Annotated in this window: 51 protein-coding genes and 4 pseudogenes (2 of these 55 only partly in view); 21 read left to right on the top strand and 34 right to left on the bottom strand. The window is 66.9% G+C overall.

Features of this window, described 5'->3' with window-relative positions; translation table 11 throughout:
* Positions 1-111, top strand: partial view of a Na+/H+ antiporter gene (locus tag GTV32_RS19475; RefSeq protein ID WP_161061707.1) — the end only. It extends 1,485 nt beyond the left edge of the window; 111 of the gene's 1,596 nt are visible here — the last part of the coding sequence; its start codon lies beyond the left edge, outside the window; the stop codon is at positions 109-111.
* Between the two features lie 14 nt (positions 112-125).
* Positions 126-545 carry a MarR family transcriptional regulator gene (locus GTV32_RS19470; protein WP_161061706.1) on the top strand — a complete coding sequence of 140 codons (420 nt, stop codon included), beginning with the start codon at positions 126-128 and terminating at the stop codon, positions 543-545.
* A 10-nt stretch (positions 546-555) separates the two neighbouring features.
* Here the strand turns inward: GTV32_RS19470 and GTV32_RS19465 are convergent, their stop codons facing one another.
* Together GTV32_RS19465 and GTV32_RS19460 are read right to left on the bottom strand one after the other, a co-directional pair.
* Entirely contained in the window at positions 556-2,109 is a 1,554-nt protein-coding gene (locus GTV32_RS19465; protein WP_161061705.1) for an adenylate/guanylate cyclase domain-containing protein, read from the bottom strand.
* 27 nt (positions 2,110-2,136) lie between these two features.
* Positions 2,137-3,423: an adenylosuccinate synthase gene (locus GTV32_RS19460; protein WP_161061704.1), complete on the bottom strand. Its 1,287-nt coding sequence runs from the start codon at positions 3,421-3,423 to the stop codon at positions 2,137-2,139.
* 89 nt (positions 3,424-3,512) lie between these two features.
* Here GTV32_RS19460 and GTV32_RS19455 point away from each other — a divergent pair, with 89 nt between their 5' ends.
* Positions 3,513-4,148 carry a hypothetical protein gene (locus GTV32_RS19455; RefSeq protein WP_161061703.1) on the top strand — a complete coding sequence of 212 codons (636 nt, stop codon included), beginning with the start codon at positions 3,513-3,515 and terminating at the stop codon, positions 4,146-4,148.
* A complete protein-coding gene (locus GTV32_RS19450; RefSeq protein ID WP_161061702.1) occupies positions 4,145-4,969 on the top strand; it encodes a site-2 protease family protein in 825 nt (274 codons plus the stop codon). Before GTV32_RS19455 ends, GTV32_RS19450 begins: the two co-directional genes overlap by 4 nt.
* On the opposite strand, the gene GTV32_RS19445 is transcribed toward GTV32_RS19450, so the two are convergent.
* Complete coding sequence (locus GTV32_RS19445; RefSeq protein WP_343287394.1) at positions 4,936-5,511, bottom strand: pyridoxamine 5'-phosphate oxidase family protein; 576 nt, start codon at positions 5,509-5,511, stop codon at positions 4,936-4,938. The genes GTV32_RS19450 and GTV32_RS19445 overlap by 34 nt on opposite strands.
* Before the next feature lie 119 nt (positions 5,512-5,630).
* Entirely contained in the window at positions 5,631-6,809 is a 1,179-nt protein-coding gene (locus GTV32_RS19440; RefSeq protein WP_161061701.1) for a DUF3089 domain-containing protein, read from the bottom strand.
* 155 nt (positions 6,810-6,964) lie between these two features.
* Here GTV32_RS19440 and GTV32_RS19435 point away from each other — a divergent pair, with 155 nt between their 5' ends.
* Positions 6,965-7,411 (top strand): MarR family winged helix-turn-helix transcriptional regulator, encoded by a 447-nt coding sequence (locus GTV32_RS19435; protein ID WP_161061700.1) that lies wholly within the window; start codon positions 6,965-6,967, stop codon positions 7,409-7,411.
* Between the two features lie 23 nt (positions 7,412-7,434).
* On the opposite strand, the gene GTV32_RS19430 is transcribed toward GTV32_RS19435, so the two are convergent.
* From GTV32_RS19430 to GTV32_RS19420, 3 genes and pseudogenes are all read right to left on the bottom strand, one after another.
* Positions 7,435-8,349, bottom strand: a complete 915-nt coding sequence (locus tag GTV32_RS19430; RefSeq protein ID WP_161061699.1) for a cation diffusion facilitator family transporter — start codon at positions 8,347-8,349, stop codon at positions 7,435-7,437.
* 83 nt (positions 8,350-8,432) lie between these two features.
* Positions 8,433-9,535, bottom strand: a pseudogene (locus GTV32_RS19425) (FUSC family protein).
* Positions 9,532-9,969 (bottom strand): DUF3151 domain-containing protein, encoded by a 438-nt coding sequence (locus GTV32_RS19420; RefSeq protein WP_161061698.1) that lies wholly within the window; start codon positions 9,967-9,969, stop codon positions 9,532-9,534. Before GTV32_RS19420 ends, GTV32_RS19425 begins: the two are co-directional and overlap by 4 nt.
* Before the next feature lie 229 nt (positions 9,970-10,198).
* Between GTV32_RS19420 and GTV32_RS19415 the strand changes: the two genes are divergently transcribed.
* The gene (locus GTV32_RS19415; RefSeq protein ID WP_161061697.1) at positions 10,199-11,887 is read left to right on the top strand and encodes a DUF4878 domain-containing protein; all 1,689 of its coding nucleotides are present in this window, start codon (positions 10,199-10,201) and stop codon (positions 11,885-11,887) included.
* A gap of 388 nt (positions 11,888-12,275) precedes the next feature.
* Here GTV32_RS19415 and fbaA read toward each other — a convergent pair whose 3' ends face one another.
* Positions 12,276-13,313, bottom strand: coding sequence for a class II fructose-bisphosphate aldolase (fbaA, locus tag GTV32_RS19410; RefSeq protein ID WP_161061696.1), 1,038 nt, complete (start codon positions 13,311-13,313; stop codon positions 12,276-12,278).
* Positions 13,314-13,481: 168 nt separating this feature from the next.
* Between fbaA and GTV32_RS19405 the strand changes: the two genes are divergently transcribed.
* Together GTV32_RS19405 and GTV32_RS19400 are read left to right on the top strand one after the other, a co-directional pair.
* A complete protein-coding gene (locus tag GTV32_RS19405) occupies positions 13,482-14,513 on the top strand; it encodes a DUF368 domain-containing protein (RefSeq protein ID WP_161061695.1) in 1,032 nt (343 codons plus the stop codon).
* Positions 14,510-15,214, top strand: a complete 705-nt coding sequence (locus tag GTV32_RS19400) for a VTT domain-containing protein (protein WP_161061694.1) — start codon at positions 14,510-14,512, stop codon at positions 15,212-15,214. Before GTV32_RS19405 ends, GTV32_RS19400 begins: the two co-directional genes overlap by 4 nt.
* 69 nt (positions 15,215-15,283) lie before the next feature.
* Here the strand turns inward: GTV32_RS19400 and GTV32_RS23655 are convergent.
* A pseudogene (locus tag GTV32_RS23655) lies at positions 15,284-15,571 on the bottom strand (DUF559 domain-containing protein); the annotation flags it as partial.
* Positions 15,572-16,254: 683 nt separating this feature from the next.
* Positions 16,255-17,400: a phosphatase PAP2 family protein gene (locus GTV32_RS19390; RefSeq protein ID WP_161061693.1), complete on the bottom strand. Its 1,146-nt coding sequence runs from the start codon at positions 17,398-17,400 to the stop codon at positions 16,255-16,257.
* Between the two features lie 103 nt (positions 17,401-17,503).
* On the opposite strand from GTV32_RS19390, the gene GTV32_RS19385 reads away from it, so the two are divergent.
* Positions 17,504-18,487, top strand: a complete 984-nt coding sequence (locus tag GTV32_RS19385) for an MOSC domain-containing protein (RefSeq protein ID WP_161061692.1) — start codon at positions 17,504-17,506, stop codon at positions 18,485-18,487.
* Positions 18,488-18,492: 5 nt separating this feature from the next.
* Here GTV32_RS19385 and GTV32_RS19380 read toward each other — a convergent pair whose 3' ends face one another.
* The 4 genes and pseudogenes from GTV32_RS19380 to GTV32_RS19365 form a co-directional block, all read right to left on the bottom strand.
* Positions 18,493-19,155 (bottom strand): TrmH family RNA methyltransferase, encoded by a 663-nt coding sequence (locus tag GTV32_RS19380; protein WP_161061691.1) that lies wholly within the window; start codon positions 19,153-19,155, stop codon positions 18,493-18,495.
* A gap of 4 nt (positions 19,156-19,159) precedes the next feature.
* On the bottom strand, positions 19,160-19,729 hold the full coding sequence (locus GTV32_RS19375; RefSeq protein ID WP_161061690.1) for an orotate phosphoribosyltransferase: 570 nt from the start codon (positions 19,727-19,729) through the stop codon (positions 19,160-19,162).
* 53 nt (positions 19,730-19,782) lie between these two features.
* Positions 19,783-20,795: pseudogene (locus GTV32_RS19370) on the bottom strand (hypothetical protein).
* Between the two features lie 4 nt (positions 20,796-20,799).
* Positions 20,800-21,825: a D-2-hydroxyacid dehydrogenase gene (locus GTV32_RS19365; RefSeq protein WP_161061689.1), complete on the bottom strand. Its 1,026-nt coding sequence runs from the start codon at positions 21,823-21,825 to the stop codon at positions 20,800-20,802.
* Between the two features lie 148 nt (positions 21,826-21,973).
* On the opposite strand from GTV32_RS19365, the gene GTV32_RS19360 reads away from it, so the two are divergent.
* The 8 genes from GTV32_RS19360 (at position 21,974) to GTV32_RS19325 (ending at position 32,825) form a co-directional block, all read left to right on the top strand.
* Positions 21,974-22,579: a DJ-1/PfpI family protein gene (locus GTV32_RS19360; RefSeq protein ID WP_161061688.1), complete on the top strand. Its 606-nt coding sequence runs from the start codon at positions 21,974-21,976 to the stop codon at positions 22,577-22,579.
* Positions 22,576-23,025 carry a MarR family transcriptional regulator gene (locus GTV32_RS19355; RefSeq protein WP_161061687.1) on the top strand — a complete coding sequence of 150 codons (450 nt, stop codon included), beginning with the start codon at positions 22,576-22,578 and terminating at the stop codon, positions 23,023-23,025. Before GTV32_RS19360 ends, GTV32_RS19355 begins: the two co-directional genes overlap by 4 nt.
* 31 nt (positions 23,026-23,056) lie before the next feature.
* On the top strand, positions 23,057-24,403 hold the full coding sequence (locus GTV32_RS19350; protein ID WP_161061686.1) for an aminotransferase class III-fold pyridoxal phosphate-dependent enzyme: 1,347 nt from the start codon (positions 23,057-23,059) through the stop codon (positions 24,401-24,403).
* A 1-nt stretch (position 24,404) separates the two neighbouring features.
* Positions 24,405-27,473: an FAD-binding and (Fe-S)-binding domain-containing protein gene (locus GTV32_RS19345; RefSeq protein WP_161061685.1), complete on the top strand. Its 3,069-nt coding sequence runs from the start codon at positions 24,405-24,407 to the stop codon at positions 27,471-27,473.
* Between the two features lie 2 nt (positions 27,474-27,475).
* The gene (locus GTV32_RS19340) at positions 27,476-28,996 is read left to right on the top strand and encodes an NAD-dependent succinate-semialdehyde dehydrogenase (RefSeq protein ID WP_161061684.1); all 1,521 of its coding nucleotides are present in this window, start codon (positions 27,476-27,478) and stop codon (positions 28,994-28,996) included.
* A 57-nt stretch (positions 28,997-29,053) separates the two neighbouring features.
* Complete coding sequence (locus GTV32_RS19335; protein WP_161061683.1) at positions 29,054-30,244, top strand: M24 family metallopeptidase; 1,191 nt, start codon at positions 29,054-29,056, stop codon at positions 30,242-30,244.
* A 99-nt stretch (positions 30,245-30,343) separates the two neighbouring features.
* The gene (locus GTV32_RS19330; protein WP_161061682.1) at positions 30,344-31,594 is read left to right on the top strand and encodes a PLP-dependent aminotransferase family protein; all 1,251 of its coding nucleotides are present in this window, start codon (positions 30,344-30,346) and stop codon (positions 31,592-31,594) included.
* Positions 31,595-31,616: 22 nt separating this feature from the next.
* Positions 31,617-32,825, top strand: a complete 1,209-nt coding sequence (locus tag GTV32_RS19325) for a M20 family metallopeptidase (RefSeq protein ID WP_161061681.1) — start codon at positions 31,617-31,619, stop codon at positions 32,823-32,825.
* A gap of 64 nt (positions 32,826-32,889) precedes the next feature.
* On the opposite strand, the gene GTV32_RS19320 is transcribed toward GTV32_RS19325, so the two are convergent.
* From GTV32_RS19320 to GTV32_RS19305, 4 genes are all read right to left on the bottom strand, one after another.
* Positions 32,890-34,278, bottom strand: coding sequence for an MFS transporter (locus GTV32_RS19320; RefSeq protein ID WP_161061680.1), 1,389 nt, complete (start codon positions 34,276-34,278; stop codon positions 32,890-32,892).
* Between the two features lie 83 nt (positions 34,279-34,361).
* Positions 34,362-35,075 (bottom strand): GntR family transcriptional regulator, encoded by a 714-nt coding sequence (locus tag GTV32_RS19315; RefSeq protein ID WP_161061679.1) that lies wholly within the window; start codon positions 35,073-35,075, stop codon positions 34,362-34,364.
* 19 nt (positions 35,076-35,094) lie between these two features.
* Positions 35,095-35,598, bottom strand: a complete 504-nt coding sequence (locus tag GTV32_RS19310; protein WP_161061678.1) for a DUF3830 family protein — start codon at positions 35,596-35,598, stop codon at positions 35,095-35,097.
* Complete coding sequence (locus tag GTV32_RS19305; RefSeq protein ID WP_161061677.1) at positions 35,595-37,019, bottom strand: amidase; 1,425 nt, start codon at positions 37,017-37,019, stop codon at positions 35,595-35,597. The genes GTV32_RS19310 and GTV32_RS19305 overlap by 4 nt, the downstream gene beginning before the upstream one ends.
* A 92-nt stretch (positions 37,020-37,111) precedes the next feature.
* On the opposite strand from GTV32_RS19305, the gene GTV32_RS19300 reads away from it, so the two are divergent.
* Entirely contained in the window at positions 37,112-37,852 is a 741-nt protein-coding gene (locus GTV32_RS19300; RefSeq protein WP_161062647.1) for an aspartate/glutamate racemase family protein, read from the top strand.
* On the opposite strand, the gene GTV32_RS19295 is transcribed toward GTV32_RS19300, so the two are convergent.
* From GTV32_RS19295 to GTV32_RS19260, 8 genes are all read right to left on the bottom strand, one after another.
* Positions 37,815-38,507 (bottom strand): response regulator, encoded by a 693-nt coding sequence (locus tag GTV32_RS19295; RefSeq protein WP_161061676.1) that lies wholly within the window; start codon positions 38,505-38,507, stop codon positions 37,815-37,817. The genes GTV32_RS19300 and GTV32_RS19295 overlap by 38 nt on opposite strands.
* Positions 38,504-41,080: a sensor histidine kinase KdpD gene (locus tag GTV32_RS19290; RefSeq protein WP_161061675.1), complete on the bottom strand. Its 2,577-nt coding sequence runs from the start codon at positions 41,078-41,080 to the stop codon at positions 38,504-38,506. Before GTV32_RS19290 ends, GTV32_RS19295 begins: the two co-directional genes overlap by 4 nt.
* A gap of 36 nt (positions 41,081-41,116) precedes the next feature.
* Positions 41,117-41,749 carry a potassium-transporting ATPase subunit C gene (locus tag GTV32_RS19285; RefSeq protein ID WP_161061674.1) on the bottom strand — a complete coding sequence of 211 codons (633 nt, stop codon included), beginning with the start codon at positions 41,747-41,749 and terminating at the stop codon, positions 41,117-41,119.
* Between the two features lie 4 nt (positions 41,750-41,753).
* Entirely contained in the window at positions 41,754-43,901 is a 2,148-nt protein-coding gene (gene kdpB / locus GTV32_RS19280) for a potassium-transporting ATPase subunit KdpB (RefSeq protein WP_161061673.1), read from the bottom strand.
* A gap of 86 nt (positions 43,902-43,987) precedes the next feature.
* Entirely contained in the window at positions 43,988-45,802 is a 1,815-nt protein-coding gene (gene kdpA, locus GTV32_RS19275; protein ID WP_161061672.1) for a potassium-transporting ATPase subunit KdpA, read from the bottom strand.
* A gap of 1 nt (position 45,803) precedes the next feature.
* The gene (locus tag GTV32_RS19270; protein WP_161061671.1) at positions 45,804-45,902 is read right to left on the bottom strand and encodes a potassium-transporting ATPase subunit F; all 99 of its coding nucleotides are present in this window, start codon (positions 45,900-45,902) and stop codon (positions 45,804-45,806) included.
* Positions 45,903-46,308: 406 nt separating this feature from the next.
* A complete protein-coding gene (locus GTV32_RS19265; RefSeq protein ID WP_161061670.1) occupies positions 46,309-46,710 on the bottom strand; it encodes a PPOX class F420-dependent oxidoreductase in 402 nt (133 codons plus the stop codon).
* 5 nt (positions 46,711-46,715) lie between these two features.
* Complete coding sequence (locus GTV32_RS19260; protein WP_161061669.1) at positions 46,716-47,471, bottom strand: Asp/Glu/hydantoin racemase; 756 nt, start codon at positions 47,469-47,471, stop codon at positions 46,716-46,718.
* A gap of 310 nt (positions 47,472-47,781) precedes the next feature.
* Here GTV32_RS19260 and sigK point away from each other — a divergent pair, with 310 nt between their 5' ends.
* On the top strand, positions 47,782-48,330 hold the full coding sequence (gene sigK, locus GTV32_RS19255; protein WP_161062646.1) for an ECF RNA polymerase sigma factor SigK: 549 nt from the start codon (positions 47,782-47,784) through the stop codon (positions 48,328-48,330).
* A gap of 7 nt (positions 48,331-48,337) precedes the next feature.
* Here the strand turns inward: sigK and GTV32_RS19250 are convergent.
* The 3 genes and pseudogenes from GTV32_RS19250 to GTV32_RS19240 all read right to left on the bottom strand — a co-directional run bounded on the left by GTV32_RS19250 (position 48,338) and on the right by GTV32_RS19240 (position 49,748).
* Positions 48,338-48,633, bottom strand: a pseudogene (locus GTV32_RS19250) (PPOX class F420-dependent oxidoreductase).
* Positions 48,634-48,659: 26 nt separating this feature from the next.
* Positions 48,660-49,100, bottom strand: coding sequence for a DUF4440 domain-containing protein (locus GTV32_RS19245; protein WP_161061668.1), 441 nt, complete (start codon positions 49,098-49,100; stop codon positions 48,660-48,662).
* 33 nt (positions 49,101-49,133) lie between these two features.
* Positions 49,134-49,748 carry a DNA-3-methyladenine glycosylase I gene (locus GTV32_RS19240; RefSeq protein WP_161061667.1) on the bottom strand — a complete coding sequence of 205 codons (615 nt, stop codon included), beginning with the start codon at positions 49,746-49,748 and terminating at the stop codon, positions 49,134-49,136.
* Positions 49,749-49,906: 158 nt separating this feature from the next.
* Here GTV32_RS19240 and GTV32_RS19235 point away from each other — a divergent pair, with 158 nt between their 5' ends.
* Complete coding sequence (locus tag GTV32_RS19235; protein WP_161061666.1) at positions 49,907-51,550, top strand: dihydroxyacetone kinase family protein; 1,644 nt, start codon at positions 49,907-49,909, stop codon at positions 51,548-51,550.
* Between the two features lie 69 nt (positions 51,551-51,619).
* Here the strand turns inward: GTV32_RS19235 and GTV32_RS19230 are convergent, their stop codons facing one another.
* Positions 51,620-51,862 (bottom strand): hypothetical protein, encoded by a 243-nt coding sequence (locus GTV32_RS19230; RefSeq protein ID WP_161061665.1) that lies wholly within the window; start codon positions 51,860-51,862, stop codon positions 51,620-51,622.
* A 74-nt stretch (positions 51,863-51,936) separates the two neighbouring features.
* On the opposite strand from GTV32_RS19230, the gene GTV32_RS19225 reads away from it, so the two are divergent.
* Positions 51,937-52,446, top strand: coding sequence for a DinB family protein (locus GTV32_RS19225; RefSeq protein WP_161061664.1), 510 nt, complete (start codon positions 51,937-51,939; stop codon positions 52,444-52,446).
* Positions 52,447-52,559: 113 nt separating this feature from the next.
* Here GTV32_RS19225 and clpB read toward each other — a convergent pair whose 3' ends face one another.
* The 4 genes from clpB to GTV32_RS19205 all read right to left on the bottom strand — a co-directional run.
* Positions 52,560-55,112: an ATP-dependent chaperone ClpB gene (clpB, locus tag GTV32_RS19220; RefSeq protein WP_161061663.1), complete on the bottom strand. Its 2,553-nt coding sequence runs from the start codon at positions 55,110-55,112 to the stop codon at positions 52,560-52,562.
* A gap of 121 nt (positions 55,113-55,233) precedes the next feature.
* The gene (locus tag GTV32_RS19215) at positions 55,234-56,334 is read right to left on the bottom strand and encodes an alpha/beta hydrolase fold domain-containing protein (RefSeq protein WP_161061662.1); all 1,101 of its coding nucleotides are present in this window, start codon (positions 56,332-56,334) and stop codon (positions 55,234-55,236) included.
* Positions 56,335-56,362: 28 nt separating this feature from the next.
* On the bottom strand, positions 56,363-56,605 hold the full coding sequence (locus tag GTV32_RS19210) for a hypothetical protein (RefSeq protein ID WP_161061661.1): 243 nt from the start codon (positions 56,603-56,605) through the stop codon (positions 56,363-56,365).
* Between the two features lie 8 nt (positions 56,606-56,613).
* Positions 56,614-57,539: the 3' portion of an NAD(P)/FAD-dependent oxidoreductase gene (locus GTV32_RS19205; protein ID WP_161061660.1), read on the bottom strand. The gene runs 457 nt beyond the window's last position; only the last 926 of its 1,383 coding nucleotides appear in the window; its start codon lies beyond the right edge, outside the window; the stop codon is at positions 56,614-56,616.

Below are 57,539 nucleotides of genomic sequence, written 5' to 3'. Positions count from 1 at the left end.
AAGGTGTTCATCGACGAGCGCGACAGCGGCCACATCGACGACGAGGTGTTGCGAACCGCCTTGCGCCGGTTGGATTTCGCGGAAGGCCAGATGGATCGCGAAGTCGATTAGCGTACCCTGCACCCATGTCCGAGCCACCGCCCTTCAGCCCCACCGTCATGCTGCTGACGGTGAGCCGGGTCTGGGAGGCCGAACTCACCGACGCGCTGAAACCGCTCGGGCTCACCACCCGCAAGTACGGCCTGCTGGGGCACATCCGCGGCACACCCGGCATCTCGTTCAGCGAACTGGCCCGCCGTTCCCGCATCACCGTGCAGAGTGCGCACACCGCGGTGACGGCACTGGCCGAGGCAGGTCTCGTCGACGACGGCACATCACACGCCGGGGCGGCATCGAGCCTGCGGGTCACCGCCGAGGGCGAGACGGTGCTGGCTCAGGTCTCGACGGCCGTGGCCCGCCTCGACGCCGACTTCGCCGCCCGACATCCCGAGCTGACCGAGGCGTTACGCGTCCAGATGCGCAACGCACTCGCCGACGGCACCTGACGGCATCGGTTCAGGCGTCGTCGCGTTCGGCGATCCGCGCGGCGTGGACCACCGTCTCCGCCGACCGACCGCGCAGCGTGGTGGTCTCCTGCCGCTCCCACCCGGCGGCCTCCGATCCGGCGGCGTCCACGGCATGTCCGGAGGCGAGCGGTCGCGTCGGGTCCCGCTTGGCCAGTTCCGAGAGCCGGGCACTCTCGTTCACCGCGTCGCCGATCACCGTGTACTCGAATCGTTCGATGGCACCGACGTTCCCGGCGACCACGCGGCCGTAGCTCACGCCTATCCCGGCGGCCAGGTCGGGCACGTCGCGGGCGAGACCCGCAGCGATGTCCCGGGCGGCGGCCAGGGCCGCACCTGCCGGATCGTCGAGGTCGATCGGCGCGCCGAAGATCGCCAGCACCGCATCGCCTTCGAACTTGTTCACCAGGCCTTGCCACTCCTCCACGGCGGCGACGATCACCGCGAAGAACCGGTTGAGGATCTCCACCACGTCGGTGGGGCTGTGCCGGGAAGCCAGTGTGGTGGAGCCGATCACGTCGACGAACACCACCGCGACGATTCGTTCGGACCCACCGAGCTCCGGATCACGTTGGAGCGCAGCGGCAGCCACGTCGCGGCCGACATGCCTGCCGAAGAGGTCGCGCACGCGTTCACGTTCACGCAGGCCGGCGACCATACTGTTGAAACCCACCTGCAGGTCACCGAGTTCGGTGCCGTCGTAGACCACCAGGTCCTCGTCGGAGACCTCACCTCGCTGCACCCGGTTCATCCCGTTCCGCACACTGCGGATGGGAGCGGTCACGCTCACGCTGATCAGCACGGTGAGCAACAGCCCGGTGGAGAGCGCGATGACCGCGAGGACGGTGACCCCGACGAACAGGTCGATCTTGGACGTGTCGTCGCGGAATGCGCCGAAGAACACCACCAGCAGGATGCCGATGATCGGGATCGCCGAACCGACGATCCAGGACACGATCGACCGTGACCGCACGCCGCTGCGTTTGCGGCGTCCGTAGCCGGCGGTGATGACCTCCGCGGCCACCGGTCGCAGTGCGAACTCGATGAGCAGGTAGGACACCGCCACCACGACGAACCCGCTGAGCCCGACGACGAAGAACATCTTCGGTATCAGGTCCGGATCGAGGACGCCGTAGATGATGGTGAACATGATGGTCGCCGCGCCCCAGAGCACGCCCTGGATCAGTACCAGCCGCCACGGGGCGCGTTGCGCGCGCCGCGCGTCTTTCGCGGTCGGCTGCTGATCGCGGATCGCCCAGCGCAGATCACGGACCACCACAACCGTGCCGAGCACCGTGCCGATCACAAAGGCGACCACCACGTACACCGGAACCACGATGAAGTTGACCCACCACAGCTTCGACTGGAAGATCGTCGGCTGCGGAATTCCCACCGCCGACAACGCGATCGCGAGCACCGCACCGATCAGGTTGGCGACGACGATGAAGACGGTCAGCAGCGTCTGGATGCGAATCCGCTGCTTGACACCGCCTTCCGACGCCGAGCCGAGCAGGATCGATCCGTAGTCCCGGCTGCCCCCCGCCATCGCCGCCCCCCTTTGTCGTCGGTGTTGCTACACGATGTCGCGACGCACGATCGTCTGCTCGCGGCCGGGTCCCACGCCGACACACGAGATATGCGCGCCGGCAAGCTCTTCCAAGCGCAGGATGTAGTTCTGGGCGTTGCGCGGCAGGTCCTCGAAGGTCTTGCACTCCGAGATGTCCTCCCACCAGCCGGGCATCTCCTCGTAGATCGGCTTCGCGTGGTGGAATCCGGTCTGCGTCATGGGCATCTCGTCGAGGCGCTCACCGTCGACCTCGTAGGCCACACAGATCGGCACCGTGTCCAGACTGGACAGGACGTCGAGCTTGGTGAGGAAGTAGTCGGTGATGCCGTTGACGCGCGTCGCGTACCGGGCGATGACGGCGTCGAACCAGCCACATCGGCGTGCACGGCCGGTGGTCACGCCGACCTCACCGCCGGTCTTGGCGAGGTAGTCGCCCCACTCGTCGAACAGTTCGGTCGGGAACGGTCCCGATCCCACGCGGGTGGTGTACGCCTTCAGGATGCCCAGCACGGTGGTGATCTTGTTGGGCCCGATGCCGGATCCCACCGCAGCGCCACCGGACGTCGGATTCGACGACGTGACATACGGATACGTGCCGTGATCGACGTCGAGCAGCGTGCCCTGCGAGCCCTCCAGCAACACCGTCTCACCCTGCTCGAGAGCCTGGTTGAGCAGCAAGCGGGTGTCGGCGATGCGGTGTTTGAATCCCTCGGCCTGCGTCAGCACCTCGTCGACCACCTGCGCCGGGTCGAGGGCGCGACGGTTGTAGATCTTCACCAGCACCTGGTTCTTCAGCTCCAGGGCGGCCTCGACCTTCTGCGCGAGGATCTTCTCGTCGAGCACGTCGGCGGCTCGCACCCCGACGCGGGCGATCTTGTCCTGGTAGCAGGGTCCGATGCCGCGCCCGGTGGTGCCGATCTTCTTGTTCCCCAGGAACCGCTCGGTGACCTTGTCGATCGCCACGTGGTACGGCATCAGCAGGTGCGCGTCGGCCGAGATGAGCAGTCCCGAGGTGTCGACGTCACGGTCCTCGAGGCCGCCGAGCTCGGTGAGCAGCACGCCCGGATCGACCACCACGCCGTTGCCGATGACGTTTTTCACCCCGGGCGTCAGGATGCCGGAGGGGATCAGATGGAGTGCGAAGGTCTCGCCGTTCGGGAGGACGACGGTGTGGCCGGCATTGTTGCCGCCCTGATAGCGGACCACCCACTGCAACTTTCCGCCGAGCAGGTCGGTTGCCTTACCTTTGCCCTCGTCACCCCATTGGGCGCCGATAAGCACGATCGCGGCCATGGCCGATGCTCCTTCGAGTTGGCGCGGAGAACAACAGGCCAACCTTACTTGGTCGTAGGCACGTCCAGCGCGGTGGATAGGCTATCCGGGTGCCGATTGTCCCGATCACCGAAGCGGAGACGACTGCGGAGAAGCGGGCGACCCGCGCCGCCGTCGCCGATGCCCTGAGCGATCCCGACGTCTCGCGGTTCGTGGTGGTCCCGCTCGACGGGGCCGGAGCCGACGCCTACCTCGCCCAGATCCTGGCGGCGCTGATGATCAGCGAACGGCTCGACGTGGAGGTCGCGTACGCGCCGGCGTCGGCGACCCGGGCCACCGCCATCTACGGCCTGCCCTACGGAGCGGCCGCGACCGCGCTGGCCGAGCGGGGCCGGGCTCAGGCGGTGCCCCTGATCCGCGACGACGCGGCGACCGTGCTGGTGGGCCGGGCCCGGCACCTCGGCGCCGACGACGCGAGACTGCACGGCGAGACCTACGTCGACGACGAGCGACTGTTCACCGGCGAGACGCGGGGCGTGGAGATCGAGCCGTTGCGCAGCGCACCGGGTCTCCGGGCACGGTTGGATCGCCCGCTGGTCAAGGGACGCTGGCATCTCGGACGGGCCGCGCAGACCGGCGGCACCAACATCGTCGTCGAGCGGGAGGGCATCGTCACGCCGCGGGTTGTGAAGCGGTCCACGTTCTACCGGCATCATGTGGACATGAACCTGGTGCTGCTTCCGTGACCACGACGACGCGCGAGATCGCCCGCGCCGTCCGGCCCGGGCCGGTGTTCCTCGGACTCGTGGCGGTGGCGATCGTCGGTGGGTGGATCGTCGCCGGATCCGAGCCCGGTCGCAACCTCGAGTCGGTCGGCGGAACCTTGCTGGTCGTCCTCGCCGGGTGGGTGATCTCGCTGTGTCTGCACGAGTTCGCGCATGCGGTCACCGCGTTCCGATTCGGCGACCGCAACGCCGAACTGCGCGGCTACCTCACGCTGAATCCATTGCGCTACACCCATCCCGGACTGTCATTGGCGCTACCCCTGCTGATCATCCTGATGGGCGGCATCGGATTTCCCGGTGGCGCCGTCTATGTGAACCAACACGGGTTCACCCGAGCCCAGCGGACGATCGTGTCACTCGCCGGCCCCGCCACCAACGCACTGCTCGGCGTCGCGCTCCTGATGGTGGTGCGGTTCGCCTCGCCGGAGACCTACAGCACCCAGGGTTACGGGTCATCGAACCTGCTCTACATCGTCGACGGGCTGAACTTGTGGGCCGCGTTGTCGATGCTGGCCTTCCTGCAGATCACCGCTGCCGTCCTGAACCTGCTGCCGGTCCCGGGCTTCGATGGATACGGCGCGATCGACCCCTACCTCTCGGATCAGACCCGTGCGTCGGTCGCCAAGATCGCCCCGTACGGATTCCTCATCGTCTTCGCGTTGCTGTTCATCCCGTTCCTCAACCGCGCGTTCTTCGACCTCGTCTACTGGCTGTTCGGCCTGTCGGGGGTGCCGAGCGCGCTGGCGTCCTACGGCTGGGATCTCTTCATCTTCTGGCGGTAGAGGCCCGCAACCGACTCCGGCAACTCGCCGTCGGTCTCGGTGACCGGCTCGTCGTAGGCGACCCGCATCGGGATGTGCCCGGTCCAGCCGGCCGTCTCCCCCGCCGATCCCGGTCCGCCCGACCGCGCCTTGGCCAACCACTGCCCGTCGATGATGGGCAGTGCCAGGATCACCGTGGCCGACAACTCCTTTCGCGTGTGGTCGCGGACCTCCGCACTGCGGCCGGGTAGCACCGCGTCGGAGATGACGTCGAGGGCACGTGCCGCATCGGCGGGGTCGACGCGCTCGAGCGTGCCGCGGACGACCACCGACCGGTAGTTCATCGAATGGTCGAACAGAGTGTCGGCGACGACGAGGCCGTCGACGACGAAGGCGGTGAAGGTCGCACGCGCACCCGCGGCCACCTGCCGCAGCGCGCCCGCCCCCGAGGATCCGTGGATCAGGAGCCGGTCGCCGTCGCGGGCCACGAGCATCGGCACCGACCAGGGGAACCCGTCGTCGGTGACGGTGGACAGCACACCGACGTGGGCTTCGTGAAGCACCTCGTCAGAAGCGCACGGTCACCGCCACGATCGGGTTTGCGGGTGAGGGCGAGAAGTTCGGACACCATGGCTGACAGCATCACCGCTCGGTCGGGAACGCGCCACCGGGTTTCGCGGCGTCAGTGCCGCGCCGACCAGTTCGCCGCCTGTTGAGCGGCGATCGAGACGAGCCGGTCATAACCCAGGTTGATGTCGACCAGATGACCGTTGAACAGCGGCGGCTCGTTGACCAACTGGCCACCCCGGTCGATCACACCGAATTGATACAGCCGGTGTCCGTTCGCATTCACGCAGCGCCCCGCCGTCCGCTCCCGGCTCGTCGTCCAGGTCGATCGCGATCGGGGCAGGCCTTGCGGGAACGCTGTGTAGTCCAACAGGACCGAGATGAAACCGAACGCGTAGGGTTTCGACGGCACGGTGATCCCGACCGGCGATCGGTCACCGCTCAGGATCGCCGGATCGGTGCAGGCGACTTCGTCACGTGGCCCGTGTGGGAGTCCCCAACCGATGCTCAGGGCATCGAGATCAGAGTTTCCGAAGAGACTGAGGCCGGCCGGCGGCCGCGTCATCGTCGTCGAGTACGCGACCACACAACCACTCTGTCCCCGTCGGCTGCACGTCGGGATGGTTCGGAAGTCGGCGCCGGTCGTCTGCCCCTTGGTGGTCGTGACGTTGCCGCCCATCAGAAAGGCCCCCACCAGCAGCTTGCGTACCGACGGGTCGTTGTCGATGTTCTCGCGCATGAGCTTGCGCAACATGAGACTTCCTTGCGAGTGGCCGATCAGGATGACGCCACGACCGTGGTTGTCGTGGGCCAGGTAGTCGCGCCAGGCTCCCAGCACGTCGCGATATGCCAGGTCGGCGAGGTGCGCCCCGGCCATCTGCCCGACCACCGAGACCAGCGGAATCTGACGGTACACCGGCGCGAACACCCGGCACTGGCTGCGAAAGCGAGCCGCCTGGAATTCGGCGATCGATCGAACCTCGGGCGTGGCATCCTTCCGGGCGTTGAGAGACACCTCGTTGCTCACCGTCGGATAGACGTAGAAGCAGTCGACGGGCTTTCGACTCTCGGCAGGAACAGACGGAGTGACTGTGCGCCCGGTGCGGAGGTCCGTGGTGTCGAGGGGGAGATCGCACGGGTCGTCACTCATCGACGGCGAACACAACCAGCGTGTCTGCGAGGCCGGATCGGGCGCACCGTGCGCCCCTGATGGCACCAAGGCGCACAGACCGGCGATGACCAGCGTCACCAGCACCGATACCGATCCACGTAACCACCAGCGACACCCGGTCATCCATCCACCCCTCGCGATCATGTGACCTGGCACCGACGACGGGTCACGTGTGACGCGAACGATAGCTGATCATTCGTCATGGAAACAATTTGTTTTGCAAATTATTCTTGGTCGGTAAGATCTGTCGGACGATCTGGTGGCGACGATGGAGGGTGATGACGGATCAACTGGTGCCCGAGCCGATCTCCCGGCACGACAGCTGCGTCTTCCTGCGCGTGGGCCAGGAGATCTTCCGGATCACCGAACGCCGCCTCGCCCACCTCGGCATCAGGACGCGACACTTCACCGTTCTCGCCGTCCTCGATCATGGCGGTTCGCAATCGCAGCAGGCGCTGTCGGCGGCGACCCGGATAGATACCAGCACGATGGTGGCCGCGATCGATGAACTGAGCACCCTGAAACTGGTGACGCGGGCGAAGGACCAGACCGACCGCCGGCGGTCGGTCATCGCCATCACCGAGGCCGGTGCCGCCACTCTCGCGCGGGCGAACGAGGTGATGGGCACCGTCGGCGACGACGTCTTCGCCGACATCTCCCCGGCCGATCGAGCACAGCTGACGACGATCCTGGCGACCCTGAACGCCGGATTATTCGACGTCTGATCACTCCGGCCGACCGACCACCCTCACCACCGCAGTTCGTCGTGGCAGCGTTCCCGCACATCGTGCGGATCGACCTGGACAGTGGCGTGTTCGAGACCGTGCCGGGTGAGCACCGCCTGCGCCGCTGTCAGCACCTCGCGGTTAGATTCATTGCTGCCCAGGTGGACCGTGGCGACGTCCATACCCGTGGTGAGCGTCCACACGTGCAGGTCGTGCACGTCGTCGACGGCGGGGATCGCAGCGAGTTCCCGGCGCAGTTCGTCGACGTCGATGTGCACGGGCGCCTGCTGGTTCAGGATGCGCATGGCGTCGAGAGCCAGCCGGACCGCCCGCGGCACCACCCACAGCGCGATGAGGACGGCGACCACCACGTCGGCATAGCCCCACCCGGTGGTGAGTGCGACGACACCGGCGATCAGCACGCCCACACTGCCGACGGCGTCGGCGAGAACCTCGAGGTAGGCGCCACGGACCGCGATGGATGTGGTTGCGTCGGCCCGCAGCAGGAACATGACCGCGAGATTCACCCCGAGCCCGATCAGTGCGACGACGATCAGCGTCAGCCCGGGCACCTGCGGATCTGTGCCGATACGGCGGACCGCCTCGTACAGGACGAACGCCGCGACCCCGATCAGCAGAACCGCGTTCGCGACCGCGGTGAACACCTCGGCGCGATGCCACCCGAAACTCCGGTCGTCGGTGGTGGACCCGTGCTTGGCCAGCAGCAGCGCGACCAGACCCATGATCAGCGCGACGACATCGGTCAGCATGTGCCCGGCGTCGGCGATCAGGGCCAGCGAGTCGACCAGCAGGCCCACCACGAGCTCGACGACGAAATACCCACCGATGATCGCGACGGCCGCAGCCATCGGCCAGATCCGGCGATTCGACACGGATCCGGTCGTCTCGACGTGCGCGTGTGAGTGTGAGTGCCCCATGGTGAGGTCAATATATGCGCGTTTTCGCATATATGACAAGAGGCAACCCTAAGTTGGGCTGGTCTGCCGTGGCCGGGAAGCACTCAGCGCAGGGTGGCCATCGCCGACGATCGACGCAGTCCGGCGATCATGAGCATGTCGATCAGCAGAGACCGCAACTCGGCCATCACCGCCGTCTCCGACAGCGTGCTGTCGGAGACCAGCTCGGCTCGCGCCTTGCGCGCCACTGTGCGGAGCACCGTCGCGGCGTCGGCCTGGTCGGGCTCCTCCCCCGGTTTGGCGATCATCATCGCCCGCAACACCTCGAAAGCCTCCCCGACGTCGGCGATGATGTCGACGATCTCGGGTCGTAGCTGCTCGCCACGCTGGGTCATACCGAGCGCCCGTCGCGCGATGATCCGAAAGTTGCGGACCGCGTTGTCGATGGGATCCGCGGTCGCCGATATGCGCGCGACACGCTCCCGTGCGTTCCAGTACAGCGGCGAGAGCGTGCTCACCTCGCGGCCGCCCCGCATGTCGGCGCGCATCTCGTTGATCGCGTCCTGCGTCCCACGCGCCGACACGAGCGCGGTCGTGACGGTCTCGACCTCCATCTCACGCAGGCCGGTGACCAGCGTGCGCGCCGAGTCGCGCATGGTCGCGAGCAGCCCGGCCGCGTCGCGGCGGGCCCGATGGGCCGGATTGACCGGGAACAGCGCCACGATGATCATCCCGACGACCCCGCCGATCAGCGCGTCGATCGCACGGTGGAATCCGCCGATCCCCCGGGCGGTAGCAGCGTCGCCACCAGCACTCCCGACGACGCGGCCTGCATCGGGACCAGCGGGCCGTTGTCGAGGAACACGGCCACCGACATCGCCAGCGCGACGACCACCATGATCTGCCACGTCCCCGACCCGATCTGGGACACGAGGACGTCGCCTACGAGGATTCCCAAGGTGACGCCCGCGACCAGTTCGACAGACCGGCGCCACCGTTTACCCAGCGAGAGACCGAGCGAGACGACTGCCGCGATCGGCGCGAAGAACGGTTGCGGATGGTCGAAGACGTTCACCGCGATCCACCAGGCGGCGCCGGCGGCGAGGGAACACTGCGCGATGGGGACCAACGACAACCCGAGTCGCCGAACCCGCTGCCGCACCGGCGGCGGTAATCCGTTCAGCCGTCGGCGCAGCCAGTCGGTCAAGCCAGTCCGAGCTGCTGCACTGCCGTGGGGTCACTGTCGTTGAGGAGATCGAGACAACGCAGGTATTCGTCTTCTTCACCGACCGACTTCGCGGCGCGGGCGAGTGCGCCCACACACCGTAAGAAGCCCTGATTGGGTTCGTGGCTCCACGGCACCGGGCCGAAGCCCTTCCAGCCGTGCCTGCGCAGCTGATCCAGACCCCGGTGGTAGCCGGTTCGTGCATATGCGTAGGCCTCGATCACCTTGGGCGTACCGGCGCCGGCTTCCGCGGCTGCCAGAGCCGCATCGGCGAGATATGCCCATGCGATCGAAGCAGTCGGGTGAGCGGCCGCGGTGTCGGCCGGGTCTGCTCCGTTGAGCAGGTCGGATTCGGCCTCGTCGTCGCCTGTGAGCAGGACCGGCTGCGGTCCGAGCAGATCTCCGAAGGAAGTCACGACTCCATTGAATCACCCCGGAACCACCCTGGCGTCCTTGCCGCGTCCGGCGGCGCCGGCCCCAGGGGCGCGGGGCCCGAGGACGTGACAGCCCACCGAGTACTCCGCGCTGGTGGGATTCGCTAGGGTGAATGGCGCGATCGGCCACAACGCAACCGACTCGGCGGGAGACGGCGGGGACTCGGGGCGGCGACCACATCGATTCGGAGAAGGCGGGGTGTAGACCACGATGCCTCCATCACGGGACGACAAGGATTCATTGCTCGGCCGCGCCCGCTCCGCGTGGCGCAATCGCGGTAGAGACCACGCGGCACAGACCGGCCGCCGCGGCCCGGATGACTCCTGGGTCGCCAGTACGAAGGACGACGACGCAGCGGTGACGGACGCGACCAACAACGAGGGTGTGACGGACACGTCGGCAGACGACCCGTCGGGACAGGACTCGTCGGCAGACGACTCTTCGGTGCAGACCGGAGCGGTCGACGAGTCGACGTCCGAGGACTCCGCAGGCGACGAGACGACGAGCACGGCCGGCGAGTCCGAGTCCACCGATGACGAGCCGACCGACGACGAGCCCACCGACGACACCGGTGCGAGCGACGCAGCCGACTCCGCCCCGGAGGAGAAGAAGGACGAACCGGACGCGGACGTCCCGTCAGCCCAGGACGCGCAGCCCGACGATTCCGTGGACGATGCGGACGCGACGACCACCGACGATTCCGACGCCGAGGTGGCGCCCGGGTCCGAGGTCACTCCCGATGCCGAGCCCGAGCCCGAGCCCGAGCCCGAGCCCGAGCCCGAGCCGAGCGTGTCCGACGACGACTCGGACGCGGCTCCGACCACCGAGGACAGCACAGCACCCCCGGCGGCGGCGCGACCGAAGCCCAAGGGCGGCCGCGGGATCGACTCGGCCACCAAGGTGATCCGCCGTGAGGACCTGCCCGACATCACCGGGCTCGAGGACCTCGAGAACATCGACGCCGTGGCCGATCCCGCCGCCGGCGACGAGACCGACAGCGAGGACGCCAACAGCGACGAGACCGAGGCGGAGACGCCGAAGAAGAAGCGGTCCGGTATCGGTCCGAGCGACTCGGCGACGACGGTGATCCAGCGCGGCGATCTCCCCGACTCCACGGATCTCGACGACCTCGACGAGATCGACGCGCTCGGCGGCACCGACGCAGACGGCGCCGACGACGCGGACTCGGGCGAAGACACAGACACCGACACCGATTCAGGCACAGACGGTTCCACCACGGCGCTCCCCGCCGACGCCGACACGGCGACCGACGCCGGTGCGACGCCTGCCGATTCCGACGATTCGAAGACCCACCCGGTCACCAAGCCGGCGGTCGCAGCGGCGGCCGCGGGCGCTGCGGGTGCCACCACGTCGGCCGCGCAGGGATGGTCCACCACCGCCCACAAGCCGACTGTCTACCCGGGCAAGGACCAGGCGCCGAAGTCGACGTCCACCACCGAGAACTCGGGCCGCCGCCGCTGGCCGCTGCTCATCGGTGCCGCCGTGATCATCGTGATCGCCGTGGTCGGCGGCGTGTTCGCGTACATGAACATGCGGCCGCCCGCTCCGGCCGACGAGGCCGCCGACGTCGCGAAGGATTTCTCCACCGCCCTGTACGAGGGGGATCTGAGCACGCTGCGGTCGACCACCTGCGGGGAACGCCACGAGTTCTACACGACGATCAGCGATTCCGATTTCCAGAAGATCTATGACGGTCAGAAGAACCGGAACGAACTCGTCCAGGTCAGTGACGTCAAAGCTGTCAAGGTCACCGGCGACGGTGATCAGGCCGTGGTCGAGGTCTCGGCGCTGCACAGCAGCAAACCGGACGCACCGCAGACCGTGACCATCAACTTGCAGAAGTCCGGCGACGATTGGAAGGTGTGCACGCCTCAGTGACCGGCAACGGACCGACCACCCGACTGCCAACCTGGGTTCAGCACAACGCCCCGCCCCCTCGGAGTCCGCGCCCCCGAATCCGCACGACGCCCCGCCGCAGGCATATTTCGAGCCCGCCACGCGTCCACTGCGCATCGAGCGGCGGACCACCCGGACCACACCTGCGCCACGTCCGCCCCGCCGTCGGACCGATCCCGCGGTCATCGTCGCCGCGATCGTCATGATCGCGCTCGCCGCCGGGGTCGTCGTCGGTCTCGCCACCCTCTGAACCCGACCACCCCTCACACAACCCCCTGACGCAACCGCGACGGTTCCCGTCACCCGCGACGGCATTCAGGGGTCGCGGATGACGGAAACCGTCGCGGTTGCGTAAAGGGGTTGGCGCGGGTCAGGCGCTGATGGACTTACCGCTCGACTTGAGGTCGTTGCAGGCCTCGACGACGCGCTCGGACATCGACGCCTCGGCCTTCTTCGACCAGCTGCGCGGGTCATAGACCTTCTTGTTGCCGACGTCGCCGTCGACCTTGAGTACACCGTCGTAGTTGCCGAACATGTGGCCGGCGACCGGACGGGTGTAGGCGTACTGGGTGTCGGTGTCGACGTTCATCTTGACGACGCCGTAGCTCAGGGCCTCTTCGATCTCGCTCTTCAGCGACCCGGAGCCACCGTGGAACACGAAGTCGAACGGCTTGGACCCATCGGCGAGGCCGAGCTTCTTGACCGCGACCTCCTGGCCGGTGTTGAGCACGTCCGGACGGAGCTTCACGTTGCCCGGCTTGTACACACCGTGGACGTTGCCGAAGGTGGCGGCGAGCAGGTAGCGGCTACCGGAGTCGCCTGCGCCGAGCGCATCGAGGGTCTTCTCGAAATCCTCCGGCGTGGTGAAGAGCTTGTCGTTGATCTCGTTCTCGACGCCGTCTTCTTCGCCGCCGACCACGCCGATCTCGATCTCCAGGATGATCTTGGCCGCAGCCGCCTTCGCGAGCAGCTCCTTGGCGATCTCGAGGTTCTCATCGAGCGGGACCGCGCTGCCGTCCCACATGTGCGACTGGAACAGAGGATTCTTGCCCGCGTCGACGCGCTCCTGCGAGATGGCCAGCAGCGGACGCACGTAGGTGTCCAGCTTGTCCTTCGGGCAGTGGTCGGTGTGCAGGCCGATGGTCACGTCGTACTTCGCCGCGACCACGTGCGCGAACTCGGCGAGCGCGACGGCGCCGGTCACCATGTCTTTGACGCCGAGTCCGGAGCCGAACTCCGCACCACCGGTCGAGAACTGGATGATGCCGTCGCTACCCGCGTCGGCGAATCCCTTGATGGCAGCGTTGATCGTCGACGACGACGTGCAGTTGATGGCCGGGAAGGCGTACCCGCCCTTCTTGGCCTTGTCGAACATCTCGGCGTACTGCTCGGGGGTTGCAATGGGCATTTCTCGTCCTCCAACCGGATCGGTTTCGCAGTCGTGGTTCGCGCTGTCGGAGCGGTCACTCCCGTTCAGTATGGCAAGTGCCTCGATCGCTCGTGCGACGCCTTCTGCCCAGTGGATGCGACATCGCAGAATGACCGATATGCCGGATTGTCGGTACGATGGCCCGCGATGTCCACGAACCCGACGACCACGCCCGCCCCCGTTCCCTCGTCGACCGATCTCGACGAGGCGACCGGCCGTCCGCGCCGACCACACAATGTCGCGGCCGACGCGATCCGCGGCGCCCTCATCGGGGTGGCCGAGACCGTACCCGGCGTCTCGGGCGGCACGGTGGCCCTCGTGGCCGGTATCTACGGCCCCCTCATCGCATCGGTGAAACATCTCCTCGACATCCCGCGCCGGCTCGTCACCCGAGGCGACTGGCGTGCGAGTGCACGGCAGGTCGACTGGTGGCTGCTGTTACCGGTCTGCCTCGGGATGGCACTCACGGTCTTCTTGATCGCGGGTGTCATGGAGAGTTTCGTGACCGAACAGCCGGTCGCCTCCAAGGCCCTGTTCATGGGCATGATCGCGATGTCGGTGATCGTCCCGTTCCTCGAGATCGAGAAGGGGGCGCTCACCGGCCGGGCAGCCCGCCTGCGCGCCACGGGCGTCTTCGCCCTCACGGCCGCGGTGGCGTTCACCCTCACGTCGCTGCCCCGCTCCGAGATCGTCGATCCGCCACTCATCCTCACGTTCGGCGCGGCGGCCATCGCCGTCTGCGCGCTTGTGCTGCCCGGTGTGTCCGGCTCGTTCTTCCTGCTCGTCGTCGGGATCTACGCACCGACCCTGGCCGCCGTCGACACCATGGACATCCAGTACCTCGCGGTGTTCGCTCTCGGCGCCCTCGTCGGCCTGATGTCGTTCGTGCGGGCGCTCGAGTGGCTTCTGAAGCATCACCACACGCTGGCCATGGTCGCCGCGGCCGGCCTGCTGACCGGTTCGTTGCGCGCACTCTGGCCGTGGCAGACCGGCGACGGCACCCCACAGGGCGTCGGTGACGACTGGCCGACGGCGCTGCTCCTGTTCGCGGTGGGCGCGACCGTCGTCGGCGTGGTGGCGCTGGTGCAGCGTCGCCTCGCCACCGCTGACCCCTCGGCGACTGCCCACTCGCCGGTTGACGTCGAACATCGCGACGCCAGGTACTCTGGGGCCCCGTGATCGACTCCGCGCTCGCCCAGACCACGACGAACGTCGCCCTCATGCCGGGATTCCTCGACCCGGTGACCCTTCTCGGCTATTTCGGAGCGTGGGCCTTCTGGGGCCTGCTGCTGGTGATCCTGATCGAGTCCGGCGTCCTCTTCCCGGTCCTCCCGGGCGACTCCCTGCTGTTCGTGGCCGGCATGGTCGTCGCGGCCGGCGGCAAAGAGGGCATCGACCAGTTCGCCTCCCTGTGGCAGCTGCTGGTCTTCGTTCCCATCGCCGCCATCATCGGCGGACAGATCGGTTACTGGATCGGGCGTTACGTCGGCACCGCCATGTTCAAACCGGACGCCCGCTTCCTCAAGGAGCGGTACCTCACCGAAGCCCACGAGTTCTTCGACAAGCGTGGACCGATCACGATCTTCCTGGCCCGGTTCGTGCCGATCGTGCGCACCATCGCGCCGATCGTGGCGGGTGCTGCCCGGATGCGGTATTCGGTCTTCTTCATCTACAACGTCGTCGGCGCCATCGTGTGGGGCGCGGGGATCGTGCTGCTCGGCTACTGGCTCGGCCGTTTCGAGTTCGTCCAGAACCTCATCGAGCCGATCTTCATCCTGATCGTCGTGCTGTCGGTGCTGCCGATGTTCATCGAGTGGTACCGCCGACGTCGCAATGCCCCCAAGACCGCCGATTCGAACGTCGACGCCCCCTCGACCTGACAGCCGTTGTGTTCTGCTCCGATTCGCGGAGCACAACACAACCCGTCCGCCACAGAGTTGGGCGGCCACCCTCGCCGCAACGTGATCGGGCCGTGTCGAGATGTCCGACCACGTGAAGTTGAGCGTCGTCCACCCGGTCGCGATCCAGGTGTTGCGCTTCGACCGATCTCGCTGGAACGTCTCGGCATCTCGATGAAACGCGAAGCCGTCGATCTCGACGATCACCTTCGCGCCCTCGAACACGAAGTCGGCGACATGACCGCAGACGTCCTCGTTGGCCTTCCAGCCCTCGATGCCCTGAGCGCGGAAGATCTGTGTCGTCACGCGCTCCGCTTCGCTGCGCGCACCCGACTTCATCACCTCCAACAAGTGTCCGGCCTCCCCCGAGCCGATCCTGGCGGGATATCGCGCATGAGCGATGAACAGCTCGTCGAGCGTGACCCGTTCCCGCAGCAGAGCGTTGTCCATCACCGACGCGCCACCCTCGACCGCCGCCTCGAGGACCGTCAACGGCAGCGCGGTCACCCGTAGGCCGTCCACGTCGACGACGTCGAGCGGGTCGAGTGTGCGGTGCCGGACACGGGTGCCCGGTGTGCGCTTCACGTGGCGTCCACGGGCGCCCGTCGTCACGGAGATCTGACTCGGGAAGTCCGCGACGAGGCCGTGCCACCACGCCGCCGCACCACCGCTCAGAATCGCGGAAGGCCCCACCGAGAGCGTCGCGACGCGAACGCGAACCCGCAGCGTACGCGGGTGATCGGCGGCGCGGTGGACACCGTCGACAACACTGCACCATTCCCCCGACGCGAGACGCCGCTGGATGCCCGACCGACTGACACCACACGAGCGCGCCTGGCGATTCGTGATCACACCGTCGTGCGTCGACAGAAAGCGACGCACCTCATCGACCGCACCCATGCAGATCTGACGGCGCGCCCGAGCCTGGGGTTCCACCATCTTCAGCCGTTGTGTTCTGCTCCGGTTGGCGGAGCAGGACGCAACGGACGCACGGACGGGTCGTCACGCCCGCCGACGACGTCTCAGGGAGCCACCGCGTACGCAGCGGCGAGGTCGATGCGCAGCCAGCCGCCGTTCGGGCCGGCCTGGTCGAGCGGATAGCCGGCCTTGATCGCGGTGCGGCGCAGGATGTCCAGGCGCTGTGCATCGGTCAGTCGCGGGAACCGGCTCCGCAGGAGGGCAGCCGCCGAGGCCGGGATCGCATTTCTCAGGCCCGACGAAACGACCGGGAATCCGTAGGTCATCGTCGCGCGGTGCTCGGTGACGGCCTGCTGAGTGGTCAGGTAGGGCGTGTCGCGAGCGATGAAGTCCTTGAGCGGCATGCCGATCGACCGCTCGAGTTGGGTACGCAGCTGCGTACCCGCCTGGTCGACGAGCTGGGCGAATCGCGGATCGGCCAGCCGGGCGGCCGCGATGTCGGTACCCATGATCCGGCCGCCCATCACGTCGAGCGGATAGTGCACGCCGAGGACGATCCGGCTCCGACCGATCTCTCCGGCGCGCGCGATGATCTGCGGACCGAGTTCGGGCAACCAGTACGCCAGCAGCGCACCCTTCCAGTACGCCATACTGGCGTGCCCCGACGGATATGAGCCGTTGTTCGCGAGCTCTGCGTAGAGGTTGCCGCCCGGCTTGTCGTACTTCGTGATCGAGGTGGGCGCCACCACAAACGGCCGCGGGTTGCCGTAGTACTCCTTCTCCAGGAGCGTCGTGCCGAGCGGTAGACCGCCCCGAGCGGTGTCGCCACCGGCCAGCGCGTCGACCTTGGGTACCGCGCCCGCCGCGAGCAATTGGCGGAAGGCGGTCCCCAGTCGGTCACCGAGGGCCTCGGAGAGCGATACCAGCCGGTCGTCGTGGTTGATCGCTATGGCGTCGGTCTGCTGCGCGCGGGTCGCGGAGTTGTTGATCCGCTTCACCTTCTGCAGGTTCGACGCGATGATGTCCGGACGATCCCGCCGCAGACCTGCGAAGCCGTCGAGAACCGGGATGTAGGTGCCCGACGGCGGTAGGTCGGAGGCGTACGGCCCGACGATCTGGGCAGGCGTGAACGGGGCGGGTCGCGTCACCGTCGGCGCCGCGGTGGCCGTGCCACTCGCGACCACTCCGGTGACGAGGAGAATCGGGGTCAGGACAGAGATGATCGCGGAGCGCAACCGCAGAGTCGACACGGATCACAACTCTTCCCCGGTCACGATGATCGCGCAAGTGAACGATCGGTTACGGTGTGCGGCAGTGCAGCGCGCCGGCGCAGCCGTCCCAGAGGGGTGATCGATGAGCAGCACGACCGCACACGTCACCCAGTTGTGGCGTCACCCGGTGAAGTCCATGGCCGGAGAGCAACTCGAGACCGCCACGCTCGGCCGCCGGGGCGTGTTGGGTGACCGGTTGTGGGCGCTGCACGACATGGAACGCGACACCACAATCTCGGCACGCCGCTTGCCCGGGGTCCTCCGTTTCGCCGCTCGCTACGTGGCTCCGCCCGGTCCCGGCGCCGGGCCGGGACACACGCCGGCGGTGATCGTGACGGCCCCCGACGGAACCGAGCACCACAGCGACGATCCCGGCATCCACGCGGCGCTGTCGTCGCGCCTCGACCGCGATGTGCGCCTGGTCCCGTTGCCCGCCGACCCACGCGCACACCGCCTTCCGTGGCGGGAGCGTCTCGGCACGCTCACGCCGGGCGCCCTGGCTCGCGATCTCGGCATCGCCCGCGACGAGAAGATGCCGAAGATCTCCGACATGAATGCGCGGGCGTTGGCAACCCTGACCCGGAACGCAACTCCGCCAGGCAGTTTCGTCGACTTGTGCCCGGTACACCTGATCAGCGAGGCGAGCACGGCCACCATCGCCGAAGCCGTCGGAGAAGACAGCGTGGACCCCCGCCGCTTCCGCCCCAACATCGTCGTCGCAGGGACCGCAGCAGGTCTTCCCGAGGCCGAATGGACCTCTGCCACCGTCGATCTCGGCAGCGCTCGGCTACACGTCGTGATGAAGACCGTGCGCTGCGTGGTCCCGAGTCGCGAGCACCTCGACCTCCCTCTCGACAAGCGTCTGACCCGCGCTGTCGCCGCGACGTCGGACCGCTATCTCGGCGTCTACGCCGACGTCGTGCACGACGGTGAGATCCGCGTCGGGGACACCCTCACCGTGACGCCCCCGCAGCCGCCCAGCCGATTACGGCGTCTGGCGGGCACCGGTCGCACGCTCGCCCTCGACAGCGCGAACCGTGCCGTCGAGCTGCTGCGCAGACCCTGATCCGGCTACCACGCCCGACCGAGATCCGCATGCTGCCGAATCCAGGCGTGCATCGCAATCCCCGCGGCCACACCGGCATTGATGCTCCGCGTCGACCCGAACTGTGCGATCGACACGGTGAGGTCGGCGTGACGTTGCGCGTCGTCACTCACACCGGGGCCCTCTTGTCCGAAGAGCAGCACGCATGCGCGCGGGAGGTCGGCGGTCTCGAGCGGCTCGGCGCCGGGCGTATTGTCCACCGCGACCACGGCGATCCCCTCTCCGCGTGCCCAGTCGATCAGGTCGGCCACCGAATCATGATGCATCAGATGCTGATAGCGGTCGGTCACCATCGCCCCGCGACGGTTCCACCGTCGTCGGCCGACGATGTGCACCGCTGCCGCCGCAAAGGCGTTGGCCGTCCGGACGACGGTGCCGATGTTGGCGTCGTGGGCGAAGTTCTCGATCGCGACGTGGAACGGATGCCGCCGGGCGTCGATGTCGGCGACGATCGCCTCGCGCGTCCAATAGCGGTAGGCATCCACCACGTTGCGGGTGTCGCCGTCGGCGAGTAGCTCGGGATCGTATCGAGGATCGGTCGGCGGGCCGTCGCGCCCGCTGTCCCACGGCCCCACGCCCACCGCCGGTCCCGACCGGGGTTGCCACTCGGTCGGCCCGGGCTCGTCCACCGCCTCAGGCCAGTCCGAGGTCGCTCAGCCCGAGCAGCGAGCGGTACGGCACGCCGAGAGCCCCGATCACCTCGTCGGCGCCGGTGGCACGGTCCACCACGGTGGCCACGCCGACCACCGTCGCACCGACGTCACGGGCCGCCTTCACCGCGGCCGAGGGCGACGCACCGGTGGTGGACGTGTCCTCGACGATCAGGACATTCCGTCCGACGATGTCGGGCCCTTCGATCTGGCGTTGCATGCCGTGGGCCTTGGCGGCCTTGCGCACCACGAACGAATCGATCTCACGACCGGGCGCGTGCATGATCGACGTGGCCACCGGGTCCGCGCCGAGCGTGAGCCCGCCGACGGAACGGTAGTCCCAGTCGGAGGTGAGCTCGCGCATGAGACTGCCGATCAGTCGAGATGCCTCGTGATGCAATGTCGCGCGGCGCAGGTCGACGTAGTAGTCGGCTTCCTTGCCCGACGAGAGCGTCACCCGGCCATGCACCACGGCGAGTTCGGTGACGAGCTCGGCCAGTCGGGCACGTCCATCTTCGTTGACGCTGGGCGGCACTGACGCGGACGAGGACATGTCACGGCTCTTTTCTCACTGATGGTTCAGGTGCGCGACCGACCGTCTGGCGGTCAGGACCGGCGATGACGATTCGGGCGTTCCGTCGGGGGGTTCTTGCCAGGGGGCATATCGTACGGCCGCGCGGGACGCCCGCCACCTGGTGGTGGCGCACTGCCCTCTCCGGGGTCGGCGGGCGGTCGCGCAGTGCCGGGCGTCTGCGTCGGCGGCTGCGAGGGACGACGCACCGGCATGGGCTGCATCCTCCGGCCGGCGGTCGACGGCGGGGCAGGGTTCGGCGCTGCCGATTCGGGCGTCGCACTCCACGCCCGGGTGGGCACCGGCTCGTCAGGCGCGCTCTCGGCGGCCTCGATGCGCGCACGACGCTGCTTGTCACGCATGTTCTCGGTCTTCTCATCCGCGAGTTCGGCGCGCGTCGGACCATGCGGATCGCGGGGATCCGGGGCGTCCTGCGGGTCGCTGACCGGCGGCAACACCCGCAACAGATCCGCAAATCGCCGGACCACCTCGAGCCCGGTGTCGAGGTGATTTGTGTCGGTGGTCAGCGGCATCGAACCGAGTACCCAGCTGCCCTCGTTCCACAGCACCTCGATGTAGGACGGCGTGGTGTTGGCCAGCGCCACCATCCGCCGGTCACACACCCGGCGGGCCACGTCGAGATTGTTGGAGAACATCACCCTCGGGCCCATGGCACCGAGCAGTTCCACGTCCTCCTCGGCCGGGGCCAGCACGTCCTCGTGCCGCAGATCGACCACCACCGACGACTGGACCGACCGCCGCACCGCGACCACGGTCGCGGTGTCGACGAGGTCGAACACCACCGCCTCTGCACCCGAGTAATGGCCGAATGCGACATCCTGAACCTCGACGTGGGGTGGGACGTTCATGGTCGCTCGGTGAAAGACCTTGCGCAGCTTGGTATCCGATTCACGGAACTTGAACTCGTGCTGATCCCCCAGACGGCGCGCTGGTGTCGCGCAACACTGGAACGCTGGCGATCGAGCCACAACAGGGCGCCGGCACCTGCCAGCGCCAACACGGCGATCACGAAATACACGATGGTCATCGCGCTACAGCCTACTATCGCCGCCGCCGTGACCCGTGCTCACGACATAACCTCGCTCCTTGTCGACGATGTTGCCCAGCACTTCGGACGGCGATTGCCCGTCCGCGTCGAGGTAGCGGCGCAGATTCGCGAGGAACTGCCGCGCGAGCTCGTCGCGCCACCCCACCACGTCACCGCTCATGTGCGCGGAGATCGCGACGTTGTCCATCGCCCAGAGCGGGCTCGATGGATCGAGGGGTTCGTCGGTGAACACGTCGAGGGAGGCCGCACCGATCTCGCCGGCCGCCAACGCCTCGATCATCGCCGGTTCGTCCACCAACTGCCCCCGCCCCACGTTGATCAGATGCGCGTCGTCGCGCATCGCCCGCAGCACCGTGACGTCGATCATGCGGTCGGTCTGGGGCGTCAGCGGCGCGATGGTCACCACATTGTCGAAGTCACCGACGTAGGAGGCGAGGTCCGACGTCGGGAGCACGGAGCCGAAGTCGGCATCGGACTCGCGCGGGGTGCGGCCCGCTCCGGTGACGCGAACACCCACGGCGCTCAACAACCGGGCGGTGGCCCGGCCGATCCCGCCGGTCCCGATCACCAACGCGGTCGAGCCCTCCGTCCGGGTCGTCTCACGATGGCGCCACACCCGCTCGGACTGCAACGCCTTGGAGAGGTGTAACTGCTTGTCCCGGGCCATGATCGACGCCAAGACGAACTCGGCGATCGGCCGGTCGAAGACGCCGGCCGCGTTGGTGACCACCACATCTGCCGTACGCAGGTCGTCGAACAGCAACGAATCCACCCCTGCCGCGCACACGTGCACCCATCGCAGGTCGGCCGTCCGCGGTCCCCAATTGTCTTTCAGCGCACGGGAAAAGAAGTCCCACACGAGCAGGATGTCGGAACCGGGGAGCGCGTCGGGAAGAGTCTCGGCAGTGCACTGCCGAATTGTCGCGAGATCGGCGATCTCGTCCAGGTTGACCGGCGAGGGAACGCCCCGGGCCCCGAGGAGTGCGATGGTCGGTCTGAAGGTGGCCACGCCCCACCGTAACCAGATCCGGCCCGCCCCGCCGACCACCCGCGCCCCACCCGCCGGCCGGGCCCAGTCCCCCGCCGATCGTGCACATATTGACAGAATGCTGTCATATTTGACAGAATGCTGTCATACCAATCCGAGGAGCGCGACCATGAAGACTGTTCATCTGGGCATCTATCCGACCCTTGCCGACTGGGAGTACGGCTACGTGGCGGCCGGTATCAACAATCCCGAGTACCAGCGCGACCCCGGCGCTTTCCGAATCGTCACCGTCGGCGCGACGCGCGACCCGGTCCGCACCATCGGCGGCGTGACGATGGTTCCGGACACCACACTCGACGACGTGTCACCCGACGACAGTGTCATGCTCGTCCTCCCCGGTGCGCAGGTCTGGGACACCAACGACGCGTTCGTCGACGCGGCGCGGCGCTGGGTCGCCGCAGAGGTGCCGGTCGCCGGGATCTGCGGTGCGACAATCGGTTTGGCCCGGGCCGGCCTGCTCGACGATCGACGCCACACCAGCAACGCGGCGGAGCAACTCGAACCGACCGGATATGCCGGCGCCGCGCACTATGTCGACGCTCCCGCCGTCACCGACCGCGGGGTGGTCACCGCGGCCGCCGTCGCACCGGTCGAATTCGCACGAGAGGTGTTCAGGCTGCTGGGCGTCTACGAGCCGGGCGTGCTCGACGCCTGGTATCAGCTCTACGGGCACCATGACCCGCGCGGCTTCTACGCCCTCGCGGACCCGTCGTGACCACTCCCCCGGACCCGCAACGCCTGCTCTCCGACAGCGCGCTCACCGTCTTCCGTCTCAACGGGCAATTCCTGGCGCTCGCCGAGGAACTCGCTCGACCGGCCGGCCTCACCGCCACCCGGTGGCAGGTGGTCGGGGCCGTCCTGCAGCAACCCCTGACGGTCTCCGACATCGCCCGCGCAATGGGGATCACCCGTCAGAGCGTGCAACGTACTGCCGACCTGCTCGCCGCGGACGGTCTCGTCGAGTACCGCGACAACCCCGGGCACCGCCGCGCCAAGCTGGTGCACGCGACGCCGGCAGGCGTCGCGGCGGTCCGCCGGATCAACCCGGATCACCGCGCGGCCGCCGCACGGATCGCTTCGTCGATGTCACCGGAGGACTGGCAGCGAGCCCTCGACGCCCTGCGCGAACTGAGCTCGGCTTTGACGATGTCGAATTGTTGACAATCCGACGATCGACCGTCACCGTGGACGCATGACCGTCACCGCCGAATCCATGCAGACCGCCCAGACCGCGACGCTCAGCCCCGCGCTCAAACAGGCCACACCCGTCGTGGTCGACCATGCGCTCGGTTCGTGGATTCATGGCACCGACGGCAACGACTACCTGGACTTCACCACCGGCATCGGCGTCACCAGCACCGGCCATTGCCACCCGCGGGTCGTCGCGGCCGCGCAGGAGCAGTGCACCAAGATCATCCACGCCCAGTACACAACGGTGATGCACCCGCCGTTGCTCGAATTGACCGAGAAACTCGGCCACGTCCTGCCACTCGGACTCGACTCCGTGTTCTATGCCAACTCGGGGTCCGAAGCCGTGGAAGCGGCCATCCGACTCGCCCGCATGGCGACCGCACGCCCGAACATCGTCGTGTTCCAGGGCGGCTTCCACGGGCGGACCGTCGCCGCGGCCAGCCTGACGACCGCCGGCACCAAGTTCTCCGCGGGCTTCTCACCGCTGATGGCCGGCGTCCACATGTCCCCGTTCCCGTACGCCTACCGCTACGGCTGGGACACCGACACCGCCGTCGACTTTGCGCTGCGCGAGCTCGACTACCTCCTGCTGTCGCGGGTCGCCCCCAACGACACAGCCGCCTTCCTCATCGAGCCGGTCCTCGGCGATGGCGGCTACCTCCCCACCCCGCCGCGTTTCCTGCAGGGGCTGCGTGAGCGTGCCGACCGGCACGGCATCCTCCTCATCCTCGACGAGGTGCAGGCCGGCTTCGGTCGCACCGGCAAATTCTGGGGCCATCAGCACGCCGACAGCGATTCCTCCCGCCGCTCCACCGGCCCGCTGACCCCCGACATCCTCATCACCGCCAAGGGCCTGGCCTCCGGATTCCCGATCTCCGCCATCGCGGCATCGACCGAACTGATGAGCAAGGCATGGCCGGGTTCGCAGGGCGGCACCTACGGCGGCAATGCGGTGGCCGCCGCGGCCGCCGTCGCCACCATCGACGTCATCCAGGATGAGAACCTGGTCGACAACGCGCGGGTTCGCGGTGAGCAGATGCTCGCCGGCCTGCGCGACATCGCCTCCCGCTTCGAAGCGATCGGCGACGTGCGCGGTCTGGGTCTGATGGCCGGCATCGAATTCGTCGCCAGTGGTGACGGCGCCACCCCGGTCCCCGATGCGGCTGCCGCAGCAGCGGTCCAGCAGGCCACCACCCGGCACGGCCTGCTGACCCTCACCTGTGGTCCGGCCGGCAACGTCGTGCGGTTGATACCGGCGCTCGTCGTCACCGAGGACGAGATCGCGATGGGCCTCGAACGATTCGCGGCGGCCCTGTCGGACGTGCTCCCACGCGATACGCTCGGTTGAGATGACACCTGCCCCGACAACCGGCGACGCGCAGACCGATGTCGCCGGCGACCTCGACGCCCTCGGCGTCGAGGTCGATCGCTCGTCGCGGCGTCTGGCGGAATACTCCTACGACGCCTCGAATTACCGGATCCGTCCGGTCGCCGTGGTCTTCCCCCACAACGCCGACGACGTCGCGCGTACGGTCGCGTACTGCCACACCCACCGCATCCCACTGATCCCACGCGGGGGTGGGACCTCGATGGGCGGCAACGCCATCGGCCCCGGCATCGTGATGGACCTGTCCCGGCACATGGACCGGGTCCTGGAGGTCGACGCCGAATCCGGCACCGCGGTCGCGGAGTCCGGGATCGTGCTGACGACGCTCGCCGCGCATGCGCGGGCCGCCACCGACGGTGCGCTCACCTTCGCCCCCGATCCGTCGTCGGCGTCGCGGGCGACCCTCGGTGGCGCGATCGGCAACGATGCGTGCGGGAATCATTCGGTGCGGCACGGCCGTACCACCGACCACGTCGACGAGCTCTACCTCGTGACCGCCGACGGTCTGCGTCTCACCGCCACCCGCCACGGGCTCGAGCCCACCCTCGCCTCCGATGCGGCGGCCGCCACACGAGCGGCAGAGCTCACCGAGCGGCTCGACGACCTCGCCGCGCGCAACATGGCGATCCTGCGCACCGACCTCGAGACCATTCCCCGCCAGGTCTCCGGATACCATCTATCGAAGCTGTTGCCGGAGAACGGTTTCGACGTCGCACGCGCACTCGTCGGCAGCGAGGGGACCTGTGCCGTGGTAGTGGGCGCTCGGGTCCGGCTGGTGCCCGTCGCCGCGTCACCGTTGCTGATCTGCGTCGGCTATCCGACGGTCAGCGACGCCGCCCGCGACATCCCGGCCATCCTGCCGTATGCACCGTCGGCGGTCGAAGGCATCGACCGCAAGATCGTCGCCACCATGGCCGCCCGTCGCGGACGGGACACGGTGGCCGCGCTGCCCGGAGTGGCCGACCGCGAGTGCACCGCATGGCTGTTCATCGACATCGACGAACAGAGTGCCGCACGCAGATCCGAGACGGACGTGGGCGCCACGGCGAAGCTCCTCCTCGACGACCTCCGCTCTCGAGGGCGGATGATTGCGGGCACCACGGTGCCTGATCCGGTTGCGCGCAAGACACTCTGGCGCGTCCGCGAGGACGGGGCCGGTCTGTCGTCCCGCCTCGCCGATCCCGACGACGACAGCGTAGGTGCGGATTACGAGTCCTGGCCGGGGTGGGAGGACGCCGCCGTCGCTCCCGAGCGGCTCGCCGACTACCTCGACGAGTTCACCGCCCTCCTCGAACATCACCACCTCACCGGGGTGATGTACGGACATTTCGGCGCCGGATGTATGCACGTCCGCATCACCTTTGACCTACGCAGTGCCGCAGGACGTGCGACGATGGACCGCTTCTGCACGGACGCAGCCCGTCTCGTCGTCGCACACGGCGGGTCGTTGTCGGGCGAGCACGGTGACGGTCGTGCACGGTCGGCGTTGCTGCCCATCATGTACTCCCCGGCGATGCTCTCCGCGTTCGCCGAGTTCAAGCAGATCTGGGATCCGCAGGGCACGCTGAACCCGGGTTCGATCGTCGATGCACCACCGATCACCGACGACCTCGCCCTCGCCGACGTCCCGGCGCGGTCCTGGCCCACCATGTTCACCCTCACCGCGGCCGAGCCGGGCGAGCCGGCCGAAGGACATCTCGATCCGTTCGTGCACGCGGTGCAGGGTTGTATCGGGGTGGGACGGTGCCGGTCGTCGTCCGGCGGCGTCATGTGTCCCAGCTATCGCGCGACCCGCGACGAGAAGGACTCCACCCGCGGTCGTGCGCGCGTTCTGCAGGACATGGTGCGTACCGCTCCTGACATCGAGACCGGCTGGCAGTCAACCGATGTGGCCGATGCGTTGGAGTTGTGCCTCTCCTGCAAGGCGTGCTCCACCGATTGTCCCACCGGTGTGGACATGGCGACCTACAAGTCCGAGTTCCTCCACCACCATTACCGCGGTCGTCGTCGTCCGATGTCGCATTACTCGCTGGGCTGGATGCCTGCGTGGCTCGGTGCGGCGGGTACGCTGGCCCCGGTCATCAACGCGGCGCTGAAGAGTCCGATGCGACGCCTGGCCGCCCGCGGCGGTGGACTCGATCCACGGCGCAGCATGCCCCGCTTCGCCACCCGGCGCGATCGCCGCGAACATCTGGGAGCGCTGCCACATGTCACCGCGGCCAGCGACACGGTGCTGTTCGTCGACTCGTTCACAAAGGCCTTCCGGCCCCACGTCGCCACCGCCGCCGCCGAGGTCCTCGGCTCCACCGGCGACGTGGTCGGTTGCAGCGCCGACAACTGTTGCGCGCTCACCTGGATCTCCACCGGGCAACTGACGCACGCCCGCAAGGTGCTCACGCGGACGGCCGCGAACCTCGACGACGGCACCGACCGCCCGATCGTGGTGCCCGAACCGAGTTGCGCGGCCGCTCTGCGCAAGGATCTCCCGGAGCTCGTGGACACCGAGGCGGCCCGCCGAGTGGCATCGCGGGTGCACAGTTTTGCCGATCACCTGCCGCGACTCATGGAGGCCGGCTGGCAGCCCGATGGTCTACCCGATTCGGTCACCCTGCAGACCCACTGCCACGAACACGCGGTGTTCGGTGCGACCACCGGTGCCGCGACCCTCCGCAAGCTCGGCGTCGAGGTCCACACCGCCGACGGATGTTGCGGCGTGGCAGGCAACTTCGGCTTCGAGCGGGGACACTATGAGGTGAGTGTCGCAGTCGCCGAGCACGCCCTCGCGCCTGCGCTGCGCGCGGCACCCGACCGACCGGTCATCACCGACGGTTTCAGCTGCGCCATGTCCGTCGAGCATTTGACCGCCACCGATCCCGAGATCTCGTCGACAGGAATCCACCTCGCCGAACTCCTCACCCGCAGACCCCCACCTCCGCCGACAGCAACCGAGATCCCGCCGACAGCAACCGGTTCGCCGCCGACGGAAACCACCGCCCCACCCGCCGATCTCACCGACCCCGAAGGAGCGTGACCATGACCGCCACCGTCTCTGCCCCCGCCGCCGCCCAGGCGATCTCACGCATCCACACCGACCTCTTCATCGACGGGCGATGGGCGCCCGCGGCCTCCGGTGCGACCTTCACCGTCGAGAACCCGGCAACCGGCGAGGCGCTCGCCCAGGTTGCCGACGGCAATGCCGACGACGCACGCCGGGCCCTGCAGACCGCCGCCGACCATCAGGCGGCATGGGCGGCCACGTCGCCGCGCTCTCGCAGTGAGATCCTGTATCGCGCCTACCAACTCATCATCGAGCGCACCGACGAGATCGCGGCCGTCATGACCGCCGAGATGGGCAAGCCCTTCCCCGAGGCACGCGGCGAGGTGGCCTACGGCGCAGAATTCTTCCGCTGGTTCGCCGAAGAGGCCGTCCGCATCGGCGGTGACCACACCATCACCGGCGACGGCGCCAACCGCGTCGTCGTGTCCAAGCAGCCCGTCGGACCGTGTGTGCTCGTCACCCCCTGGAACTTCCCGCTCGCCATGGGCACCCGCAAGATCGGGCCCGCGGTCGCGGCCGGGTGCACGATGGTCTTCAAGCCCGCCGAACTCACGCCGCTCACCGCGTTGCTGCTCACCGAGATCCTCGCCGAAGCGGGGCTGCCCGACGGGGTCCTCAACGTGGTCACCACCTCGGACCCGGGAGCCGTCGTCGGCGAATGGATGACGTCGGGCAAGGCACGCAAGGTCAGTTTCACGGGATCCACCGAGGTCGGCAAGATCCTTCTCGGCCAGGCAGCCGGCACGGTGATGCGCACCTCGATGGAACTCGGCGGCAATGCGCCCTTCATCGTCTGTGCCGACGCCGACGTCGACCGCGCGATCGAAGGCGTGATGGTCGCGAAGATGCGCAACATGGGTCAGGCGTGCACCGCGGCCAATCGGATCTTCGTGCATCGCGGTGTGCTCGACGAGTTCACCGAGAAGCTCAGCGCCCGGATGGGCGGCCTCGTCGTCGGTGACGGCAGCCACGACGGCACCCAGGTCGGTCCGCTCGTCGAGCAGAAGGCCGTCGACAAGGTCACCGCCCTGGTCTCCGACGCCGTCGGGCGCGGCGCCCGGATCGTCTGCGGTGGCGAACGCCCCACTGGCGCAGGTCATTTCTATCCTCCGACGGTGCTCACCGACGTCGATCCGGCGGCCGATCTCATGCACACCGAGATCTTCGGCCCCGTGGCCGCGATCATTCCGTTCGGAACCGACGGCGCGGATTCGACAGCAACCGGCACCTCCGACGACGAAGAGGTGGTGCGGCTCGCCAACGACACCCCCTGGGGCCTGGTCGGCTACCTCTTCACCCGCGACATCGACCGCGCCGATCGGCTGTCCACCAAGCTCGAGGTCGGTATGGTCGGCGTCAACACCGGACTCGTGTCGAACCCGGCCGCGCCCTTCGGCGGCGTGAAGCAGTCGGGCCTCGGACGCGAAGGCGGCCGCCTGGGAATCGAGGAGTTCCTGGACGTCAAGTACATTGCCCGGCCCATCCCGACGTCGTGACCGCGCGGACCGCGTCCGCACCCTCACGACCGAGATCGACCTGTAAGGAGACACCGGATGTACCTGGGCGCTCAGCTGTTCACCGACAGCGAGTACGAGCAGCGGCTGACCCGTGTCCGCGAGATGATGGACCGACAGGGACTCTCGGCGATCATCGTCACCGATCCGGCCAACATCTTCTACCTGATCGGCTACAACGCGTGGTCGTTCTACACCCCGCAGATGCTGTTCGTGCCGATCGACGGCGACATGGTGTTCTTCGCCCGTGAGATGGATGCGCATGGCGCACACCGCACCACATGGCTCGGCGAGGACCAGATCGTCGGTTACCCCGAGAGCTACGTGCACCGTCCACACGTCCATCCCTTCGACTGGGTGGCCTGGGCACTGCGCCAACGCTTCCTCATCGCGCCGGCCTCCAAGGGTTCGGTGGGCCTGGAGATGGACTCACACTTCTTTTCTCCCAAGGCTTATCGGGCGCTGTACAACGCGATCCCGGAGTGGAAGCTCGTCGACAACTTCGAGTTGGTCAACTGGGTGCGGTCGGTCAAGTCCGACGCCGAGGTGCAGCTCATGCGGCAGGCGGGAATGGTGTGCTCGGAAGCGATGCGCGCCGCGATCGACACCATCGATGTGGGTGTGCGCCAATGCGATGCCGCCGCGGCCATCTCTCAGGCGCAGATCACCGGTACGGACGATTTCGGTGGCGACTATCCGGCGATCGTGCCGATGATGCCGACCGGAGCCGCGGCCGACACCCCGCATCTCACCTGGCATCAGGGCACGTTCGTCGAGGACGAGGCGGTCGTCATCGAGCTCACCGGCGCCCACAAGCGGTATCACTGTCCGCTGGCCCGGACCGTGTCCCTCGGTAAGCCGTCGAAGGATCTCGACTACGTCGCGAACGCCACCGCCGAAGGCCTCAACAACGTCCTCGACACCATCCGCCCCGGGGTGGCCACGCGGGAGCTCGCCTCCACCTGGAACTGGACTCTCGCCAAGTACGGGCTGGAAAAGCCCTCGCGCCTGGGATACTCGATCGGCATCGGGTATCCCCCCGACTGGGGTGAGCGCACCATCAGCATCCGGACCGAGGACGAGACGGTCCTCGAGACCAACATGACCTTCCACATCGTCTGCGGAATGTGGATGGACGACTACGGTTTCGAGCTGTCCGAGTCCGTCCGGGTGAGCCCTACCGGCGTGGAGACGTTCACCAGCTTCCCACGCGAACTGATCCGCAAATAGCCATCCACCTGGTCCCTGAGGAGCAAGCCACCCACCAACCTGGTCCCTGAGGAGCGAGCTTGCGAGCGTCACGAAGGGCCGACGAGAGAGGTGAACGTCATGACCGCCACCACCGAACCAGCCACTCACGATCTGCGACGATCCGCACCCACCCTGCCCCTGGCCGGGCGCGCCAAAGATCTGGTCGGGTCGATGATCGATTCGTCGACGTCGTTGCTGGCCTCGCAATCCCACGACATCGTGCGATTCGCCATGGGCTCCCCCGCCGACGAGGCGGTGCCCGCGGACGAGTTCCGGCAGATCGCCGGTGAGATCCTCGACAACTCGTCGTTCACCTACGGCGCCACCGAGGGTGAGCCACGTCTGCTGCAACTTCTGGTCGACTATCTGGCCACCACCCCGGACCCGTCGAGTCACGAGCGGCTGGTCATCACGACGGGCGGCATGCAGGGACTAGACCTCGCGTGCAAGCTCTTCGTCGATCCGGGTGACCTCGTGATCGTCGAGTCGCCCACCTACACGAACGGCAGCGCCACGGCTCTGTCCTACGGCGCACAACTGCTGGAGGTGCCGGTCGACGAAGACGGTATGCAGGTCGACGCTCTGGAGGATCTCGTCGCCCACACCCGCCTCACTCCCAAGGCGATCTACACGATTCCCACCTTCCAGAACCCGTCCGGTGTCACGCTCTCCGAGGAGCGACGACGCGAACTCCTGCGGCTGGCCCACCAATGGGGCTCGATCGTCATCGACGACGATCCCTACGGGCTCCTTCGGTTCGCCGGCACCGACATCCCCACATTCCAGACTCTCAGCCCCCAGGACCCACTGGTGTTCTCCGTGCGTACCTTCTCGAAGATCCTGGCACCGGGCTGGCGGGTCGGATGGGTCGACGCCGACCCGTCGTTGCGGCAGTTGCTGATCAACGGCAAGCAGGCCATGGACACCTGCACCAACGTGCCCAATCAGCACATCGTGGCGGAGTACATCGCCCGCGGCGGGCTGGAGGATCACCTGGCCGGCATCCGCGTCCTCTATCGGGAGCGCAAGGAGGCGATGATCGATTCGATCCGCCGTCACCTCGGGGACCGTGTGGAGACCACCGACCCCGACGGCGGCTTCTTCCTGTGGGTCACGCTGCGTGAGGAGTTCGCCGAGATCGACACCCGTGAACTGTTCGAGGTCGCCCTGGCCGACGGGGTGGCCTTCATCCCGGGACCTGCGCTGTCGCCGGGCGGGCGGTTCCGCAACGCGCTGCGACTCTGCTTCGCCTCGAGCACGCCGGAGCGAATCGACGAGGGTATCCGACGGTTGACCACGAGCCTTGAGAAGATGGCTCATACTCCATGAGTGATCGAACCACGACCGAACGATGAAGGGTGATGCCGTGTCGCTGACCGAGGCAGAGGCCGGCGTACTGTCCCACATCAATGCCGACACCATCGCCATGCTCACGGCCTCGATGGTGGAGGCCGCCAGCGAGAACCCGGGCGGCACCGAAGGCGCCGCGGTCGACGTGCTGCAGAAGGCATGTCGTTCGGCAGGCTTCACGGTGACCACCCACGACGTGGCCCCGGAGCGTCCGAACCTGGTGGCGACGCTGCCGGCCGGTGACGGGCCCGGTCTGATGCTCCTCGGCCACTCCGACGTCGTCCCGGCCGGTCCCGGCTGGACGTCCGATCCGTATCGCCCTCGGGTGGCCGACGGGCGGATCTACGGACGAGGCACGACAGACATGAAGGGCGGGCTGGCCGCGGCGGTGATCGCGATGCAGGCGCTGTCGCACGCGTCGGCCTACGGGGCCGAGCTGTCGGGGCCGGTGCAACTGGTCTGCACCGTCGACGAGGAAGAACACGGTATCGGTGTCCGCGACTTCGTCACCCGCCAACCGGAGCACTCGTTCGCCGGTTGCATCGTCGCCGAACCCACCGATCTGACCGTGGTCCGCGGCTGCCGGGGCGCCTCCTACATCGAGATCGACATCACCGGTCGCGCCGCACATTCCGGCCGTCCGGCCGACGGACGCAACGCCATCGAGGCGGCCGCCTCGATCGTCGATCTCATCCGGTTCGATCATCAGCAGCTGGCGATGGAGGCCGACGGCCTACTCGGATCCGGAACCTGGAACGTCGGCACCATTCAAGGCGGGCAGGGCATTTCGGTGGTCGCACCTACGTGCAGCCTCGGTATCGACCGGCGCCTGATGCCCGACGAGGACCCGCACGAGATCGCCGAACGCCTGCGTGCCGCGATCCGGGAATCGGCGATCGACACCGATGGTGTCACCGTGGAGGTCCGGGTCACCATGGAGATGCCCGGTTTCGCGACGCCCGCCGAGCATCCGCTGGTGGCGACCACGGTCTCCGCGGTCACTGACGCCGGGCGGACCACGTCGGTCGGCGGCTGGAGCGCTGCATGCGACGGTGGATTCGTTCACCGCGATCTCGGGGTACCGGCAATCGTGTTCGGGCCCGGCGACATTCACGCCGAGGCACATCAACCCGACGAGTCGGTGCTCATCGCCGACCTGGAGAGCGCCGCGCGCGCCTACGCGCTGACCGCTCTGCGTCTTCTGCGCTGACGAGTGCCGGCTGCCTGGATGTCGGCAGGCCCGGACCGGACCTGCCGACATCGAGAACCCGCGTTCAGCTACCGGGCTTCATCCCCTGCAGCATCCGGAAATCGTTTTCTTTGCTAGGTGTCTCGGTTCCCCGCAGCGAGACGCCCGCGGTCTCCTTCAGGAACACCAGTGCCACCAGACCGATAGCGCAAGCACCCATCATGTACACCGCCGGAAACAGATTCCAGCCGGTGTTCTCGACCACCGCGTCGTTCACGAGCGGCGCCGTTCCACCGAACGCAGCGGTCGCCACGTTGTACGAGATCGCGAAACCCGCGTAGCGGACCTGAGTCGGGAACATTGCCGGGAACGTGGCCGAGATGGTCGCCAACTGCGGTATGTAGAGCAGACCCAGGATGACGAATCCGACGATTGCCCAGGCGAATCCCTGCCCCATGAGCCAATAGAGCGGCAGCGCGAGGACGAACAGGCCGACCAGCGAACCCCACCACATCGGTTTTCGTCCGGTGGCGTCCGACCATCGGCCGAAGAACGGGATCATCGCCATCATCACCAGCTGGCCGATGAGCACGACGATGGAGCCGGATGTCTCGGAGAGTCCGATGGTGTTCTTCAGATAGCTCGGCTGGTAGGCCAACAGCGTGTAGTTCGCCACGTTGAGGGCGATGACCATACCGAACATCACCAGGATCGGCTGCCAGTAATTGCTCAACAGGTCCTTGAAGCGGGTCCAGGCCGACCCCTTGATCTCGTCTTCCTGTTCGAGCTCCTGGAAGACCGGGGTGTCCTCCATCTGCGACCGCAGATACAGGCCGATCAGGCCCATCGGCAGAGCGATCAGGAACGGGATACGCCAGCCCCAGGTCTGCATCTGGTCGTCGGACAGGACGAGCTCGAAGAGCAGGACGATCGCGGTACCGGCGCTGAAGCCGGCGAGCGTCCCGAACTCGAGGAACGAACCGTACTTGCCGCGCTTCTTGTCCGGTGCATACTCGGCCATGAAGGTGGCAGCACCGCCGTATTCACCGCCGGTGGAGAAGCCCTGGATGACCCTCAGTGTGATCAGCAGGATCGGGGCCCACACCCCCACCGTCGCGTGGGTCGGCAGTACACCGATGAGTGCCGTGGCGCCGGAGATCAACAGGATCGTCATAGCCAGAACCGACTTGCGGCCGATCCGGTCGCCGATCGGCCCCCAGATCATCCCGCCGAGGGGGCGAAGCACGAAGGAGATCGCGAAACCCAGCATGGTACCGATACTTCCGAGATCGCCCGGAAAGAATGCGTCGGTGAGATACGTCGCGGTGGCGGCGTATACGCCGTAGTCGTACCACTCCGTCGCATTGCCGATGGCGGATGCGCCGATTGCCTTGCGGAGCAGCGATTTGCCCTCCGGGGAATCCGGGTCCGGGGCGAGTTCTTCATACGTCGCCGGTGAGGATGCCTCAGTCATCTGTGCCTTCCTGAAGGATTCGTTCGGCCAGTTGTCTTCTAGCTCAACTCACATCGGTGGAGAGTGATCGGTGAAGCAGCAGATCAGGCGGTCGATGCGGCCCCCGATGGCTCGTCGACACCGACGAGTCGGTGCAGACCATCCTTCATGTGTTCGATCATCAATGTGTCAGCCGCCGTAGCGTCCCCCGACGCGATGGCGTCCACCAATGCCTGGTGCTCGTCGATCCGCTCCTTCCCCGAAGAATATGTTCCGCGCATAGCGCGCAAGCACATCCGTGTTTCGACCAGAATAGTCTCGTGTAGACGCGAAAGTCGCTGACTATGCGCATGTTCCACCAAAATCTGATGGAACTCCATGTCAGCCTCGGCCATTTCGGCACTGTTGGGATCGTCGATGAATGCACGCATCCGCGCGACTGCGGCATTGAGGTCGTCGATGGCTGCCCGATCCCCACTGAGGATCACCTGTTCGACGGCAGCGCGCTCGATCGCGGTCCGCGCCACGTACATGTCGCGGATGTCGTCCTCCTCCATGGACACCACGAACAAACCGCGGTTGCGGTGGCTGACCAACAATCCCTCTGCGGTCAATCGTTGCATCGCCTCGCGCAACGGTCCGCGGCTGACTCCGAGGTCGGCCGCCAGACCGGACTCGGTCAGCTGCGAGCCAGGCGGGAAGTTGCCGCTCGCTATCGCGTCGTGCAACTTCCGGGCGATGATCGCAGGCGTCGACTCCTGCACCAGTGGCGTCAGAATTCTCTTCCGCCCTTTGTTCTTGTCCTGCGAAACACTCATCGGACCTTACCCCTTGCTCTTACCCTGATGCACGCGCATAGGACAGTACTTCGCCCCGGGCACCGCCCATCCAAACGTCGTTGCAGGCCACGGCGAATTCGTCGAGGCCGGAGACAATGGTCGCGAAGACGTTGCCCGGAACCCATCCGACATCGCCATTGACCAGCAGATTGTTGCGTCCGTAGAACACCGCGAGATCGATGAGCATCTGATGTTCACCCGGCGCGGACCCGGACTCGTACCCGTACGCCGGATTTGTCAGGACTCCGTCAAATGTGAAGTAGCAGAGGTCGCCGGGAATGGGCGTGACCGTGGTGTTTTCCGGTCCTGGTTCGGCCGGCGCAAATGACGGCAATAACGTGTAGATCTCATTTCGGGCAAACTTTCCGTGATACACCTGTCCGCCGAGCGGCAGGGCGTCCCAGACCGCGGCTGCGGTGCGGGGCGCTTCGTCGTCGAGCAGGCGCGCCACCGCGGTGACGTTGCGCTGCTCGAGGCGGACAGAGATGAACCGGTCGGTCATCGAACTCCTTCCAGGGTGGCGAATCGCGCCACGGATTCGTAGGCCGCTGCCACGCGCAGAACCATGTCGTCGTGGTGGCGGGCTCCGACGATCTGCAATCCGGTCGGCAGGCCCTGCCCCTCGCCGTCGTCGCCGAATCCACTCGGCACCGTGATCGCGGGTTGCCCGGTGAGATTGAACGGGTAGGAGTACGGCGTCCACGACGTCCAGTCGAGGCCGTCGGAGTGGACCGGAACATCCACGCCCGCTTCGAATGCGACCGTCGGCATCGTCGGCGTGACCAGCACGTCGAACTCCTCGTGCAGCTTTCCGGTCTCGACGCCCATCGACATGCGCAGCGCGGTGGCATCGAGGTAGTCGGCCGCGGTGAAACCGCTGTGCCGCAACAGAGCGCGTCCGAGCCCGGGATCGATCTTCTCCATCGCACCAGGCCCGAACGAACGCACCACCATCTCGGCGCCACTGAACCACAGGATGTGATAAGCCCATGCCGGGTCTTCCCATTCGAGGTCCACCACGGTGACGTCGGCACCGAGGTCACCCAGAACGGCCACGGCGGCATCGGTATTTCGTTGAACTGCAGTATCGTTCGATCCGAAGCCGAGTGTGGCACTGTATGCGATCCGCACGCCGGCCAGGTCCTGCGGAGCCTCCGCGAGCAGATCGGCAGTGCGGTGGGTCGGGGTCGGCATCGCCGACCAGTCGCGCGAGTCGAAGCCGCTGAGCACATCGAGCATGGCCGCGCAGTCGCCGACCGTCCGGGTCATCGGCCCCGCATGGGCAAGTGTGCCGAATGGACTCGCCGGGTAGAGCGGGACGCGACCGTAGGTCGGCTTGAATCCCACGATGCCGCAGAAGGACGCCGGGATGCGGATGGAGCCACCGCCGTCGGTGCCGACCGACAGGGTGCTGAGACCCGCGGCAACCGCGGCCCCGCTCCCGCCGCTCGAACCACCGGAGGTTCGATCGGTGTTCCACGGATTCCGCGTCACGCCGCATCGCTGACTGTCGGTGACCCCTTTCCAGCCGAACTCGGGCGTCGTCACCTTGCCGAGCAAGACGGCACCGGCTTCGCGTAAGCGAGCGACGGCCGGCGCATCGACCGTCCAGTCGAGATCGTCCGGTTCGATGAGTTCCGACCCACGCAGTGTCGGCCACCCCGCGGTCAGGAAGAGATCCTTGATGCTCACCGGGACCCCGTCGAGCGGGCCGAGCGGCCGGCCGGCGACGTATCGCTCCGCCGAGGCGCGGGCGTCGTCGATCGCCGAGTCGGCGTCGACCAGGCAGTACGCGTTGATCGCATTGTTCCCCGCGCCGATCGCGTCAAGGTGTTCGGCGGTCACATCGACCGGCGACAACGCGCCGGAGGAGAACCCGGACACCAGGTCGGCGGCACTGAACCAGCGGGCGGTCGTTTCCATCGGTTCCTTCGGCAGATCTCGTAATTCTTGGTAGATTGTTGACAATCTACTCGGGAGGTGAACGGGTGACAACCAGAACGCCCACAGTCGTCATGCTGTATCCAGGACACGCCGCAGAGGACGATTACCCACTGGCCGAGAGCGCGCTCGGCGGTGCCGCATCGCTGCCGGTGCTCATCACCGAGATCGAGTCCGACGATCATACGGTCGAGGCGATGCGTGCGGTGGGGACCGGACAGCGGCTTCTCGACGGGGCCCGTCAGGCGGCGAAACATCGGCCGGATGCCCTGATGTGGGCCTGCACCTCGGGCAGCTTCCTCTATGGCTGGATCGGCGCGCATGAGCAGGTGGCCGAGATCTCCGATGCCACCGGGCTCCCGGTGTCCTCGACATCGCTGGCGTTCGCGGCCGCGTGCCAGGAACTACAGGTCACCTCGGTCGCCGTGGCGGCGACGTACCCGGCCGCCGTCGCCGACGGGTTCAGCAGCTTCCTCGCCGACGCGGGCGTCACGGTCGTGTCCGCGACCGCACACGACATCGAGACGGCGACCGAGGCCGGTTCCGTCGACGGCGACCACCTCTTCGAGATGGTCCGCGCCGTCGACACTGACAGTGCGCAGGCGATCCTGTTGCCCGACACCGCGTTACACACGATCAGTTGGATCGACGACCTGGAACAGGATCTCGGCAAGCCGGTGCTGACGGCCAACCAGGTCACCGTCTGGCAGGCACTCCGCATGGTCGGACGACCGGTCCACGCCGCCGGACTCGGCCGGCTCTTCCGCGACGTCGGTGTCACCGCACGAAGCGGTACCCCATCCGCGATTCGGTGAGGAGGTTCTTCGGACGCGTCGGGTCGTCCTCGAGTTTGCGACGCAAACTGGCAAGGTACACGCGCAGATAGTTCGTCTGAGTGACATAGGTCGGCCCCCAGACGGCGGTCAGGATCTCTTTCTGCCCCACCAGCTTCCCTTCGTTCCGGACGAGGATCTCGAGAATCCCCCACTCGGTCGGCGTCAAATGCACTGGCGCACCCTCCCGTGTCACCGCCTTTGCCACCAGATCCACGACGAACCCCCCTGCCTCGACCACCGGGGTCGCGGTCCCGTCCACCGAGGCCGCGCCGCGGCGGACCGCAGCGCGGAGCCGGGCCAGGAATTCCTCCATGCCAAAAGGTTTGGTGACGTAGTCGTCTGCGCCGGCGTCCAGTGCAGCGACCTTGTCGGCCGCGTCGGAGCGGGCCGAGAGCACGATCACCGGGACATTCGTCCATCCCCGCAGACCTTCCAGGACGGTCAGGCCGTCGAGGTCGGGCAGTCCGAGGTCGAGGACCACGACCTGTGGGTCCGTCCGTGCGGCGATCGTCAGCGCATCGGTTCCGTTCGACGCCGTCGTCACCGCGAATCCCCGGGCGTTCAGATTGATCCGCAACGCGCGCAGCAGTTGTGGCTCGTCGTCGACCACCAGCACCCGGACATGCGCGCTCATCGGTTCGCGTCCCTATCGATCCGATCGCCCGACATCGGTAGCGAGACCACCATCGTGGTCCCGCCGCCGAGCGTCTCGGCCGCCTCGAGGGTCCCTCCGATCGCGGTGACGAAGCCGCGTGCCACCGACAACCCGAGCCCGACGCCCGACGACGCACCGTTCCGGTCGCCGTACTGATGGAATGCGGTGAACACGCGGGCACGCTCGTCGACCGGGATGCCCGGACCGTGGTCGACGATCCGGATGACGCAGCGCGGCCCGCCACCGTTCTCGTCTGGTGGAGTCGGTTCCGCTGACGGATCGTTCGCGCTGCCGATCCCTGCGGTCACCGACACCTTCCCGCCGCCATGGCGTACCGCATTGTCGATCAGGTTCGCCAGCGCCCGTTCCAGTAGCCCGCCATCGGTGTAGGCCCACGCCTGTTCGAGTTCCACGGCGATGTTCGGCGAGTCCGGGTCCCGCCGGTACACGGCAGCCATCGCCCGGTGAACGACCTCGGCCAGGTAAGTCCGGTGCAATTCGGGCCGCACCGCACCCGCCGCGAGTCGGGAGGAGTCCAGCAGATTGCCGACAAGAGCGGCGAGTTGATCCACCGATTCCTCGACGGTGGCGAGGAGTTCCGAGGTGTCCTCGGCGCTGAACGTGACATCGGTGCTGCGCAGGCTCGAGACCGCGGCCTTCGCCGCCGCCAGCGGCGTGCGCAGATCGTGACTCACCGCCGAGAGCAGGGCACGTCGCAATTCGTCGGCATGTGCGATCGCGCCGGCCTCGGCCGCCTCGGCTTCGAGCTGATGTCGTTGGACGGCGCCGGCAGCCTGGGTGGCGACCGTGGTGAGGACGCGGCGATCCCGACCGCCAAGCTTCGGTCCGACCAACCACAGCTCGTACTCCCCTCCGGGAACCGGGCAGGTCGTCACGGCGTCGTTCTCGACGATCGGCGCGCTCACCCCGACAACCGACGCCAGCTCGATCACCCCTCGGCCCCGACGGCGGATCAGTGACACTCCTTCCTGGCCATAGGTCTCGCGGACCCGGTCGAGCAGTCCGGGCACGTCAGCACCGCCGAGTACCGCGCTGGAGAACAGCGACAGCAGTTCGGCGTCCCGCCCGGCCCGCTGCGCCTGCACTCGTCGGGTTGCGGCCGAGTCCACCAGTGCGGCAACGGCGATCGCAATGACCAGCATCACCATGATGGTGATCAGGTTGTCCGGCTCGTCGATCGTGAACGTGAAGCGGGGGTCGGTGAAAAAATAGTTGAGAAGCAGACCCGACACCACGGCCGACAATGCCGCAGGCCCGATACCGCCGAGCAACGACACCGCCAGCACCGCGACGAAGAACAGAGCCGACTCGCTGGCGAACCCGAGCCAGCGGTCGAGCGACGCGAGGACACCGGTCACCACCATCGGGACGACGAGAGCGGCCAGCCAGCTCAGGGGGCGATGAAAACGCGTGTCGCGGATGTCGAGGCGGTTGCGTCGCCGCGTCTGCTCATGCGTGACCATGTGCACGTCGATGCGACCGCTCTGGCGCACCACGCCAGAACCGACGCCTTCGTCGAGGATGCGCTGCCACCGGGGCCGTCGGGAAGTACCCAGGACGAGCTGTGTGGCATTCACCCCGCGTGCGAAGTCGAGCAGTGTCGCCGGTATGTCGTCGCCGACGACAGTGTGGATCTTTGCGCCGAGGCCGGCAGCGAGCTCGCGCAGGGTCACCATGTCGACGGTTACCGGATCGGCGAGCCCATCTCCACGGACGACGCGGACAGCCACCAGGTCGGCGCTGGACCGGGAGGCGATCCGGCTCGCACGGCGCAGCAACGTCGATGATTCCGGCCCCCCGGTGATGGCGACGGCCACTCGCTCGCGCGTTTCCCAGGTATCGGTGATCGCATGTGCTGCACGGTAATCTGCCAGATTGTCGTCGACCTGGTCGGCCAGCCACAGCAGTGCGAGTTCACGAAGGGCCGTCAGGTTCCCCTGCCGAAAGTAGTTCGACAGTGCACCATCGATCCGCCCGCCCGGATAGACCTTGCCGGCGATCAATCGTTGCCGGAGGGCCTGCGGTGCGATGTCGACGAGTTCGATCTGATCCGCGGCACGGACGACGTCGTCGGGCACGGTCTCTCGCTGCGTGATCCCGGTGATCTGCGCGACGACGTCGTTCAGGCTCTCGAGATGCTGGATGTTGATCGTCGAGAGGACATCTATACCGGCGTCACGGAGCTCTTCGATGTCTTGCCAGCGCTTCGCATTCCGCGTTCCCGGCGCGTTGGTGTGAGCGAGTTCGTCGACCAGTGCGACCTGCGGCCTGCGGGCGAGGACCGCGTCCAGATCCATCTCCGCGAGAACGGTGCCCCGGTACTCGACGTCTCGCCTGCCGATGACCTCGAAGCCCTCGACGAGTGCTGCGGTGGCCACCCGTCCGTGTGACTCCACCACGGCGACAACGGTATCGACACCCTCGTCGACGAGCCCACGGGCGGTGGCGAGCATCTCGAATGTCTTGCCGACGCCCGGAGCGCAGCCGAGGAAGACCTCGAGTCGTCCCCGAGCATCACCTGCCGCGGCCATGGTGACCAGTGTATCGGCCGGCGACCCGATCACGGGTCATCGGTGACATGACGGTGCCGTGCGGCCCAGCGCGAGGTTGACCTTCACGACGTTGACTCGGGACTCACCCAGGAAGCCCCACTGCCGTGCGCTGGTGTTCTGGTCCACGATTGCTCGCACCTGCTGCTCGGACATGCCGTTCGTGCGAGCGATCCGCGGTACCTGCACGGCCGCGTACGCCTCGCTGATGTCGGGATCCAGGCCGGAGCCGGAACCGGTCACCGCGTCCGCGGGTACGGCAGATGGGGCCACACCCTCGCGTCGAGCGATGATGGCGCGACGCGCTTCGATCCATCCTTTCAGATCCTGGTTGCCGGGCCCCTTGTTGCTCGCGGCCGACGCGGCCGGATCGCCGGGCGCCATCGGATCGCCGGCGGAGCCCAGCACCCGCCCGTGCAGATAGGGATCCGGCCGCCCGGCAGGCACGTGAGGGTCGACACCGATCAACGACGAACCAACTGCACATCCGTGCGCATCGACGAGTTGAGAACCCTCTGCGGAGCTTGCGCCGATGCGGGAAACAGACCACACCGCGGCGGGATAGGCAACGCCGAGCAGTATTGTCAGCGCGACGAGCACTCCGACTGCCGCGAGACATTGACGCGCGAAACCTGACATGACCGTTTGCACCGGACTACCCCATTCCCGGGAGAAGACGCACGAGGAGATCGATCAGCCAGATCCCGACGAACGGTGTGATCACTCCCCCGACGCCGTAGATGAGCAGATTGCGGCCCAGCAACGTCGATGCCGATGACGGGCGGTACCGGACGCCGCGCAGCGACAACGGGATCAGGGCCACGATGATGAGCGCGTTGAAGATGACCGCCGAGACGATCGCTGATTGAGCCGAGGCCAACTGCATGATGTTGAGCGCATCCAGCTGCGGATATATGCCGCTGAAGAGCGCCGGCAGGATGGCGAAATACTTGGCGAGGTCGTTGGCCAGCGAGAATGTGGTCAACGCTCCACGGGTGATCAGCAACTGCTTGCCGATCGCCACGACGTCGATCAGTTTGGTCGGATCGGAGTCGAGGTCGACCATGTTGCCGGCCTCTTTCGCCGCCGATGTGCCGGTGTTCATCGCCAGCCCGACGTCGGCCTGGGCGAGCGCCGGAGCGTCGTTGGTGCCGTCCCCGGTCATGGCCACCAGGCGACCGCCGGACTGTTCGGCACGGATCAGTGCCAGCTTGTCTTCCGGCGTTGCCTCCGCGACGAAGTCGTCGACACCGGCTTCCACCGCGATCGCCTGTGCGGTCAGCGGATTGTCGCCGGTCACCATCACCGTCCGGATGCCCATCGCACGCAACTGTGCGAATCGCCCGGCCATCCCCGGCTTCACCACATCTGACAACCGGATCACGCCGAGCACTCGCGGGACGCCGGCATCCCCGACCGCAGCACCACGTTCCCCGCCGAGGGCACCGTGATTCTCACCGACAGCACGGACGGCCACCACCAGTGGCGTTGCGCCCGCGGACGACACCAGCTCCACCTGCTCGTGGACCGAATCGGGGACCGTTCCGCCGTGCGCGCTCACCCATCGCACGACTGCGTCGGCAGCACCCTTGCGGTACTCGACGGTGCCGTCACGTCCGTGCACGTCGATACCGCTCATTCGAGTCTGCGCGGTGAACGCCACCGCCTCGTATTCCGGATGCTCACGCGAGCGCGCGGCGGCCACCGTCGAACCGTCGATCGTCTCGATGGCGAACTCGTGGACGCAGAGGTCGACGATGCTGCGGCCCTCGGGGGTGTCGTCGGTAAGACTGCACCGGTAGGCCACCTGCGCGAGTTGTGCCGTCTCCACACCCGGCGCACCGGCCAGCCCGGTCGCGCGCCGGTTCCCATAGGTGATGGTCCCGGTCTTGTCCATCAGCAGAGTGTCGACGTCACCGGCGGCCTCCACTGCCCGTCCCGACATGGCGAGCACGTTGCGCTGCACCAAGCGGTCCATGCCGGCGATCCTGATCGAGGACAGCAGTGCCCCGATCGTCGTCGGGATCAGGCACACCAGAAGCGCGATCAGCTTGATCGGATCGGGCGATTGCCCGGCGTATTGCTGCATCGGCCCCACCGCGACAACTGCCAGCAGGAAGATGATCGTGAGGCTCGTCAGCAGAATATCGAGCGCGATCTCGTTCGGCGTCTTCTTCCGAGAAGCCCCTTCCACCAACGCGATCATCCGATCGACGAAGGTCTCACCCGGCGCCGTGGCGATCCTGACGATGATCCTGTCCGACAACACCACGGTCCCCCCGGTCACCGCGGAACGGTCGCCACCGGATTCCCTGACCACCGGCGCAGATTCGCCGGTTATGGCCGACTCGTCGACAGTGGCGATCCCCTCGACGACGTCACCGTCACCGGCGATCACCTCGCCGGTCTCGACGACGATGAGATCGCCGATCCGCAACGCACTACCCGCGACCTCGGCGGTGGACCCGTCGACACCGATCCGGCGGGCCATGGTGTCGCGCTTGACCTTCCGTAGGCTGTCAGCCTGCGCACGCCCGCGCCCCTCGGCGACTGCCTCGGCCAGGTTCGCGAACACCACGGTGAACCAGAGCCACACCGTCACGGCCCAGGAGAACCCACTCGGTTGCCATATCGCCAGCACAGTGGTCACGATCGCGCCCAGGTAGACGACGAACATGACCGGATTTCGGGCTTGGGCACGAGGTGTGAGTTTCCGGACGGCCTGCGGGAGCGCCGCAGTCAATTGGCGGGCATCGAACGCTCCGGTCGTCACGAGGTCCGTCGAGCGGCCCGCATCCTGCATCTCCGGTCCGGTCGGCCGCGCGTCCCCTGCAGAGCGAGGTTGCGAGCGTCTCGAAGGGTCACGATCGGTCTCCAACACAGAACGGTTCACAACACTGCCTCTGCAATCGGTCCCAGCGCCATCGCGGGGAAGAAGGTCAGTCCGGCGACGAGCACTATCGTGCCGAGGAGTAGCACGCCGAACAGCAGCCCGTGGGTCGGGAGTGTCGATGCGTCGGACTGCACGGCCGCGGTGGACGTTTCGGGCCGGACAGCAGTCAGGGTCGCCGGACCTGCGCCGCCCGCTGAAGCACGTGACTCGACAGACCGACCGGCCGCGACGACACGATCACCGATCGCGACCTCGCGCGACCGTGCACGCTGCATGGCGAGCCGTCCCGCCAGCGCCAGCACGAAGACGATCGGCAAAAATCGACCCAACAGCATCACGAGGCCAAGGGACGTCTGGAACCAATCGCTGGTCACCGTCAATCCACCGAACGCACTGCCGTTGTTGTTCGCGGCGGAGGCGTACGCGTACAGCACCTCGCTGAATCCGTGGATCGACCCCGAGGTGCCCGGATCGCCGCTGTTGCCCTGGAATCCTTTGGTGGATCCGAGGATCACGGAGATCGCCGTCCCGGTGAGAACGAGCGCAGGCATCACGAGGGCGTACAGCGCGGCCAGGGTGATCTCGTGTTGCCCGACCTTCTTTCCCATGAACTCCGGGGACCGCCCGACGAGCAGGCCGCCGACGAACACCGTGATCACCGCCATCACCAGGATGCCGTACAGACCGGCCCCCACTCCACCGGGCGCGACCTCGCCGAGAAGCATGTTCCAGATCAGAGCACCGCCGCCGGCTGCGGAGAAGCTGTCATGCGCAGAGTTCACCGCCCCGGTCGAGGTGCCAGTGGTCGAGACGGCCCAGAGAGCCGATGCCGGGATTCCGAATCGCTGCTCCTTGCCCTCCATCATCGCGCCCGCAGCATTCGATGCGACTCCGCTGGTGCGTGATTCGAAGATCCAGACGATCGTGAGCATCGCCGCCCAGATCGCCGCCATCACGCCCAACAAGGTATGACCTTGACGCCGGTCCCCGACCAGCCGGCCGTACGTCCGGGTGAGACACACCGGGATCATCAGTAACGCAAGGATCTCCACAACGTTGGACAGCGGCGTCGGGTTGGAGAACGGATGCGCCGAGTTGACCGATAGGGTTCCACCACCATTGGTCCCGAGTTCCTTGATCGCCTCCTGGGATGCGAACGGCCCGAGCATACTGTGCGCCCGGCGCCCGTCGAGCGTGGTGAAGTCGAAGCCGGTCCTCCACGATTGGACCGCGCCCTGGGCGAGCAGGACGATTGCGATCATGATGCTCAGCGGCAACAGAATTCGGACCGTGCCGCGCACCAGGTCGACCCAGAAGTTTCCGATCTCGCCACTGCCGCGCCGATTCACGATGCCACGGATGAACGCGATCGCCACGGCCATCCCGACCGCCGCGGACAGGAAGTTCTGCACCGCGAGACCGAGCATCTGGGTGAGATTGCTCATCACCACCTCAGGCGAGTACGACTGCCAATTGGTGTTGGTGACAAACGAGATCGCTGTGTTGAAAGCCATCGACGGGGAAACACCCGATTTGCCATCCGACCAGGGCAACCCTCCCTGAACCCGTTGCAGAACATAGACAAACACGAACGAGATCAGCGAGAAGGCCAGCACCGCGAGGGCATATCCCACCCAGGTTTGTTGCCGCCGCGGATCGATATGGCCGATCCGGTAGAGCAGACGTTCTCCCCGAAGGTGGCGCTCCGAATCGTAGACCCGGGCCATGTGATCCCCGAGGGGGACGTACAGCGCGCCCAGCACGATGATCACCATCGCCAATTGGAGGAGGCCGGCAGTCGTCACGGACACGTCAGAACCTCTCCGGAACGATGAGCGCCACCAGCAGGTAGACGACGACCACTGCGGCGACAACGATGACGAGCACGTTGATCACCCCATCGGCGGTCATCGGCTCGTCCTGGCGTCGATACCGCGGACGGTCAGCAGGCACACCACAAATCCCGCAATCGCCGCGAGCAGATACAGCAGGTCAGCCACTTCCACTCACTCCTGTGTCGATGCCGCGCAGCACTCTCTGCGCAGTCCCGACTGTCAGAATCGCTCTCGATCGCAGCAGGCGACAGACCTCTTAACGCAATCCATACGCCCGGAGCCCACTTCTTGACGGCACGTGAGCACCCCTCCCCACCCCAAACCAACCCCCCTCCACCGCAGCCGCGACGGTTCCCGTCATCCGCGACGGCATTTGGGGGTCGCGGATGACGGGAACCGTCGCGGCTGCGGAGGGGGTTGAGGGGGAGGGAGGGTGGGAGGGAGGGTACGGGTGGGAGGGGGAGGGGTTGGGTTTGAGGGGGTTAGGGAGTGCGGGTGATGGACAGTCCGACTGTCCCGGACTTGCCGCGGCGCAGGAGGCTCCCCTTGATTGTCAGCCACCCGAGGATCCCGTACTTGTCGGCGATGAGGCGGCGGACCTTCTCGGTGCCGGCCTCGTCGAGGATCTCGGCGGTGCCGTCGACCGGTTCACCGATGGTCTTGCGGCCACGGGCATCACACGCCTGCACGACGACCCGCGGGTCGCGACGAATCCGCTTGACCTTCCACGAATCCACCACAGTCCACATTGTCAGGCGGTCGCCGTCGATCGCCGCCCACAACGGCGTGGCCACCGGGGTGCCGTCTTTGCGGAAGGTGGTCAGTTGGACGAATTTGGCACGCGTCGCATCGCCGAAAGGGGCGTCGGCCGGAAGATCGGTCACACAGGTCAGGCTACGCGAGCGAACAACGACTGCCCGTCGTTGACGGACAGGGACTCGGCCGCGACACCCGCCGCCGACAGCGTCGCCCACGCCGTGACCTGATTCGCTGACAGCACAGGCTTACCCAGCTCCGCTTCCATCACCCCCAGGACGTCGTAAGTCCACAGGTTGGTGCAGGACACGAACACCGCGTCGGCATCCGGATGGTCGGCGGACCTGATGAGATCGCAGGTCACCGCATACGGGATCGACCAGATCTCGTGATCGCGGCCGAGCCCCGACTGGGCGACCACACTGCGGCCCGACTCGGACAGGAAATCGCAGAGGAGGCCGGTCAGCGCGGAGGTGTAGGGCGTGGCGACGGCGATCCGGCCGATACCCATCACATCCAGGGCACTGAGCAGCGCCTCGGAAGTGGTGACCGCAGCGGGCGCACCCGCCGCCAGCATGCAATGCGAGAGCTCCCGGGCACCGGCCATGCCATAGACAAAGCTCCCCGAGGCGCAGGCGTATCCGAACGCTCGCGGGCCCACCGCCAGCACACTCCGGACTGCCGCGGCGATCTCCGAGTGGTTGTTGAGATCGCGACAGAGGTCGACGTCGACGGGAGCGTCGAGGAATCCGGTCCTGGTGAAGTACAGCGACACGGAGTCGGGCATCCACCGCCACAACTCGCGATCGAGGGCCATGTCGAAGGGGCACACGATCCCGATGCCCACCTGCTGCTGCGGCGGGTTACCTGGGAATTCGACCGGCTTCATGCAGGAATGATGACACGTTGTCAGATTGTCGACAATCCAGATTCGATGACGTTTGTGTTACCGAGATCGCCTGCGACGCGCGGCGGGACGCCACACCGTGCTTTCCGGTCGTTATCTGTTCGTTACCGACGTTGCGGTCGTGTTCCGGATCCGCCCGCCGATCTCGGTTTCGGCGTGTTCTGTTCATACCGTCGAACGTGGTCGGCGTGTTCGGCCACCGACATTGTCAGACGAGATCGAGGGAGGGGCTTGCATGACAGTCCTCGACGAGCGCCCCTCAGCGGAGTCCGCGACGTTCGCCGCCGACCGGATGTCCGCCGCGTTGCCACACCTGTTGTCGCGCGTCGCACAGGGCGACCACCAGGCATTCGCCCGGTTCTACGATCTCACCGTCGATCGCGTGTACGGCCTGGTGTCACGCGTCCTTCGAGATCCCGGATACAGCGAGGAGACCACGCAGGAGATCTTTTTGCATGTATGGCGGCACGCAACGGATTTCGATGCGTCGCGCGGCTCGGCGCTGTCATGGTTGCTCACCGTGGCGCACCGGCGCGCAGTCGACCGGGTCCGGTCCGAGACGGCACTGGCCCGCCGGACCTTGATGTCGGGCGTCGCGGGCACATCGATCCAGTTCGACGAGGTCAGCGCAGCCGCCGAGTTGCGCGACACCCGGCAACGGGTGATCAGTACGCTCGACGAGTTGACCCCGCTCCAACGGGAGTCCCTGGTCCTCGCCTACTACCACGGACTTTCCTATCGTGAAGTGTCCGAACAGCTTTCGGTGGGGTTACCGACTGTCAAGGCACGCATCCGCGACGGCATGCGCAAACTCCGCACCAGTCTGGCCGACGTGGCCTGACCGGCGCTCACGGAATACCGAAAGCGATCACGCGGATCGGATGAACGCGGATGAGCGCGTCATCCATGCCCGCCACGGATCGAACGATGCGATGTTGTCGACGACGAACGCCACCCGATCGTTGTGAGCGAGATTGCGGAATTTCCGGCTCTGCGTCAGATTCCACCCGCCGATGTCGATGGTCCCCAGTTCACGATTGACATGGAACCCGACCGGACTGTTCTGTGGCGCACCGCCTTTGTCGACGGTAGCGAGGCGGCCGAGCCGCTGCGATCCGAGGTACGCCAGGATGTCGGCGTCCATCAGATCGGTCTCGTCCATGGCCGGCCTCATCGTGCGGGCAGCGTATCGACGATCGGCGTGTTCTGCGCCCCGGCCACCCACCACTGACCATCGCGCTCGACGAGCACATACATCGCCATCTCGGAGAATCCACCGTCACGCGCGTGACGTCCGATCTGGGCGACGACGATTCCCGGCGCGGGCGCCACGACCGCAGCGCGCTCGAACGTCGATTCGGGAGCCACCTGCGCGGACATCAGCTGCCGGTGAACAGCGTTCAGGGGTGCGAATCCCTGTAGGACTTGACCTTTCGGGGAACCCCAGAGGATGTCGTCGGCAAACATGTCGTCGTAGGTGTCCGCCGACGCAGCGTCGAGACCGTTGTTCAGATGGTCGAGCAGGTCGCCCACCACCGCTTTGACGTCGACGGTCTCATCGTGGAGCGCAGGTCGCTCCAGTCGCCGCGATTCGATCACTGGATTGGTCATGAGCCGAAGCTAAGACCTCAAGCTCACTTGAAGTCAAGTGCCGTCGGTGCGAACGGGGCGTCGAACGGATGACCGCGCCGCCGCCACCCGCGGCCGGGCCACACATTCCTCGGCGTGGTCGTTGACGATCCCGCTCGCCTGCATCAGCGCGAACATGGTGGTCGGCCCGACGAACTTCCAGCCCCGTTTCTTGAGATCCTTCGACAGAGCGATGGACTCCGGCGACGTGGTCTGCGAGTGCGGCTCGGGTTCGGACTCGGGCTCGTACCGCCAGAAGAACGCCGACAGTGATCCGTCGCTCTCGATGAGTTCCTTCGCGCGCCTGGCGTTGTTGATCACCGCCTCGATCTTGCCGCGATGACGCACGATCCCCGGGTCTCCGAGGAGTCGTTCGACGTCGGTTTCGGTGAATCTCGCGACCTTCTCGATGTGGAACCCGGCGAAGGCCGCGCGAAAGTTTTCCCGCTTGGTCAGGATGGTTCGCCAGCTCAGTCCGGATTGGAAGCCTTCGAGGGCCACCCGTTCGAAGAACGCATCGTCGCCCTCGAGCGGGAGGCCCCACTCCTCGTCGTGATAGGTGGTCTCCGGCTCGGCTGCGGCCCACCCGCACCGCGTGACCCCGGCGCCGTCAGTGATCACAAAGGCCATGGACCCTCCTCGGTTCGATCGCCAACCGCACCCTACCGCCGCATGCCGACACCCCCTTTTCGCCGGCCGAGTAGCGGCGACGAAGGAGCCACCCCCACCGCCGGCCGAGTAGCGGCGACGGAGGAGCCGCGTATCGAGGCCACCCCTATGGTGGAATCGTGACCCCGCACGAGTACGTCCTCAACTCCCCGGACACATTCATCACCGACGCGCTGCGTGGCTTCGTGGCCGCGAACCCGTCGATCGCCTGGCAATCCGACCCCGGCTTCCTGCACCGCCGCGACGTCCCGGACGCGTCTGCGGTCGGGGTGATCTCCGGAGGCGGATCGGGCCACGAGCCGATGCATTCGGGCATGATCGGCGCCGGCATGATCGACGCCGCGTGCCCCGGCCTGGTCTTCACTTCTCCCAACGCCTTGCAGATCGTCGGCGCGACGCGGTGGGCCGACCGCGGCAAGGGTGTGTTGCACGTTGTGAAGAACTACACCGGCGATGTGATGAACTTCCGGATCGCGCGGCACATCCTCCGCGACGAAGTCGAGACCGATCACGTCCTCGTCGACGACGACGTGGCGACCGAATCGGAGTCGGGCCCCGGCCGTCGCGGTACCGGTGCCACGATCATCGTCGAAAAGGTCTGCGGCGCAGCGGCCGCACGTGGTCACGAGCTCGCGCAGATCGTCGCACTCGGGCGCCGGACCGCAGAGAACTCGCGAAGCTTCGCCGTCGCCTGCCGGGCGTGCACCATCCCCGGCTCCCACGGCCCGACGTTCGACCTCGAACCCGGACAGATGGAGTTCGGCGTCGGCATCCACGGCGAGGCCGGAGAGGATCGCACCGACAAGGTCGGAGCTCGTGAACTGGTGGCGCGCATGCTCGATCGCATCGTCAGTTCACTCGACCTGTCCGACGGCGAGCGCGTCATCTGTCTCGTCAACGGGCTCGGATCGGCGCATCCACTCGAGTTGTCGCTAGTGTTCGGCGAGGTCGTCGCCGACCTCGGCGGGCGCGGGATCACCGTCGAACGATCCATGGTCGGCACCTTCGTCACCGCACTGGACATGACCGGCTTCTCGATCACGCTGGTGCGGATCGACGACGAGATCCTGACGCTCTTCGACGACGAGACCAGCGCTCCGGCGTGGCCGTCGAACGTTGCCCGAACTCCGGCGACGGTATCCGACATCGCTTTCGCCGAGCCGGACGACGACGCCTCCGAGGGCGCCGAATCGGAGTGGCTGTCGGCGTTTGTCAGCCGCGTCCGTGACTCGATCGACGACCTCACCGCCCTCGATCAGCAGGCAGGCGACGGCGATTTCGGCACCAACATGAAGGCGGCGCTGAGTCACTTCGAGCTACCGCTACGCGGCTCCGATGCGGAAGTTCTGACCGCCATCAGCACGTCGTATCTGGTGCGGGCGGGGGGCACGTCCGGGGCCGTCTTCGGTGTCCTCTTCCGCCAATTGGCAACTGCTTTCGGGGATTCCGACGACTTCACCACCGCGCTGCGCGACGGGACGGCATCGGCGCTCGACGAGATCAAGGATCTGGGCGGCGCCGAGGTCGGCGACAACACCATGGTGGACGCCCTCGCGCCGACTGCGGAAGCGCTCACCGGAGGAAACGCGTTGTCGGACGTCGCCGACGCCGCCGAGGCAGGTGCGGAATCAACCCGGGACACAACCGCTTCCAAGGGCCGGGCGAGCTATGTCGGAGAGAACGCGCGCGGCGTCGTCGACCCGGGCGCGCTGGTCACCTCATGGCTCTACCGGGCAGCCGCCGACAATCCGCCGGCCAAGTAGCCGACGAGCACCCCTTACCGCCGGTCGGGTAGCCGACGAGCGCAGCGAGGAGGCGTATCGAGACCCCCCTCACTGCCCGTCCGCAGTCCCCTCACTCCCGCCGACAGCGTGGTCGCCCTCGTTGGGATCATTGTTGTCGGCGGCAGCGTCGTAGACGTCCTTCTGCTCCGCGATGCGGTCGGTCTCCCCGACCGCATCCTGCGGCTCCCGCGACCAGATCGAATCGTTCTCGTCGCGATCGCCGGGCATATCGGGATCGACCTCGGCACCTGGGTCGCTGGAGGTCCACTCGGGCGGCTGTTTGTCGGACATGACTCCACTATGCCCGCCGCGGTGCGACTCGGGTGGCGTTCGCGTTGTCGGCGCCGGATGCCACCATCGATGCCATGACCACCACCCGCCCGGTCCCGCCGATGAACGCTGACGAACGAGCCACCCTCGAGGGGTGGCTGGATTTCTACCGCGCGACGTTGGCCCAGAAATGCGATGGTCTCGACGACGAGCACCTGCGCTTCGCGGCGGCGGCGCCCTCATCGCTCACGCTGTTGGGTCTGATCCAGCACATGGCGGAGGTGGAACGGAACTGGTTTTGCCGTGTGCTGCTGGGTGAACAGATCGGCCCGATCTACGACGCCGGTGACCGGGCCGGCGGGCACGACGGAGGCTTCGAGGTCGGTGACGAATCGTCGTACCGGCGGGCCGAGGAGATCTGGCAGGACGAGATCACCCGCGCACGGGCGAATTGCGCGGCCCGAGAGCTGTCCGACCTCAGCGCTTTCCGCGGCACCGACGTGACCCTTCGCTGGATCTATGCACACATGATCGGCGAATACGCGCGCCACTGTGGTCATGCCGACGTGATCCGCGAACGGATCGACGGCACGACAGGGGTGTGACACCCGCCCGACCGCCGGTTGAACAACACCCGCCGGCGGCGGTGGCGAGATGGCAGTGAGCCCGGCGCGTATCGAAACGCGCCGGGCCCACCACATCACTCGGGTACCTCAGATCAGCCCAGCAGCAACGACTCTCCGTCGGCACCGACGTTCACCGGCACCACGTCGCCGTCGTGGATGTCGCCGGCCAGCAACGCCTTCGCGAGCTGGTCGCCGATCGCCTGCTGCACCAGCCGCCGCAGCGGGCGGGCGCCGTACAGCGGATCGAAGCCACGCTCGGCCAGCCATTCCTTGGCCTTCGGCGTCACCTCGAGTTCCAGTCGACGCTGCGCCAGACGCTTGCCCAGTTGCGCGAGCTGGATGTCGACGATGGATACCAGTTCCTCCGGACTCAGCGCGTCGAAGATCACGACGTCGTCGAGCCGGTTGATGAACTCCGGCTTGAAGGCTGCGCGGACGGCCGCCATCACCTGGTCCTTGTCGCCACCCGAACCGAGGTTCGAGGTGAGGATCAGGATCGTGTTGCGGAAGTCCACCGTTCGGCCCTGTCCGTCGGTCAGGCGACCTTCGTCGAGAACCTGCAGCAACACGTCGAACACATCCGGATGCGCCTTCTCGACCTCGTCGAACAACACCACCGTGTACGGACGCCTGCGTACGGCCTCGGTCAGCTGACCGCCGGACTCGTACCCGACGTAGCCGGGAGGGGCACCGACGAGCCGTGCGACACTGTGCTTCTCGCCGTACTCGCTCATGTCGATGCGGACCATCGCGCGCTCGTCGTCGAAGAGGAACTCCGCCAACGCCTTTGCGAGCTCGGTCTTACCGACACCGGTCGGACCGAGGAACAGGAACGAGCCGAGCGGCCGGTTGGGGTCGGCAACCCCGGCGCGCGCACGACGCACCGCGTCGGACACTGCCTGGACCGCGTCCTTCTGGCCGATGACCCGGTGTCCGAGCTCGTCTTCCATCCGGAGCAGCTTGGCGGTCTCACCCTCGAGCATGCGTCCCGCAGGGATGCCGGTCCACGCCGACACGACCTGCGCCACGTCGTCGGGGCCGACCTCCTCCTGGAGCATCACGTCCTGGCCGGGATCGGTGCCGGTCTTCTCCAGCGCCGCAGCCAACTCCTTCTCCAGCGCCGGGATCTTGCCGTACCGCAGCTCGGCGGCACGGCCGAGGTCGCTTTCGCGCTCGGCCCGATCCGCTTCTCCGCGAAGCCGTTCCAGCTCCTCCTTGACGTCCCGCACCGCATCGATGGCGGTCTTCTCCGACTGCCAGCGTGCCGACAGTTCGTTCAGCTTCTCCTTCTGGTCGGCCAGCTCACCGCGCAGCTTCTCCAGTCGCTCCTTGGACGCCGCGTCGGTCTCCTTCTCCAACGCGACCTCCTCGACCTCGAGGCGACGAACGATCCGCTCGACCTCGTCGATCTCGACGGGACGGGAGTCGATCTCCATGCGCAGCCGCGACGCCGCCTCGTCGACGAGGTCGATGGCCTTGTCGGGCAGGAAGCGCGAGGTGATGTAGCGGTCTGAGAGCGTCGCCGCCGACACCAGCGCGGAGTCGGTGATGCGCACGCCGTGGTGCACCTCGTAACGGTCCTTGAGCCCGCGCAGGATGCCGATGGTGTCCTCCACCGTCGGCTCACCGACGTACACCTGCTGGAACCGGCGTTCCAGCGCGGCGTCCTTCTCGATGTACTGGCGGTACTCCTCCAGTGTCGTCGCGCCGACCAGCCGCAGCTCACCGCGGGCGAGCATCGGCTTGATCATGTTGCCTGCGTCCATCGCGGAGTCGCCGGTCGCACCGGCACCGACGATGGTGTGCAACTCGTCGATGAAGGTGATGACCTGTCCGGCCGAACCCTTGATCTCGTCGAGCACGGCCTTGAGCCGCTCCTCGAACTCACCGCGATACTTGGCGCCGGCCACCATCGATCCCAGGTCCAGAGAGATGACCGTCTTGTTCCGCAGTGACTCCGGGACGTCGCCGGCGACGATGCGCTGGGCCAGGCCCTCCACGATCGCCGTCTTTCCGACACCGGGTTCACCGATGAGCACCGGGTTGTTCTTGGTGCGGCGCGAGAGCACCTGCACCACGCGACGGATCTCGGTGTCACGACCGATGACCGGATCGAGCTTGCCCTCGCGTGCGGCCGCGGTCAGGTCGGTGGAGTACTTCTCCAGTGCCTGATAGGTCTGCTCGGGGTCGGGGGTGGTGACCCGGGCGTTGCCGCGCACCGCGACGAACGCCTCCTGCAGTGCCTGCGGCGTCGCGCCCGCATCGGCCAGCAGTTTGGCGGTGTCGGAGTCGCCCGTCGCCAGCCCCACCAGCACGTGCTCGGTGGAGACGTATTCGTCGCTGAGCTCGCCGGCCAGCTGCTGGGCTGCGCTGATGGCCGCGATCGACTCGCGGGAGAGCTGGGGCTGCGCGCTCGCACTGGCCACCGTAGGCGCCCGATCCACCAGTCCCTGAGCCTGCGCGCGAACGGTCGACGGATCCACCCCGACCGCCTTGAGCAGCGGTGCGGCGATGCCGTCGGACTGATCGAGCAGGGCAACGAGGATGTGTGCCGGACGTACGTCGGAATTGCCAGCAGCGGCGGCCGCCTGCACAGCAGCACTCAACGCTGACTGTGTCTTGGTGGTCGGGTTGAAGCTGTCCACTCGCGTGTACCTTTCTCTCTTTAGTCCAACAGGCTCAAGTATGAGCCATACGAGAGGTGGAACGCCAGTAGAGTTGAGTCTATTCCACTCAACTTAGACCGGTACGGACGCCAGGTGCGCGTCAGAGACTGTCCGCGAACCGTTTGATGTCGGCGACGGTCGCTTCGTGCGCCTCGCGCGCCGACGTCGGGAAGATGGTCTCGGCCGCATGGGTGAGGCCCAGGTTCACCCGTCCATGGGCGACGACACCTGCCTGAAGGAGCTTCCGGTAGTAGGCCCTGCCTTCGTCGCGCAGCGGATCGAGCTCGTTCACCGATATCACGTGAGGCGGCAAACCGCGGAGGTCGTCGACACCAGCGAAGTACGGCCAGCACAGCGGGTTCTCCGCGTTGTGGAAATCCGGGTCGTAGGTCGCTGCGAGCACATCCAGTCGCGAGCACGAGGCGAAATAGCCGTCGTTCTCGATCATCGACGGCAGCTCCCGCAGTTTCCGATCGTCGCTCCACGCATAACCACCGCTGATGAACGGCACCATGGCGTAGACACCATCGACCATGCCGATCGTCCCGTCGCGCGCAGCCTTCAACGCCGTCGCCAGCGCGAGATTTCCGCCGCCCGACTCACCCTGGAGGACGATCGTCGAGACGCCCAACCTCTCCCGCTCGGCGTGCACCCAGCCGAGTGCACCGAGACAGTCGTTCAGGCCGGCCGGGAACGGATGCGGACCGCCGACCCCACCGGCATTGCGGAAGTCCACCGCGACCACCACCAGCCCGGCACCGGCGAGCGCCCTGCACCAGCCGTCGTGAACGGGGCCGTCGACAGCGAGCATCGTCATGCCGCCACCGTGCAGGTAGATCACCGCCGGCAGCGGCCCGGCAGCTTCGGTAGGTCGAAAGATGTTGAGGGCGATGTCGTTTCCGTCACCCCCGGGAACCATCTCGGTCGTCCGCTCGACGTCCGGGCCGCCGGACGGCCGCTCGGCCAAGGCGGCGTAGAAGGTCTCGAAACCCTGCTCGGTGGTGGCCACCACGGCCAGCCGGTCGGCGTACGAACTGGTGCGATCGACCGGCGACGGCCCACTGTTCGCAGCGAATCCGAACCGCGTCAGCGTGGCGAGCAGATCGGGATTCATCCGACTGTCGGTGGACAGATCCATCGCCGGATCGGACAGACGCCCTTCCAGCTTCGCCGACAAGCGAACCGGCGCTTCCGATGTCATCGTGCTGCCTTCATCGTTGTCCCCTTGGTCATGACAGAACGAACCCCTGGTACCCGTTGGCCTCGATCTCACGCAACCGCCTACCGTACTCGACCACACCGGCCGGATAGATCCCGAACGTGTGGCCGGTCGCCCCCTCGACCGGGTTCCAGAACCATCCCGACTTGTTCTCCGCGTAGAGCGTCATACTCACCACCTCGGCCACGTGCGCACTCCATTCGTCGCACGCCGCCTGCGTGGGCTCGATCCGGCTGAGGCCGTTTTCGCGCATGTGTCGCATCAGCGAGTCGAGGAACAGGGCCTGATGTTCGATACAGCGGGGTATGTTGCCGCCCATGGCCTGTGGGCCCCGAGCATCAGAAGATTGGGGAACCCGTACGTCCCGAGACCAGCCATGGTGTTCGGGCCCTGGCGCCACGCGTCGCCGAGTGACACCCCGTCACGACCGCGGATGTCGATCTGCTCGAAGGCGCCCGTGACCGAGTTGAACCCGGTCGCGTAGATGATGACGTCGAACTCGAATTCCTTTTCCGTGGTGCGAATCCCGCTCTCGGTGACCTCCACCATCGGTGTCGCGGTGGTGTCCACGAGTTCGACATTCGGTTGGTTGTAGACCTCGTAGTAGCGGGTCTCGTAGGGCGGTCTGCGCTGGCCGAAACCATGATCGACGGGGATCAGCTTCTTCGCCACGTCGGGATCCTCGACGCGCTCGCGAATCTTCTCGGCGAGGAATTCCGAGAACTCCGCGTTCAGCTCCTTGGTTCGGATCACCTCGATGAAGTTGGTGTACAGGCGGGCGAACCCTCTTCGGCTGTACAGCGTTTCGTACCACTCGCGTCGTTCCTCCGGGCTGAAGGACAGTGCCGAGGCGGTGATGGGACCATGAATGAAACCACCGCGGGTGGTTCGTGTCTTGGTCCAGATCGCCTCGTACTGTCCTTTGATCTCGGACATCTCCAACGGGGTGAGAGGCTCGTTGTTCAGCGGCGGACACCAGTTCGGGCTGCGCTGGAACACCGTCAGCGAGCCCACGATCGGCCCGATCGCAGCGATGGTCTGCACCCCGCTCGACCCGGTCCCGATGACGGCCACCCGTTTGCCCTCGAGGTCGAGCCCCTCTTTCGGCCACCGGGCAGTGTGCGCCGTGGCGCCGGTGAACGTTTCCCGGCCCGGGATGCCGGGGTACTTGGGATCCGAGAGGATGC

The organism is Gordonia sp. SID5947 (genome assembly GCF_009862785.1).
In the GTDB taxonomy this organism is placed as follows: Bacteria; Actinomycetota; Actinomycetes; order Mycobacteriales; family Mycobacteriaceae; genus Gordonia.
The sequence above is the reverse complement of the archived record's forward strand: the minus strand, read 5'-3'. Positions and strand labels throughout refer to the sequence as shown.

Coding starts and splice junctions, on each gene's coding strand:
- GTV32_RS19375 (WP_161061690.1), bottom strand. CDS start 19,729: ATGTCCTCGTCCGCGTCAGTGCCGCCCAGCGTCAACGAAGATGGACGT.
- GTV32_RS19360 (WP_161061688.1), top strand. CDS start 21,974: ATGAAGACTGTTCATCTGGGCATCTATCCGACCCTTGCCGACTGGGAG.
- GTV32_RS19440 (WP_161061701.1), bottom strand. CDS start 6,809: ATGACCGGGTGTCGCTGGTGGTTACGTGGATCGGTATCGGTGCTGGTG.
- GTV32_RS19435 (WP_161061700.1), top strand. CDS start 6,965: ATGACGGATCAACTGGTGCCCGAGCCGATCTCCCGGCACGACAGCTGC.
- GTV32_RS19325 (WP_161061681.1), top strand. CDS start 31,617: ATGAAGGGTGATGCCGTGTCGCTGACCGAGGCAGAGGCCGGCGTACTG.
- GTV32_RS19270 (WP_161061671.1), bottom strand. CDS start 45,902: ATGACCGCCGATGGGGTGATCAACGTGCTCGTCATCGTTGTCGCCGCA.
- GTV32_RS19230 (WP_161061665.1), bottom strand. CDS start 51,862: ATGTCCGACAAACAGCCGCCCGAGTGGACCTCCAGCGACCCAGGTGCC.
- GTV32_RS19295 (WP_161061676.1), bottom strand. CDS start 38,507: ATGAGCGCGCATGTCCGGGTGCTGGTGGTCGACGACGAGCCACAACTG.
- GTV32_RS19470 (WP_161061706.1), top strand. CDS start 126: ATGTCCGAGCCACCGCCCTTCAGCCCCACCGTCATGCTGCTGACGGTG.
- GTV32_RS19330 (WP_161061682.1), top strand. CDS start 30,344: ATGACCGCCACCACCGAACCAGCCACTCACGATCTGCGACGATCCGCA.
- GTV32_RS19210 (WP_161061661.1), bottom strand. CDS start 56,605: ATGCGCGAAAACGGCCTCAGCCGGATCGAGCCCACGCAGGCGGCGTGC.
- GTV32_RS19310 (WP_161061678.1), bottom strand. CDS start 35,598: ATGACCGACCGGTTCATCTCTGTCCGCCTCGAGCAGCGCAACGTCACC.
- GTV32_RS19225 (WP_161061664.1), top strand. CDS start 51,937: ATGACCACCACCCGCCCGGTCCCGCCGATGAACGCTGACGAACGAGCC.
- GTV32_RS19240 (WP_161061667.1), bottom strand. CDS start 49,748: ATGGCCTTTGTGATCACTGACGGCGCCGGGGTCACGCGGTGCGGGTGG.
- GTV32_RS19345 (WP_161061685.1), top strand. CDS start 24,405: ATGACACCTGCCCCGACAACCGGCGACGCGCAGACCGATGTCGCCGGC.
- GTV32_RS19385 (WP_161061692.1), top strand. CDS start 17,504: ATGAGCAGCACGACCGCACACGTCACCCAGTTGTGGCGTCACCCGGTG.
- GTV32_RS19465 (WP_161061705.1), bottom strand. CDS start 2,109: ATGGCGGGGGGCAGCCGGGACTACGGATCGATCCTGCTCGGCTCGGCG.
- GTV32_RS19260 (WP_161061669.1), bottom strand. CDS start 47,471: ATGAAGCCGGTCGAATTCCCAGGTAACCCGCCGCAGCAGCAGGTGGGC.
- GTV32_RS19320 (WP_161061680.1), bottom strand. CDS start 34,278: ATGACTGAGGCATCCTCACCGGCGACGTATGAAGAACTCGCCCCGGAC.
- GTV32_RS19300 (WP_161062647.1), top strand. CDS start 37,112: ATGCTGTATCCAGGACACGCCGCAGAGGACGATTACCCACTGGCCGAG.
- GTV32_RS19335 (WP_161061683.1), top strand. CDS start 29,054: ATGTACCTGGGCGCTCAGCTGTTCACCGACAGCGAGTACGAGCAGCGG.
- GTV32_RS19405 (WP_161061695.1), top strand. CDS start 13,482: ATGTCCACGAACCCGACGACCACGCCCGCCCCCGTTCCCTCGTCGACC.
- sigK (WP_161062646.1), top strand. CDS start 47,782: ATGTCCGCCGCGTTGCCACACCTGTTGTCGCGCGTCGCACAGGGCGAC.
- GTV32_RS19290 (WP_161061675.1), bottom strand. CDS start 41,080: ATGGCCGCGGCAGGTGATGCTCGGGGACGACTCGAGGTCTTCCTCGGC.
- GTV32_RS19415 (WP_161061697.1), top strand. CDS start 10,199: ATGCCTCCATCACGGGACGACAAGGATTCATTGCTCGGCCGCGCCCGC.
- GTV32_RS19430 (WP_161061699.1), bottom strand. CDS start 8,349: ATGGGGCACTCACACTCACACGCGCACGTCGAGACGACCGGATCCGTG.
- GTV32_RS19315 (WP_161061679.1), bottom strand. CDS start 35,075: ATGAGTGTTTCGCAGGACAAGAACAAAGGGCGGAAGAGAATTCTGACG.
- fbaA (WP_161061696.1), bottom strand. CDS start 13,313: ATGCCCATTGCAACCCCCGAGCAGTACGCCGAGATGTTCGACAAGGCC.
- GTV32_RS19305 (WP_161061677.1), bottom strand. CDS start 37,019: ATGGAAACGACCGCCCGCTGGTTCAGTGCCGCCGACCTGGTGTCCGGG.
- GTV32_RS19215 (WP_161061662.1), bottom strand. CDS start 56,334: ATGACATCGGAAGCGCCGGTTCGCTTGTCGGCGAAGCTGGAAGGGCGT.
- GTV32_RS19340 (WP_161061684.1), top strand. CDS start 27,476: ATGACCGCCACCGTCTCTGCCCCCGCCGCCGCCCAGGCGATCTCACGC.
- GTV32_RS19350 (WP_161061686.1), top strand. CDS start 23,057: ATGACCGTCACCGCCGAATCCATGCAGACCGCCCAGACCGCGACGCTC.
- kdpB (WP_161061673.1), bottom strand. CDS start 43,901: ATGCAGGATGCGGGCCGCTCGACGGACCTCGTGACGACCGGAGCGTTC.
- GTV32_RS19245 (WP_161061668.1), bottom strand. CDS start 49,100: ATGACCAATCCAGTGATCGAATCGCGGCGACTGGAGCGACCTGCGCTC.
- GTV32_RS19460 (WP_161061704.1), bottom strand. CDS start 3,423: ATGGCCGCGATCGTGCTTATCGGCGCCCAATGGGGTGACGAGGGCAAA.